41 protein-coding genes and 1 pseudogene are annotated in these 43,838 nt (G+C 57.7%); 23 read left to right on the plus strand and 19 right to left on the minus strand.

The window, feature by feature from the left end; translation table 11 throughout:
• The 4 genes from lptD to rsmA all read left to right on the plus strand — a co-directional run.
• On the plus strand, positions 1-3,003 hold a 3,003-nt coding region (gene lptD, locus PROAA_RS00465; protein ID WP_186409421.1), incomplete at its 5' end, for an LPS assembly protein LptD.
• Positions 3,004-3,015: 12 nt separating this feature from the next.
• Positions 3,016-4,326, plus strand: a complete 1,311-nt coding sequence (locus tag PROAA_RS00470) for a peptidylprolyl isomerase (protein WP_186409422.1) — start codon at positions 3,016-3,018, stop codon at positions 4,324-4,326.
• A gap of 3 nt (positions 4,327-4,329) precedes the next feature.
• Complete coding sequence (gene pdxA, locus PROAA_RS00475; protein ID WP_186409423.1) at positions 4,330-5,316, plus strand: 4-hydroxythreonine-4-phosphate dehydrogenase PdxA; 987 nt, start codon at positions 4,330-4,332, stop codon at positions 5,314-5,316.
• A 159-nt stretch (positions 5,317-5,475) separates the two neighbouring features.
• Positions 5,476-6,255: a 16S rRNA (adenine(1518)-N(6)/adenine(1519)-N(6))-dimethyltransferase RsmA gene (gene rsmA / locus PROAA_RS00480; RefSeq protein WP_186409424.1), complete on the plus strand. Its 780-nt coding sequence runs from the start codon at positions 5,476-5,478 to the stop codon at positions 6,253-6,255.
• 114 nt (positions 6,256-6,369) lie between these two features.
• On the opposite strand, the gene PROAA_RS00485 is transcribed toward rsmA, so the two are convergent.
• From PROAA_RS00485 to PROAA_RS00545, 13 genes are all read right to left on the minus strand, one after another.
• Positions 6,370-6,567: a YgaP family membrane protein gene (locus PROAA_RS00485; protein ID WP_186409425.1), complete on the minus strand. Its 198-nt coding sequence runs from the start codon at positions 6,565-6,567 to the stop codon at positions 6,370-6,372.
• A 201-nt stretch (positions 6,568-6,768) separates the two neighbouring features.
• Entirely contained in the window at positions 6,769-7,443 is a 675-nt protein-coding gene (locus PROAA_RS00490) for a Crp/Fnr family transcriptional regulator (RefSeq protein WP_186409426.1), read from the minus strand.
• On the minus strand, positions 7,440-8,219 hold the full coding sequence (gene xth, locus PROAA_RS00495) for an exodeoxyribonuclease III (protein ID WP_186409427.1): 780 nt from the start codon (positions 8,217-8,219) through the stop codon (positions 7,440-7,442). Before xth ends, PROAA_RS00490 begins: the two co-directional genes overlap by 4 nt.
• On the minus strand, positions 8,216-8,728 hold the full coding sequence (locus PROAA_RS00500) for a glutaredoxin family protein (protein ID WP_186409428.1): 513 nt from the start codon (positions 8,726-8,728) through the stop codon (positions 8,216-8,218). Before PROAA_RS00500 ends, xth begins: the two co-directional genes overlap by 4 nt.
• Positions 8,729-8,745: 17 nt before the next feature.
• Entirely contained in the window at positions 8,746-10,878 is a 2,133-nt protein-coding gene (locus PROAA_RS00505) for a M3 family metallopeptidase (protein ID WP_186409429.1), read from the minus strand.
• Between the two features lie 68 nt (positions 10,879-10,946).
• The gene (locus PROAA_RS00510; protein ID WP_186409430.1) at positions 10,947-11,723 is read right to left on the minus strand and encodes a DUF2189 domain-containing protein; all 777 of its coding nucleotides are present in this window, start codon (positions 11,721-11,723) and stop codon (positions 10,947-10,949) included.
• 111 nt (positions 11,724-11,834) lie between these two features.
• Complete coding sequence (locus PROAA_RS00515; protein ID WP_186409431.1) at positions 11,835-13,163, minus strand: DUF3422 family protein; 1,329 nt, start codon at positions 13,161-13,163, stop codon at positions 11,835-11,837.
• A gap of 255 nt (positions 13,164-13,418) precedes the next feature.
• Positions 13,419-14,858 carry a pyruvate kinase gene (gene pyk, locus PROAA_RS00520; protein WP_186409432.1) on the minus strand — a complete coding sequence of 480 codons (1,440 nt, stop codon included), beginning with the start codon at positions 14,856-14,858 and terminating at the stop codon, positions 13,419-13,421.
• Between the two features lie 525 nt (positions 14,859-15,383).
• Positions 15,384-16,166, minus strand: a complete 783-nt coding sequence (locus tag PROAA_RS00525; protein WP_186409433.1) for a hypothetical protein — start codon at positions 16,164-16,166, stop codon at positions 15,384-15,386.
• Positions 16,167-16,472: 306 nt separating this feature from the next.
• Positions 16,473-17,678: a sodium ion-translocating decarboxylase subunit beta gene (locus PROAA_RS00530; protein ID WP_186409434.1), complete on the minus strand. Its 1,206-nt coding sequence runs from the start codon at positions 17,676-17,678 to the stop codon at positions 16,473-16,475.
• A gap of 120 nt (positions 17,679-17,798) precedes the next feature.
• A complete protein-coding gene (locus PROAA_RS00535) occupies positions 17,799-18,200 on the minus strand; it encodes a biotin/lipoyl-containing protein (RefSeq protein WP_186409435.1) in 402 nt (133 codons plus the stop codon).
• Positions 18,201-18,218: 18 nt separating this feature from the next.
• Positions 18,219-18,536, minus strand: a complete 318-nt coding sequence (locus tag PROAA_RS00540; RefSeq protein WP_186409436.1) for a hypothetical protein — start codon at positions 18,534-18,536, stop codon at positions 18,219-18,221.
• Positions 18,537-18,556: 20 nt separating this feature from the next.
• Positions 18,557-20,110: an acyl-CoA carboxylase subunit beta gene (locus PROAA_RS00545; RefSeq protein WP_186409437.1), complete on the minus strand. Its 1,554-nt coding sequence runs from the start codon at positions 20,108-20,110 to the stop codon at positions 18,557-18,559.
• A gap of 414 nt (positions 20,111-20,524) precedes the next feature.
• Here PROAA_RS00545 and tnpA point away from each other — a divergent pair.
• Positions 20,525-20,956, plus strand: a pseudogene (tnpA, locus tag PROAA_RS00550) (IS200/IS605 family transposase).
• A 232-nt stretch (positions 20,957-21,188) separates the two neighbouring features.
• Here the strand turns inward: tnpA and PROAA_RS00555 are convergent.
• Together PROAA_RS00555 and gap are read right to left on the minus strand one after the other, a co-directional pair.
• Entirely contained in the window at positions 21,189-22,358 is a 1,170-nt protein-coding gene (locus PROAA_RS00555) for a phosphoglycerate kinase (protein ID WP_186409438.1), read from the minus strand.
• 70 nt (positions 22,359-22,428) lie between these two features.
• Positions 22,429-23,427, minus strand: a complete 999-nt coding sequence (gene gap, locus PROAA_RS00560) for a type I glyceraldehyde-3-phosphate dehydrogenase (protein WP_186409439.1) — start codon at positions 23,425-23,427, stop codon at positions 22,429-22,431.
• A gap of 789 nt (positions 23,428-24,216) precedes the next feature.
• Between gap and PROAA_RS00565 the strand changes: the two genes are divergently transcribed.
• From PROAA_RS00565 to PROAA_RS00580, 4 genes are read left to right on the plus strand one after another with little or no spacing between them, the layout of a single operon-like run.
• Entirely contained in the window at positions 24,217-25,764 is a 1,548-nt protein-coding gene (locus tag PROAA_RS00565; protein ID WP_186409440.1) for an acyl-CoA carboxylase subunit beta, read from the plus strand.
• The gene (locus PROAA_RS00570; RefSeq protein WP_186409441.1) at positions 25,761-26,327 is read left to right on the plus strand and encodes an OadG family transporter subunit; all 567 of its coding nucleotides are present in this window, start codon (positions 25,761-25,763) and stop codon (positions 26,325-26,327) included. The genes PROAA_RS00565 and PROAA_RS00570 overlap by 4 nt, the downstream gene beginning before the upstream one ends.
• A 37-nt stretch (positions 26,328-26,364) precedes the next feature.
• Positions 26,365-26,775, plus strand: coding sequence for an acyl-CoA carboxylase biotin carboxyl carrier protein subunit (locus PROAA_RS00575; protein ID WP_186409442.1), 411 nt, complete (start codon positions 26,365-26,367; stop codon positions 26,773-26,775).
• A gap of 7 nt (positions 26,776-26,782) precedes the next feature.
• Positions 26,783-27,943: a sodium ion-translocating decarboxylase subunit beta gene (locus PROAA_RS00580; protein ID WP_222102034.1), complete on the plus strand. Its 1,161-nt coding sequence runs from the start codon at positions 26,783-26,785 to the stop codon at positions 27,941-27,943.
• A gap of 168 nt (positions 27,944-28,111) precedes the next feature.
• Here the strand turns inward: PROAA_RS00580 and PROAA_RS00585 are convergent, their stop codons facing one another.
• The 3 genes from PROAA_RS00585 to PROAA_RS00595 form a co-directional block, all read right to left on the minus strand.
• Positions 28,112-29,014 carry an AEC family transporter gene (locus tag PROAA_RS00585; RefSeq protein ID WP_186409443.1) on the minus strand — a complete coding sequence of 301 codons (903 nt, stop codon included), beginning with the start codon at positions 29,012-29,014 and terminating at the stop codon, positions 28,112-28,114.
• A gap of 24 nt (positions 29,015-29,038) precedes the next feature.
• Positions 29,039-30,202, minus strand: a complete 1,164-nt coding sequence (locus tag PROAA_RS00590; protein WP_186409444.1) for a CaiB/BaiF CoA transferase family protein — start codon at positions 30,200-30,202, stop codon at positions 29,039-29,041.
• A gap of 129 nt (positions 30,203-30,331) precedes the next feature.
• A complete protein-coding gene (locus tag PROAA_RS00595; RefSeq protein WP_186409445.1) occupies positions 30,332-30,793 on the minus strand; it encodes a PaaI family thioesterase in 462 nt (153 codons plus the stop codon).
• A 210-nt stretch (positions 30,794-31,003) separates the two neighbouring features.
• Between PROAA_RS00595 and PROAA_RS00600 the strand changes: the two genes are divergently transcribed.
• The 14 genes from PROAA_RS00600 (at position 31,004) to PROAA_RS00665 (ending at position 42,746) form a co-directional block, all read left to right on the plus strand.
• Entirely contained in the window at positions 31,004-31,426 is a 423-nt protein-coding gene (locus PROAA_RS00600; protein ID WP_186409446.1) for a MerR family transcriptional regulator, read from the plus strand.
• A 75-nt stretch (positions 31,427-31,501) separates the two neighbouring features.
• Positions 31,502-31,951 (plus strand): PaaI family thioesterase, encoded by a 450-nt coding sequence (locus PROAA_RS00605; RefSeq protein WP_186409447.1) that lies wholly within the window; start codon positions 31,502-31,504, stop codon positions 31,949-31,951.
• Between the two features lie 21 nt (positions 31,952-31,972).
• On the plus strand, positions 31,973-33,157 hold the full coding sequence (locus PROAA_RS00610) for an isovaleryl-CoA dehydrogenase (RefSeq protein WP_186409448.1): 1,185 nt from the start codon (positions 31,973-31,975) through the stop codon (positions 33,155-33,157).
• Between the two features lie 25 nt (positions 33,158-33,182).
• Entirely contained in the window at positions 33,183-34,319 is a 1,137-nt protein-coding gene (locus PROAA_RS00615) for an acyl-CoA dehydrogenase family protein (RefSeq protein ID WP_186409449.1), read from the plus strand.
• A gap of 24 nt (positions 34,320-34,343) precedes the next feature.
• Positions 34,344-34,946 carry a 2-hydroxychromene-2-carboxylate isomerase gene (locus tag PROAA_RS00620; protein ID WP_186409450.1) on the plus strand — a complete coding sequence of 201 codons (603 nt, stop codon included), beginning with the start codon at positions 34,344-34,346 and terminating at the stop codon, positions 34,944-34,946.
• Positions 34,946-36,565 (plus strand): carboxyl transferase domain-containing protein, encoded by a 1,620-nt coding sequence (locus PROAA_RS00625; protein ID WP_186409451.1) that lies wholly within the window; start codon positions 34,946-34,948, stop codon positions 36,563-36,565. The genes PROAA_RS00620 and PROAA_RS00625 overlap by 1 nt, the downstream gene beginning before the upstream one ends.
• Before the next feature lie 126 nt (positions 36,566-36,691).
• Positions 36,692-37,480 (plus strand): enoyl-CoA hydratase/isomerase family protein, encoded by a 789-nt coding sequence (locus PROAA_RS00630; protein WP_186409452.1) that lies wholly within the window; start codon positions 36,692-36,694, stop codon positions 37,478-37,480.
• A gap of 240 nt (positions 37,481-37,720) precedes the next feature.
• The gene (locus PROAA_RS00635) at positions 37,721-39,778 is read left to right on the plus strand and encodes an acetyl/propionyl/methylcrotonyl-CoA carboxylase subunit alpha (RefSeq protein WP_186409453.1); all 2,058 of its coding nucleotides are present in this window, start codon (positions 37,721-37,723) and stop codon (positions 39,776-39,778) included.
• Between the two features lie 54 nt (positions 39,779-39,832).
• Positions 39,833-40,057, plus strand: a complete 225-nt coding sequence (locus tag PROAA_RS00640) for an AbrB/MazE/SpoVT family DNA-binding domain-containing protein (RefSeq protein WP_186409454.1) — start codon at positions 39,833-39,835, stop codon at positions 40,055-40,057.
• Entirely contained in the window at positions 40,054-40,443 is a 390-nt protein-coding gene (locus PROAA_RS00645; protein ID WP_186409455.1) for a type II toxin-antitoxin system death-on-curing family toxin, read from the plus strand. Before PROAA_RS00640 ends, PROAA_RS00645 begins: the two co-directional genes overlap by 4 nt.
• Before the next feature lie 2 nt (positions 40,444-40,445).
• Positions 40,446-41,369 (plus strand): hydroxymethylglutaryl-CoA lyase, encoded by a 924-nt coding sequence (locus PROAA_RS00650; RefSeq protein WP_186409456.1) that lies wholly within the window; start codon positions 40,446-40,448, stop codon positions 41,367-41,369.
• Positions 41,366-41,596 carry a DUF1289 domain-containing protein gene (locus PROAA_RS00655; RefSeq protein ID WP_186409457.1) on the plus strand — a complete coding sequence of 77 codons (231 nt, stop codon included), beginning with the start codon at positions 41,366-41,368 and terminating at the stop codon, positions 41,594-41,596. The genes PROAA_RS00650 and PROAA_RS00655 overlap by 4 nt, the downstream gene beginning before the upstream one ends.
• Positions 41,593-41,832 carry a DUF1289 domain-containing protein gene (locus tag PROAA_RS00660; protein ID WP_186409458.1) on the plus strand — a complete coding sequence of 80 codons (240 nt, stop codon included), beginning with the start codon at positions 41,593-41,595 and terminating at the stop codon, positions 41,830-41,832. Before PROAA_RS00655 ends, PROAA_RS00660 begins: the two co-directional genes overlap by 4 nt.
• Positions 41,832-42,746: an MBL fold metallo-hydrolase gene (locus PROAA_RS00665; protein WP_186409459.1), complete on the plus strand. Its 915-nt coding sequence runs from the start codon at positions 41,832-41,834 to the stop codon at positions 42,744-42,746. The genes PROAA_RS00660 and PROAA_RS00665 overlap by 1 nt, the downstream gene beginning before the upstream one ends.
• Before the next feature lie 198 nt (positions 42,747-42,944).
• Here the strand turns inward: PROAA_RS00665 and PROAA_RS00670 are convergent.
• Positions 42,945-43,696, minus strand: a protein-coding gene (locus tag PROAA_RS00670) for an IS5 family transposase (RefSeq protein ID WP_245664102.1) whose coding sequence is annotated in 2 segments (ribosomal slippage) — positions 42,945-43,372 and positions 43,372-43,696 — 753 coding nt in all. Because the reading frame shifts where the segments join, the coding sequence is not laid out codon by codon here.
• Positions 43,697-43,838 lie beyond the last annotated feature (142 nt).

Consider the following 43,838-nt stretch of genomic DNA (forward strand, 5'->3'; position numbering starts at 1 on the left):
CAGGAAAACCCTCTCGGCTTCGGTATCGGCCGTGGCTTGTATAACGAAAAAGGGAACTGGGAAGGCGTCTTTGCCATGGCGTTCCAGGATTCACACTTCAAGCCTTCGTATACCGGGGGTTACCAATGGAAAGCAATCTGGCGACCAGCCGAGGACGTTCGTCTGGGATTGGGTTATCTTGCAGGTTTGATGTCGCGCTCGGACATCCTGAGCTATGTGCCTTTTCCAATTGTGTTCCCAGTGGCTTCTGTGGCTTACAAGAACTTCAGTCTGGAAGGAACGTACATTCCCCCGGGTGGCGACAATGCCGGCAATGTCCTCTTTATCTGGGCCAAGTGGGAAATGGGCAAGACCGGTGAAGCAATCGGTACGCCGGCGCAGCCGGCGCCGCCAACTCCGACGGAAATGGCCAATGCATCATTCGGTCCTTCCACGCCGGTTACCAGGCAGCGTGTGCCGTATGGCCCCGTCCTTGAGCCGGGCTCGACCCCACGTCTGGTCTCCTCATCTGAAACCGTGCCACCAGTGGTGCGGGCCACAGGTCGCCGCGACGAGGAGGAAGTTCCCGACCCCCTGCCGTCCCTCGTTTTGCAACCCTCGAGAAGCATGGTGACGCCGCCCAAAGACAGCGCGGTATCGCGACCGGTGTTCCTCAGCGCATACCGTATGGGGGGTGACATTGATCGGGAGTTCAATGCGGAAGGGGAGGCCGAATTGCGCAAGATTGGCACCGTCGTCAATGCGGATCGATTGACCTACTGGCCGATTGACGATGAAATCGAGGCAGAGGGTAATGCGCGACTTGAACAGGGCGAGGATCTGATTACCGGCCCGAAGATGCGCTTGAAACTTGAGGACCAGGTCGGCTTCTTTGAGCAGCCTTCCTATACGATCAAACGTCAGCCGTCGTCCGGAGGAAAAGCCAAGGCAGAAACGGAATCTACGGCACTCAGTGCTGAGCAGCAAGATGAAGATTCATGGCTTACTTCGGGTTTTGCCTCGCCGCAGGTGCTAGACATCAAGCCGGGGCAAACGAGCTTTGACTACTCTAAGCAGAGCCCTCGGAGGGCGACCGTAGCGCGGGGAGAAGCGGATCGTATCGATTTCGAGGGCGAGAACCAGGTCCGGATGACCAATGCCACCTACACGACATGCGAACCGGGCAATGATGACTGGTATGCCAAGGCAGGCAGTCTCAAACTCGATTATGACCGCGAGGTAGCCGAGGGTACCGACGGTACGGTGTACTTTCTAGGTACGCCGATTCTCTATTCGCCATGGCTATCTTTCTCGCTCAACAACCAACGGAAATCGGGCTTCCTCGCGCCGACATTCGGTACGAGCAGTAACAGGGGCATCGAACTTGCGATGCCCTACTACTGGAATATTGCGCCGAACATGGATGCAACAATTGCGCCACGCGTGATGACCAAGCGTGGCGTTCAATTGAATAACGAATTCCGATATCTCAACACGGCGTTTGGCGGCACGTATCGAGGAGAGCTTCACGCCGAGGTGCTGCCCAACGACCGGGAGCGGAACGGCGAGAATCGCTACGGTTACTCGGTGCAGCATAACCAGGCGATGGCGAATGGCTTCTCCGGCGTGATCAACTACGGCAGGGTATCGGATGACGATTACTTCACCGATCTGTCCAGTCAGATTTCCCATACTTCGCAAGTCAATATCCTGCAGCAAGGCGTATTGAGCTATGGCGGGGGCGGATGGTGGAATGCAACAGCCAATTTCCAGCAGTATCAGACCTTGCAGCCCGATCCCGAGAATCCGACTCTGTACCCTTACCAGTTGTTGCCGCAGTTTACAGTCACTGCCAGAAGACCTGATCTGTATATGACCGATACCAGTTTCTTTGGGCAGTACACAAACTTTACAATCAAAGAGCGCATACAGAATGTCGATGGCGTGCCCACGCTTTACCCTGATGGTCAGCGGACCGTGCTTTATCCACAGGTTGCGCTACCTTACGTGACGCCGGGTTGGTATGTGACTCCGAAGATCGGGGTGAACGTCCGGCACTATGAGCTTTCCGGCCAGGCCGCTGGCACGCCGGGATCAATCAATACCACGCTGCCGATTTTCAGCATCGACTCGGGGATGACCTTCGAGCGGCCAAGCAACTGGTTCGGACGCGATTACACACAGACACTCGAGCCACGCCTCTTCTACGTGAATATCCCATACAAGAACCAGGAGCAGATACCGATATTCGATTCAGGTCTGGCGGATTTCAACTTCGCGCAGATTTTTTCCGAGAACCAGTTCTCCGGATGGGACCGTATCAATAATGCCAATCAGCTAACGGCGGCGATGACGACTCGATTGATTGAGCCATCATCCGGAAACGAGATCATGCGTGCGATGTTTGGGCAGCGTTTCTATTTCACCCGGAACAAGGTGGAACTCAACGCGAGTACAAGTACCCCGACAGAAGATCAGTCGTGGCAAAAATCCGATGTCCTCGCAGCATTCAGCGGTCAAATTCTGCCCAAGGTATATGCGGATGCAGCTTGGCAATACAATCTGAATGATCGCCAGGTAAATCGCTTTTCGATGGGGGGGCACTATCGTCCGGAACCGGGCAAGGTTTTCAATGCGGCCTATCGTTACAACCGCGATCCGAATGCGCCGATCGATCAGGTCGATTTTTCCGGACAGTGGCCCCTTACGGGACGCTGGACTGCTGTTGGCCGATTCAATTTCTCGTTCAAGGATGATGCAACCAACACTTCGACAGCCACACAGAATGGACGATTGATCGAATCCATAGCCGGGCTGGAGTACAACGGCGGTTGCTGGGTTGTGCGTGGCGTTGCGCAGCAAATCGCCCTTACCCAGGACAAGACCTCTACAGGGTTTTTCATCCAGCTTGAGCTGAATGATTTTTCGCGAATTGGTTCCAATCCGCTGAATCTTCTCAAACGCAATATTCAGGGCTACAGCCTGATCAATCAGCCGGCAGCCGACCCTGTCTTTGGTGAATAGGAGGCGCGACACATGACGCAATTGCTTCGTACCCTGGTACTGTATTTCTGTTTCGTCGGACTGGCTGCGTCACAATCGCCCAGCCGCCAAGTCAGGGAACCACTACCGGCTGATCGAATCGTTGCCGTTGTCAATGACGAGGTAATTACGCTCCATGAATTGCGTACGCGCCTCGATCTTGCGCTTAACCAGCTTAAGAAGCAGGGCACCCCATTGCCAGCTCGCGATGTTCTAGAGCGTCAGATGCTCGAGCGGTTAGTGATGGACAAGGTTCAATTGCAATTCGCACGCGAGACAGGTTTGCGCGTTGATGATGCACAGCTTGAGCAGGCGCTGCAGCGTATTGCCGCCGGCAACAAGATGTCACTTTCCCAGTTTCGCGAGGCACTGCAAAAAGATGGCATCCCGTTCGCGAGATTTCGTGAGGATATTCGTGAAGAGATGACCATATCGCGTGTCCGTGAGCGAGAAGTCGAGAACAAGATCACAATCTCGGAAGGCGAGATTGACAACTACCTTAGTGCCAATTCCGCCAAAGGTGGTGCTGGCGAAGAGTATGAAGTTGCCCATATCCTCCTGCGCGTGCCCGAGTCGGCGAGTCCGGAGCAGATTCAGAAGCTCAAGGCCAAGGCTGATGAGGTGATGGGGCGACTGAAGAAGGGCGAAGATTTTGCACAGCTTGCCGCAGCTTATTCTGACGCACCTGACGGCTTGCAAGGCGGCAATCTGGGCATGCGCCCCCTGGATCGCTTGCCAGGGAGTTTCGGAGAGTTGGTGATCAAGCTTCAAGTCGGTGAGGTCGCGCCGATTCTGCGAAGTCCAAACGGATTCCATATCGTCAAACTGGTTTCAAAACGAGGTGGTTCGGACATGCCAGCAGTGCAGCAGACCCATGCGCGACATATTCTGATCAAGGTAAACGAAGTGGTTTCGGAATCCGATGCCAGGCACACGCTGGCCGGTTTGTCCGAACGAATCAAGAATGGCGCCAGTTTTGCGGAGCTGGCCAGACTGTATTCGCAGGATGGGTCGGCATCCAAGGGTGGAGACCTGGGCTGGATCTACCCCGGCGATACCGTGCCGGAATTTGAGCGGGCAATGAACAAGCTCAAGCCCGGCGAGGTTAGCCAGGCAGTTCATTCGCCATTCGGATTTCACCTGATCGAAGTGCTTGAGCGACGCGTGCAGGACGTTTCGGCCGAGCGCCAACGGGTGATTGCGCGGCAGGTGCTGCGCGAGCGCAAGATGGATGAAGCGTATCAGGATTGGTTGCGTCAGGCGCGCGATCGCGCCTACGTGGAAATACGCATCGAGGAGCGCTGAGCCATGCTGGCCCGGCCCCTCGTCGCCGTCACTTCAGGAGAACCCGCAGGAGTCGGGCCTGAAATCTGTCTGCGATTGATGGACGGTGTTACGGGTGCGCTTAATGCGGACTTGGTCGTTCTAGGTGATCGTCATTTGATGGCCGCGCGTGCCGAAGCCATCAGTTTTACAGGCGAATTGCGCGAATGGTCTCCAGGTTTGATGCCATTGCCCGGACACCTTGATATCCTTCATGTGCCACTGTCTGTCCCTTCGCGTCCTGGACAACTTGATCCGGAAAATTCGTCTTATGTGCTTCAGTTGCTCCAGCGGGCGATCGAAGGCTGCAGAACGGGTGAGTTTTCCGCGATGGTTACGGCCCCTGTGCACAAAGGCGTGATCAACGACGCGGGCATTCCGTTCACCGGACACACCGAGTATCTGGCAGAGCAGACGCAAACTCCGCGCGTTGTGATGATGCTCACGGGCGGTGGTCTGAAAGTCGCATTGGCGACGACTCACCTGCCTTTGAAGGAGGTGCCATCGGCGTTGACGCAGAATTCCATTGAGCAGACGCTGCGTATCCTGCACGCTGATTTGGTCAGAAAATACGCCATCGAAGATCCGCGAATTCTGGTTGCCGGGCTCAATCCCCACGCCGGTGAAGGTGGGTACCTCGGGCGCGAGGAAATCGAGATCATTGCCCCGGTGCTGGACCGCTTGCGTGCCGAAGGCATGCGGCTGATTGGCCCCTTGCCTGCCGATACGATGTTCACGCCGCCGATGCTGGCCCTGGGCGATTGTGTATTGGCCATGTACCATGATCAGGGGTTGACGGCGCTCAAGTATGCGAGTTTTGGAGCCGGCATCAATGTGACGCTTGGCCTGCCAATCATCCGTACCTCGGTCGATCACGGTACTGCCCTCGAACTGGCCGGAAGCGGTCGGGCCGATCCGGGAAGTCTCTTCGTTGCTGTTGAGCAAGCTATTGAGATGGCGCAACGGCAGTGACGTACCTGCAATACAGCACTCACAGAATTCTGGGCTTCGGATTTCTGCTTTGCAGGTTCATGGAATGAGCAAGCGTGTGGCGCGCAAACGTTATAATTCCAGCGTAGCCCGTTGGCATGGGCTAGCCTGCTCTGAAGCATTTGAATTCAGGTACGCGGCATGAACCAGCATGTTCCACGCAAACGTTTTGGGCAGAATTTCCTGATTGACCGACAGGTGATAGCCGCTATTGTCGATGCAGTCGCACTGGAGCGTGACGATTGTGTCGTTGAGATAGGTCCTGGACTTGGAGCGTTGACTGACCCATTGCTGAAACTTCTGGATCATCTGCAAGTCGTCGAGATTGACCGCGATATCATCGCCCGATTGAAGACGCGTTATCCGCCAGGAAAACTGACCCTCCACGAGGGCGATGCCCTGGCTTTCGATTTTGCTTCGCTGTGCAAAGGATCATCCGCAGGTCTGCGCATTGTCGGCAATCTGCCCTACAACATCTCGACGCCATTGCTGTTCCATCTGGCCGGCTTTGCCGATCAGGTCGTCGACATGCACTTCATGCTCCAGAAGGAGGTTGTCGACCGTATGGTCGCCGAGCCCGGCACTCCCGACTATGGGCGTTTGACGGTAATGCTTCAGTATCGTTTTGTGATGGACTGGCTACTTGATGTGCCGCCGGAATCCTTCGACCCGGCGCCGAAGGTCGACTCGGCCTTGGTGCGTCTGATTCCCCGTCTGCCGGCTGACTTGTCGGCGAAAGACGAGTCAAGGTTCGCAGCGATAGTGTCTGCCGCTTTCGCTCAGCGGCGCAAGATGCTGCGCAATAATTTCAAGGGCATATTTGATGACACGGATTACGGGCGGCTCGGAATTTCCTCGACCGCCCGAGCGGAGGAACTGTCGGTTGAGGATTACATCCGCATAGCCAACAGCATGCGATGAATTTGCCAAGAAGCGACGACGGAAACTGTCGTCTGGATTGATTCACGGCGTGACGAACGGCGCACCGTAGTGGAGCGCCGCATTCTGTTGCAAGGCGGATTATGCAGAATTCGCTCAGCTTTGCTTCTTCATCGGGCAGGTGCTTATGCCGAGAAGCGGGTAAGCAGGACACCAGCCGATCAGCCCGGTCAGCAAGGGTACGACACCGATCCAGCCCCAGACACCGACGACGCCCATTGCTGCAAGTGCAATGAGGACTATGCCAACAGCAATGCGCAGGATGCGATCAAGCCCACCGACGTTCGCTTTCATGATGCTTCTCTCCAAAGGTTAATAAGGGAGGCAGTCTATGCCCGAGTCTCTGCGCTGTATGTAACCCAGGTCACAGAGCGGCATGGCTCCGGGTGTTCCGGGTGTCGATGCGAGGCATATTGCTTCGGAAGACACATCAAAAGAAACTTGAGGATCCCCATGCAGCCTTGTTTGCGTGCTTCGTGCTTTACGCGTTGGGTACTATTTCCGATCGATGCCGGCCAGTTGTTTCAAGCCGTCCCGGTCGAGCAGGCTTATCCGTTCGCGTCCGATAGAAACGAATCCCTGCGCGGCAAAGCCTTTTAGCAGTCTGCTGACGATTTCCCTGACGCTGCCCAGTTCATCGGCCAGCCCTTGATGTGTCGCCTGAATCGGCTCGCTCTTGCCGAGCAGTAGTTTGGCCAATCGCTGGTCGAGTCGGTGAAAGGCAACTTCCTCGACGAGTTGCATCAAATCGGCGATGCGGTCGGCGAGCAGGTGAAAGACGAAATCGCGGAAAGTGGCGTCTCCGGCTATCAAGCGTTCAAAAAGTGTTTTCGGCAGGATGGCTATCTGCAGTGCTGTCTCGGCGATGCCGCGTGCTGAGTAGGGCATGTGGCCGAGAAGGCAACTCGATGTGATTACGCAGGAGCCGCCCGGTTCTATGCGGTAGAGCAACATTTCTCGTCCGGCAGGCATGCTCTTCACGACTTTGATGGTGCCAGAGAGCAGTAGGGGAAAGCCGTTGCAGGGTTGCCGTTCTGCAAACAGGACGGTGCCCGATGTCAGGCGCGTTACGGCGTCCGGTCGGCAAAGCGCAGTAACCTCACCGTATTCAAGCCCTGCAAGCGAGGGATACAGCGCTAGAAGTTCGTTGGCCGATAGGGCGGGGATCATCCGTGGGAAATGTCGGAAATGTCGGCGGTAACCGGCGCGTGATCCGACGGCCGTTCGCGCTTGCGCATCTCGCGATCAATCCCAGCGGCGGCGCAGCGACTCGCCAGTGGGTCGGAGAGCAGAATATGATCAATGCGCAGTCCGTGATTCTTCTGGAATCCGAGCATCCGGTAATCCCACCATGAAAAGGCCTTTTCCGGCTGCTCGAAAAGGCGAAAACTGTCTTTCAGTCCCAGCGCCAGCAGACGCCTGAAAGCAGTACGCTCAGGCTCCGAGCACAGTATCTGGCCAGCCCATGCTTCTGGGTTGTGAACATCGCGATCATCCGGGGCGATGTTGAAGTCGCCGGCCAGCGCCAGCAGCGGGTTCTCCTGTAACAACTCGCCAAGCCAAGCCTCCAGTTCGTCCAGCCAGGCCAGCTTGTAGTCGTATTTTTCACTGCCGACTGCCTGACCGTTAGGTATGTAGGCGCATACGATACGGATGCCATTGACCGTGGCGGCGATCAGGCGCTTCTGCGGGTCGGGAAAATGCGGGTTGCCACGTATGACATCACTCGGTATTTCGCGAGTCAGGAGGGCGACACCGTTGTAGGTCTTTTGCCCGGAAAATTCAACCTGATAACCGGCGGATTCAATCTCCTTCTGTGGAAAATTGTGATCCTCCAGCTTGGTTTCCTGCAGGCAAAGGACGTCGGGTTGTTGTGCTGCGAGCCACTCCAGCAACTGTGGGAGGCGAACCTTGAGCGAGTTAACGTTCCAGGTGGCCAGTTTCATTGGCCAAAAGTGCCCGACGGCTTGGCACCATAGGCCGCCGATTTTGGATACCCGGCAAGATCAAGCAGGTTGTTCCATGCGTCGGGTTCAAAGCCCTTGAAGTTTTGCTGGCCGACGCTGATGCTGGGAACCCCTGCCTCGCTGCCCAGCCGTTTGGTCAATGCAGAGATTTCTTCCTGGGTGTTGAGCATTTTTTCGGTAAACGGGATGCCTCGTCCGTTGAGCAGATCGCGAGCAGTCTTGCATTCATTGACACAACTGGCGGCTGTATAAAGGGTTACCGGAAATCTTTCCGCTGCTTGGCGAGTGGCGTACGGCAGCTGTTGATCGTCAGCGCGTCCGTCGCCCGAAATCTTGACAACTTGTATGGCGCCCGGGGGTGGGGGTTTGTCCGAGTAAACGACTTGTCCTGTTGTTTTGTCGGTCCAGCGGTAGGTGGTGGTTTGGGCGCTGGCGGCTGAAACGCTTAGCAGGGTGACGCAAACCAGAATGAGAAGTCGCTTGGGCATGGCTATATCCTCCTGAATTACCCAGTAATCATACCACTGTGCCGGAGCAGCGCGTCGACCTGGGGTTCGCGGCCGCGGAATGCCCGGAAATTGTCCAGTGCAGGACGGGCGCCACCAACCGAAAGGATTTCGCTGAGGAAGCGCTTGCCCGTTGCCGGATCAAACGGATTTCTGGTTTCTTCGAAAGCCGCATAGCAGTCGGCCGAGAGAACCTCGGCCCATTTGTAGCTGAAGTATCCTGCGCCGTATCCGCCAGCGAAGATATGCGAGAAGCTGTTCGGAAAACGGTTCCATTCTGGCGGGACAATAACGGCAACCTCGCGCCGTACTTCGGCAAGAACTTCCAGAACGCTGGAATTGCCGGCATCCCCCGCCGATGGATCAAAGTCACTGTGCAAACGCATGTCGAATAGCGAGAATTCGATCTGGCGGATGATTTGCAGGCCGCTCTGGAAGTTCCTGGCCGCCAGCATCTTGTCGAACAGCGCGCGCGGCAGGGGGGCGCCGCTGTCGATATGCGCTGTCATCTGTTGCAGCACGCTCCAGTCCCAGCAATAGTTTTCCATAAATTGCGAGGGTAGTTCGACCGCATCCCATTCGACGCCGTGGATTCCAGAGACACCGAGTTCTTCGACCTGCGTCAGCAGGTGATGCAGCCCATGGCCCGTCTCGTGAAACAACGTGGTGACTTCGTCGTGCGTGAATGTCGCGGGCCGCAGTTGTCCACCTCTTCCGGAAACAGGGCGCGAGAAATTGCAGTTGAGGTACGCAACCGGTTTCTGGATGTCGCCCATAGTTTCACCGGTGGAGATCCGACGTCGGGTGATCGCTTCGTCCATCCAGGCACCGCCACGCTTTGTTTCGCGGGCATACAGATCAAGGTAGAACTGGCCGATGAGTTCGCCGGCATGTTCTCCGTCCCGAACCTCGATGCGAAAGAAGCGGACATCCTCATGCCATACGGGAGCCTCGTCAGGCTTGATGCAGACGCCAAACAGGTTTTCGACAACCTGGAAGAGGCCGTTCAGCACCTTGGGCTCGGTAAAGTATTGCTTCACTTCCTGTTCGGAGAAAGCGTAGCGCGCCTGCAATAGTTTTTCGGAAGCGTAACTGACATCCCAGGCCTCGAGCGTTTCAAGCGCCAGTTCGCGACGGGCGAATTCACGCAATTCGGCAATGTCTTTTTGCGCGAAAGGTCTGGCCTTGACTGCCAGGTCGCGCAGGAACGAAAGCACTTGCGGTACTGACTCAGCCATTTTTCGAACGAGCGAGACTTCGGCGAAGCTGTTGTAGCCAAGTAGTCGCGCTTCTTCTTGGCGAAGCTCAAGAATGCGACGGATGAGTGGCGTGTTGTCGAACTCGACCGGACCGAACTCGGCGGCACGGGTAGCATTGGCGCGATACATTACGGCGCGCAGTCTTCGGCTGTCGGCGTATTGCATCACCGGCAGGTAGGAAGGCATGTGCAACGTGAATTTCCAGGTTTGAGCCGGCGAGTATTTGCCATCCCGTGCAGCCTTGCCGTCTTTTTCTGCGGCTTCCCGGGCCGCTTCTATGACATCGTCCGGAAGCCCGGCCAGTTCGGCTTCATCGGTCACGATTTCGGCAAACGCATTGGTCGCATCGAGCAGGTTTTCGGAAAACTTGGCTGAGAGGCTGGACAATTCTTCGGAAATGGCCTTGAATCGCGACTTTTTGTCCTCGGGCAATTCGGCGCCGGCAAGGCGGAAATCGCGGATCTCGTTTTCGATGATCCTGCGCTGAACCGTGGAGAGGTTGGCGTACTCGCTGCTATCACGCAGTGCCCGGTACTTGTCAAAAAGCCGAAGGTTCTGACCGAGTTCGGCATTGAAGCGGGAGACGTCCGGCAGCATGCGATTGTAGGCTTCGCGCCATTCGGGTATGTCGTTGACGGCATGAAGGTGACAGACGATGCCCCAGGCGCGCGTGAGCTGCTCAATGCAATCATCGAGCGGAATGACAAAGCCGTCCCAGCTTGCCTTCACCTCGTCGGTTGTGAGCTGTCCGATAACGGTGCGGGCCTGATCAAGTAGCTCACCGATGGCCGGTTGGACATCGGCAGGAGTGACGGCATCGAAGCGTGGCAAGCCAGAAAAATCGAGCAGGGGATTGGTCGTTGCTGAGTCCATGGGATATCGGTTTTCCAAAACAGGTTTGGGCGGCCCTAGCCGCCATCAATTGATGCAACAGTCAGTTGTCACTTCTCGACAAGATCCTGGTAGGCGTGCCACGAGGCATGGCCAAGTAGAGGCATCGTTAACACCAGTCCGAGGAGCAGTGTGGCGAAGCCGGCCAGCGTTAGTGTCACGACCAGCACAGCCCAGAGAAACATTACGTCTGGATTGAGAACGGTGGCGCGCAGGCTCGTGATCATGGCGGTAACGAAGTCGACATCACGATCGATCAGCATGGGTATCGATACGGCGCTGACGGCGAATACGAGGATCGCCAGACAAGTTCCGACCATGAACCATGCCAGGGTAATTCCGGCGAATTCAGGATTCAGCAGCACGTCAAAAATGAATGACGAAAGATCCGGCGCCATTCCAGGGACGAGAAGTGCGAATATCACCGCCGAGGTGCGCTCCCACACGAGGGCTACCAGGGCCAGCAGGAGGCCGAACATGGCCATCGATTGACCGTTTCGGCGCCAGCCGTCAAGGGATTCCAGCAGGGTCGCGGGTTGACCTTCAGCCTGTCGGCGGCTGATTTCATATAGGCCGCCAGCGAGCAACGGGGCAATCAGGATAAATCCGGAAACAGCCGCAGTAAACAGATACGGTTTGCTCCAGGAGAAGATCAAGACAACGGCGCCGGCGATGCCGAACAGCAGGCCATAACTGAGGCTGGTCACCGGATTCGAGCGCATATCGTGCCAACCCGATTTGAGCCAGTTCCTCGGGCGAGCCAGGCTGACACGGCGTACGGAAGGCAAGGCAAATCCTTGGCCAGGTGGGGATTCTGGGTCACTCATGCGCTCTCCTCCAAGGTGTAAATCATGCTCTCCGACTCCGGCCGGGCGCCAAGGCTCTTGGTCGACAATATTCAGGCTGCTATGAATATGGCGGGTGGGACTGATTCTGCATCAATCGGTTTCGTTGGTGTCTTCTGCTTCCAGTGCCAATGTCTTGCGCATTCGCTTGATGCCGAACAAGGCGAGGATCGCGATCAGCGGAATCGAAATGGCGGTGGCAACTTCCGGCGAGATGACAGGGAAAAGGTATTTTCCTCCCTTGGTGAGGTATTGCACAAGCTGCGAGCCGTAATAGGTGATGGCGACAATCGACAGACCTTCGACGGTTTCCTGCAGGCGTAACTGAACTTTTGCGCGGGTGTTCATCTGGGTCAGCTGTTCCTGGTTCTGCCGTTTGAGCTCGATATCGACCCGCGTGCGCAGCAACTGGCTGTTGCGAGCCACTCGGCACGAAAGGTCTTCCTGGCGTTTGGCCATTGCGGCACAGGTGCTCATCGCTGGATGGAATCGGCGCTGCATGAATTCGTGCAGCGTCTGATAGCCCGGAACGCGAATCTCGCGCAATTCCTCGATGCGTTGCCATACCAGACTATTGAACGCATGGGAGGCGCCAAAGCGGACGGTGGTGCGTGCCACCGAATGTTCGACTTCCGCCGCCATCTTCGAGAGGTCGGTCAGAACGGAGCGTTCGTCTTCCGGTGTACTGGCGCTTACGATGTGATCCATTAATTCAGCCAAACGGCTTTCGGCGCCGTTTAGCCAGTTGCCGACTTCCGTCGCAACCGGCAGACCAAGCAGAGCCATCATGCGATAGGTCTCAATCTCGAACAGTCGCTGAACTGCGCGGCCGGGCTGGCGCCCCGTCAAGCTTTCATCAAGTAGCAGGAAGCGCGAGAAACCGTTGTCAAACATGAAATCGGTAAATACCCAGGCTGCTCCATTGGCAATTCGGGAGACGACCATCTGTCGGCCAGACTTTGGTGAAAGGCTAGAGAATACCGACTCGGGTGTAACGTCCTCGGTTGAGCGCAATTCGATATGGGAAGCCACGATCAACTTGCCCGGAATGGCCGATAGCCAGTCCGGAAAGACGCTGTCAAAGGCGGTCGCGTCCGGGTGACGCGGCTCGCCGGCTTGCAGCGGACGAAAGAATGTGTAGCTCGAATATTCGGTATGTAATTCCCAGCGCATCTGAAAGTTTCCGGCGTCCAGCAGCAGATGCGTCGCCGAATTTTCGATGAATTTGCACGGGCTGGTTTGGCAGATTCGCAGAACGTTTTCGCGCTCATCCTGACCGGACAGGCCATCATGTTGGAACGCAAGATGCGAAATCAGCGAGGGATTGTTCAACGGGACAGGCGTACGCGCATGGAACTCGTTGTTCAGATACTCGCGTAACGGGTGTTGCTCAATGTCAGTAAGGTTGAATCGGGCGTGCATTCATTCTCCAGAATTCTGATTATTTCGATCTTCCTGATTCATGTAAGAAATCGCGTGGCGACACAGACGAGTTGCCGGAACTTGCCGAGACAATTCCAGAATCAGGATAATGCGCTTGTGTCGGGATGTCTGTGCGAGCTGAAAGTTGGTGGGCTTACCGTGCTGCTGGATGATTCGACTACCAGTGATGCACAAAATTCAACCCGCCGGACGTAGCAACGGACGACGACGGTACCTGGCAACTCGTGTGCCGGTTCAGGTCTTGGGAGCCGCGCGATCACCGATGCGTACTATGGTCATCGTATTCGTTCCTCCGGTCAGACCCATCTGGTCACCGTAGGAAAGCACGATCAAATCTCCCTTGGTGACCACGCCAGCCTCGATCAACCGTTGTTCGGCTTCGTAGCGCAGGATATCGGGATCTTGATGCGTTTCTTTCATCAGCAGCGGGAATACCTCACGATATAGCGTCATTTTCGATCGCGCCGTAGGTTCCGGCGTCAATGCGAAGATCGGTATTCCACAATTCAGCCGACTCATCCAGAGCGCTGTAGAGCCGGAAGTCGTTAGTGCGGCAACGGCTTTGACATTGAGGTGATAGGCAGCAAAAACCGCAGCCATGGCGATCGACTGGTCGATTCGCGTAAAAATCCGGTCGAGAAAGTCGCGATCGAGCGTAATCAGAATCGATTTTTCTGCTTCCAGGCAGATGCGAGCCATGGACTCGACCGTTTGCACCGGGTATTTGCCTGCCGCCGTTTCGGCTGAAAGCATGACTGCGTCCGTGCCGTCGAGCACAGCGTTCGCCACGTCTGAAACTTCGGCACGGGTCGGAGTCGGCGAAAGGATCATCGATTCCATCATCTGTGTCGCCGTAATCGCCAACTTGTTTTTAGTGCGCGCCAAACGAATCATTCGTTTCTGCAATGCGGGAACGGCGGCATCACCGACTTCAACAGCGAGATCGCCGCGTGCTACCATGAGGCCGTCGGCAGCGTCGAGTATTTCTTCCAGCGCTGCAACCGCCTCGACGCGCTCGATTTTGGCAATGGTGAGTGCATGGCCGCCGCAAGCCAGCATCAATTGACGCGCCATGTACATGTCGGGAGCGCCCTTGGGGAAGGAAACGGCGAGAAAGTCGGCACCGATAAGCGCGGCTGTCTTGATGTCGTCCATGTCCTTGGCAGTAAGTGCCGGGGCCGACAAGCCACCCCCCTGGCGGTTGATGCCCTTGTTGTTCGAGAGTTCGCCGCCGTGGCGTACGGTGGTGTGAATCTCCTTGCCGGCGACACGCTCAACGTCAAGCACAATGCGCCCGTCGTCAAGCAACAGCACATTGCCGGAACTGACGTCCTTGGGCAGGTCCTTGTAATCAAGACCTACTCGTTGCTGATCACCTTGTTCGCATTGGGCATCAAGAATGAAATGATCGCCGGCTTCCAGAGTGATCTTGCCGACGATGAATTTTCCGATGCGGATTTTTGGACCCTGCAAGTCCGCGAGGATTCCGACCGGGCGGTCCACTTGAGCGGCAATTCTCCGCACGCTGGCGGCGAGGGCGATGTGATCGTCCTTGTTGCCATGCGAGAAGTTGAGCCGCACCACGTCTACGCCGGAACGAATCAGTCTTTCAATGACGAGTGGGTCGCGAGATGCGGGGCCAAGGGTGGCTACGATCTTGGTATGGCGGGACATTCACTTCCTTAGGTCATCAGGCCCGAGCAAACCGCTCTTCTTTCGTCCAATTCGCGCTTGCGGGCTGTGCGTAAACCCGCATTCTAGCGGCTGTTTCATCATTGCGCCGAAAACCTGTCGCGGGGTTGCATCACCCCTCACCTATCGGGGAAATGCTAGTTTGGCGAGACGACCTCGCCAAACTAGCAGGGCATGAGTTTAGAGCAGGGGTGTTGCAGCAAGATTACGCGCTGCTCTGAGTGCGCTGCAGGGCTGATGAGCGCGTCCCCGGCACTATCCTGAAATGAGCATCCTGGCGACCGGGAATGACGCTTCCAACAGTCCTTCAGCCCTAAAACCGGGATTGCTACACGAGGAGTAGAAGAAGGGGCGGGTGAACCAAGCACCACCGCCAACGGAGGTAGCACGAATACCCGGACATGTGAAAGCTCCGGGAATTTCATTCAACCGCCGTCAACGACAGGGTCGCTTGATTGTTGATGGCTCGCGCTGTAGCTGACAGTCTGAAATACGACTGTAGAGCTATCAAATGTTGGCGGAACGCCACCACTGATTGTAGTTGTCCCGCAACTCACGATGGTTGAACATCGGGTAAAACACCAAATCGGCGCCATTCCCGATATAGAAACCCTTTTTGATCATGCGGTACGGGAATTCCAGCGAGTGTACGCGATGTACCATCTTGCTGTCCTTGGTACTCGGCTTGTCCCCGGATCTTGGTTCCAAAACCATCAGGGCCTCGCGCAGGTGATGCATGAACGAGTAGGGGAGATTGTTCGCTTGGCCGTTTTCCGGGTCAGTCGCCAACTCGTCGAGTTCGAGTTCGACAAAGCAGAGTGCGGGGAAACGGATAAACTTGGTCGGGCTGGTGGTGACGCTCTCATAGAATGTGACTGGGTCCAGATTGCTGACAACCAGACTGTTGGTTGGCGAAAGATCCTGGTAAAGATGCAGAACCGAGTCTCTTTCCGGAGTCAATACGCCACGATCAAGCCCCAAGGTGTGGCCGTAGGCGGTTGTCAGATAAAGTTTGCCTAGCGCACTGATCGGGAGATGTTCCAGTACCCGATAGACAGAGATGTAAACAGAGTGCTTTGGCGTGCCGTCGGCGGCGGGAACGCAGCGTTCAATGGCTGTCTCGATATCGAAATAATCATTCCGGAAGTCTGGGGCGACTTCAAAGAACAGGCTTTGCCCCTTTGACTTGTAGCCGCTACCTGTCGAGTAATACTGCCCGAATTTCTCCGGCGGAAGATTGGAGGCAATCAGCGCCTCGGGAATGAGAGAAAAATAAAGATGAACAGTCATGTCTGCATACCCTTCCCACTATTGAATGGATCACAACTAAATGAATCGGACTAAACGAATATTGCGCTATCAAGATTGTGCTAGTTAACCACTGGGGTAATTATATGGCGGCGCCGCGTCAATGTCATTCGGTAAACAAGCGAAATATGGTCTTGCCGGAAGGTGCGATCGGCAGGATGGCGGATAGGGCAGTTCGGTCAAGTTCGAGCGACGCGCGAAGAATTCGAGTCGATGGCGATCTGGGCACTGATCACCGTGAAGCGATTTCTCGCACGATCAGGAAGAATCGCGCAAGAGAACGCGTGGTCAACGCAGCAGCGCGATATATACGCCGGTAATGATCGCCGTGGTAATAACCCCGCTGATGTTGGCGCCTAGGGCTTGTGGCAGGATGATTGCCGATGGGTTGACGCCAGTCGCGATTTTCTGCACCACTTTGGCGGTCGTAGGCACACAGCTGACCCCGGCAATACCGATCATCGGGTTGAATTTCTTTCCGGTCGCGAAATAAAGGACATACCCTCCGACTATTCCGCCGATCGCTGAAATCAGAAGCGCCAGGATGCCGAGCAGCAGCAATTTGAGTACCGTTGGATCGAGCAGGGTGTTGGCCTCGCAGAGCACGCCCAACGTGAGTCCGAGAAAGAATGTGGCGCCGTAGAGGAAGGTCTCGCCGATGACATCGGCGAAGTTTTGCAATCCACTTTCGCGCACGGCGACGCCGAGAAAAAGGGAAAAGAACAGCGGCGCTGCAACCGGAAACAACAGGCACAACAGCGTGCAGGCGACTACGGCAAAGACAAGCTTCTGTTGCCGGGTGATCGTTGGGCCGACATCGGCAGCCATGTTGATGCCGCGCAGCTTTTTCGGGATAAGCCACTTAATCAGATAGGGATACCCGCCGTAGGTGAGGCCGAGGTACAAATAGCCCACCACGGTGATCGGAACGAACAGGTGCTTGGCCAAAACCAGCGAAGTGAACAACACCATTGGGCCGTCTGCACCGCCGATCGTGGCGACAGAAGCGGCTTCCTGCTCAGTAAGGCCCAAGCCGACGGCAATCGGGAAAACGGCAATGGTTCCCAATTCAGCAAACAAGGCAATGATCATGCTCTGGAAAGGGCGCGCCATGACGTAACCGACATCCAGTAGTACGCCGATACCCATAAACACAAGGCACGCGATCAGGCCGTTGCTGAAGGTCAGCGTGTAGATCGGCTGCAGCCAGTTGATTTGCATGATGTTGACCAGATCCGTCGGGTCGGACATCAGCGGGTCGACGAACAGCGTTCCCATCTTTCCGCCTTCGAGAAACATCACTCCAGCATTAATCGTCGACATGCCCAGCCCCATCGGGATCATCAACAAAGGTTCAAGTACGTTTCGAGAACCGAGATACATCAGGAAGAAGCCGAGCAGCATCAGAAAGATTCGACCAAACATGATCTTCGGTTCGGAAGCCGCCAAGGTGGCGATACCCTGAAAGAGATCGATAAAGTTAATGGTTTCCATGGGATTCAGACCTCTTAGCAGGCGGGTCGAACCGCCAGTGGCTATTGCGATGCGAAAACGGCTGGCACAGGGGGTACCGGGTTTGAGAGCGGGGCCGACAGACTGCCTACGTAGACGCGATCAGGCGATGGTCAGCAATGCCTGACCGTTTTCGACGCCGTCGCCTACCGCGACAAGTATGCGCGCGACTTGACCAGAGCGATCTGCGATCACCGGAACCTTCATTTTCATGGCTTCAAGTTCGACGACGACGTCGCCTTCATTGACGCTATGTCCCTGTTTTACCGGGATGTTAACAACAACACCACCCATCTGGGCGCATTGATCTCCGGCGCCCGCTGGCCCAGTCTTCGCCGAAGGTGCAGCGGCGACCATCGCGGCGGCCGGAACCGAGCTGATTGGAGCTATCTGTGCCGCAATCGGTGTGTAAGAAGGCATGGCCTGGGGGGATCCCGCACCGATTTCGAGAACATCAACGTCGTAATCGACGTTGTTGACGGTGACTTTGAATTTTCTTGGCATGATATTTCGCCTTGCAATTTAGTGTCTTGGTTGATGAGAATGCTGGGCGATACGACCTTCGTTTGCCCAAGAACGTTTGCTTTCGGCAATACGCAATACGTGATGCGGTCCGGTGACGACGGCAACTGCCGCCGAAATTGCCGCGACCACCTCAGACGGAACTCCGGCTACTGCGCCTAAGTCTGCGGATTTCTGCACGGTTGCGACCGCCTTGACAACGGGCTCGGCACGGCTTGTCAGAACAACCAGCAACTTGATCAGTACGGCAACGAGCATCGAGATGGCGATGGCAATCCCGTAAATCTGAATCGCTTTGATTGCGGCCAGGCTAAACATGGATGTTGGTCCTCCGGGCTTTACAGCGGCATGTTGCCGTGCTTCTTGCTGGGGCGAAGTTCGCGCTTGTTCAGCGTCTTGCGTAGCGCGATCGAAATGGCGGCCCGGGTCTCGCAGGGCTCGATGACATCGGTAATGTAAAAATTGGCAGCCGCCTCGTACGGAGACGCGAATTCATCGCGGTACTCCTGTGCCAGTTCGGCCGCGCGGGCAGCGCGGTCCTCGGCCGCGTCAAGTTCCTTGCGGTACAGGATTTTGACCGCAGCTTCGGAACCCATGACGGCGATTTCAGCGGTTGGCCAGGCAAACACCATATCGGCCCCCAATTCCTGACTGCACATCGCAAGATAGGAGCCACCATAGGATTTGCGTAGCAATACAGTGATCTTTGGCGTTGTGCAGGAAGCATAGGCATGAAGCATCTTGGCGCCATGCCGGATGATTCCGCCACGTTCTTGTTCTACCCCCGGCAGGAATCCAGGGACATCAACCAGGGTAACCAACGGCACGTTGAATACGTTGCAGGTACGAACGAAGCGCGCCACTTTGTCGGCGGCGTTGAGGTCAAGGGCTCCAGCCATTACCTTCGGCTGGTTGGCAACGACTCCGACAATCACGCCCGAAAACCTGGCGAAGCCCACGATGACATTGCGGGCAAAATCGGCGTGTACCTCGAGCAGTTCACCGTTATCCACTAGGCGCCTTATGATCGACTCCATGTCTAGCGGTTCTGACGGGGAGTCCGGAACGAGTTCCTCCAGCCCACGGTCCGGGGTGTCCTCGATCATGGTATCGAGATTGTGTGGGGGATCCTCGGTATTGTTGGCAGGAAGGAACGAAAGAATGCGTTTAACCAACGCAATCGCACTCTGATCGTCTTCAGCGACAAAGTGAACGTTTCCACTGACGGACGAGTGCATCGTGGCGCTGCCAACTTCCTCCATGGTTGTTGCGCGACCTGTGACTGCTTTGATCACCTCAGGTCCCGTCAGGAACATGTGCGAATTCTTGCGCGTCATGATCACGAAATCCATCAAGGCCGGCGAGTAGGCCGCACCCCCCGCGCAGGGCCCGCACACGACTGCGATTTGGGGCACAACGCCCGAGAGCATTACGTTCGAGTAAAATACGTCGCCGTAACCGGAGAGAGCATCGACACCTTCCTGAATTCGCGCTCCGCCGGAATCCTTGAAGGCGACAACCGGAACGCCGGTCTTTAGAGCGTAGCGCATGATGCGGGTGATCTTGCGCGCCTGCATCTTGCCAAGCGTACCGGCCAGCACATTGAAATCCTGGCTGTAGCTGGCGACCTGTACGCTTCCCAGATAACCCGTGCCAGTGATCACGCCGTCGGCGGGCAACTCGCGTCCCGCCATTCCGAAATGCACGGCGTGGTGCTTTGCGTGCATGCCGACTTCCTGAAAGGTTCCTTCGTCGAAAAGCCAGTTGATCCGCTCGCGAGCCGAAAGCAAACCCTTGGCATGCAAGGCATCAAGTTTCTCGGGGCTAACGTGCTCAGTTATCTTTCCCCGCCTTGTTCGCAGGATTTCTATCAGTTCGGGTTTGATTGCCATGGGTGCCTTTGCCAAGTGATCTTTAATAGGTCGTTGCCCGACCGTCAGACTTGCGGGCCTCCTCGCACAGGGACGGTTAGTCGAGTCATTCGGGATGACTGCGGAGGCCACGGTAGGAATTCAAGCTTACGCCGCGCTTACAAATGTACAATTTATTAAATAAATACAATAACTTAAAGAATGCTTGCCAATTGCTTAACGGCGGCTTGCGAGACGATGGTTTTTTTGGATTGGCGTCCAGCACCTGCACCGTGCGTAATAGCATCGACTCGAATCAGGCGCCTGTGCTGCGAGTAACAAAGGGAGGCTCCCCCGGCTCTGCCGGGGAGGCACTAGGAGTTTGGCATTCTCGGGCTTGTCCATCGTAGAAGCTTCCAATCGTGAGCCGCCAAGCAAACAAAAGGAAGAAATACGATGGACAAGTTGGAAAGTTGGAGTCGCACGGCGTGGGATTGCAAATATCACGCAATACTCACCGCGAAGCGTCGACGCAGGACGTTATAGGTGGGGTTACGGCAGCATCTGGGAGAAGAGTACCGGAAGCTTGCTGTGCAGAAGGAAAGCCAGATCGTGGAAGGACACCTGATGTCCGATCACGTGCGCACGATGATCGCGATCCCGCCGAAGTATGCGGTATTGCGGGTGATTGGTTTCATCAAGGACAGGAGCGTCATTCACCTGTCCAGGGTATATGGAGAGCGCAAGCGCAATTTCGTCGGGCAACACTTCTGGGCTCGCGGATACCTCGTATAAACAGTCGGCCGCGACGAGGCAGTGATACGGGAGTACATCAAGAACCAGGAGAAAGAGGACGAGCGACTGGATCAGCTCGGCCTTTGGAGATGAGCTGCCGCCGGATACGCTGGCACCTGAGCTGTGGGGCCTAGCGACCCCGACCTGCCGCTTAGAGCGGCTCACAAATTATTGCCGCCGGCTCTGTTGGGGGATATTTACCCGGTTACTTCAAAACCACCCGGCACACATGTCATGTACATAGAGGATGATTAACTTTGCGACTGGTGAAAACAGCGAAGGCTGCTCAATGGCAGCCTTCGTCTGTGCCAGACGGGTTCGCCGTTCAGTCCTTGAAGCGTGACTCAAGGATGTCGACAGCCGGCAGACGCTTGCCCTCAAGGAACTCGAGGAAGGCGCCGCCTGCGGTTGAGATGTATCCGACCTTGTCTTCAATCTTGAAGACGTTGATTGCCGAAACCGTATCGCCACCGCCGGCCAGCGTGAATGCCTTCGAGCTGGCGACAGCGGCTGCCAGCGCCTTGGTTCCGTTGGCGAACGAATCCATTTCAAAAACTCCCACCGGGCCGTTCCAGACGACCGTGCCCGCTTTGGCGATGATGTCGGCCAATGCCTTGGCCGAGTCCGGGCCGATGTCAAGGATCATGTCGTCGTCGGCGACGTCATCAACGCTCTTGATCGTCGCTGGGGCCGTTGCGGAGAACTCCTTGGCGCAGACGACGTCGGTCGGCAAGGGCACCTTGACCTTGGCCATGACAGCCTTCGCCTGATCGACGAGATCGCGCTCGGCAAGCGATTTGCCGATGTTCTTGCCGGAGGCAAGCAGGAAGGTGTTGGCAATACCGCCGCCCACCACCAGTTGGTCAACTTTGGCCGAAAGGCTTTCGAGTACGGTCAGTTTGGTCGAAACCTTGGAGCCGCCGACGATGGCCACCATCGGACGAGCGGGGCTGGCAAGGGCTTTGGTCAGTGCTTCGAGTTCGGAGGCGACACAGGGTCCGGCGCAAGCGATTTTAGCGTACTTGCCTATGCCATAGGTGGTAGCTTCAGCGCGGTGCGCTGTGCCGAAGGCATCCATTACCCAGACATCGCATAGCGCTGCCATTTTCTGCGAAAGTTCATCGTTGCTCTTCTTTTCGCCTTTGTTGCAGCGGCTGTTTTCCAGCATGACGACTTCGCCCGGCTTGACTTCAAAGCCACCATCGACCCAGTTCTGGACGAGGCGAACCTCTTTGCCGAGCAGTTCCGACATGCGTTTTGCGACTGGCGCCAGAGAGTCATCAGGTTTGAACTCGCCCTCGGTCGGGCGGCCAAGGTGGGAAGTAACCATTACGGCGGCACCTTTGGAAAGCGCGTACTGGATGCCAGGGAGGGCAGCGCGGATACGGGTGTCGTCTGTAATGGCGAGGTTGTCGTCTTGGGGTACGTTCAGGTCGGCGCGAATGAAAACTCGCTTGCCGGCGACGTCAAGGTCGGTGAGACGTTTGAAGGTCATGGCGATTCTCGATTCAAAACTTGGATTAAAAAAAGAAAGGGGCACCCGGAAGTGCCCCTGAGCACGGGTATTACTTGGCCATTACGCGGACCATGTCGAGGACCTTGCAGGAGTAGCCCCATTCGTTGTCATACCAGGCCACGACCTTGACGAAGGTACCATCCAGCGCGAGGCCAGCGTCGGCATCGAAGGTCGACGTGCAGCTTTCGCCGCGGAAGTCGGTGGCGACGACTTTTTCATCGGTATAGCCGAGCACGCCCTTCATCGCCCCTTCGGAAGCTGCCTTCATGGCGGCGCAGATTTCCTTGTAGGTGGCTTCCTTGTTCAGCTCGACGGTCAGGTCGACCACAGAAACGTCGGAAGTCGGCACGCGGAAGGCCATACCCGTGAGTTTCTTGTTCAGCTCGGGGATAACAACACCGACAGCCTTGGCAGCACCAGTCGAGGACGGGATGATGTTCTCGAGGATGCCACGGCCGCCGCGCCAATCCTTGTTGGAAGGACCGTCAACGGTCTTCTGGGTGGCGGTGGCAGCATGCACGGTGGTCATCAGGCCGCGCTTGATGCCCCATGTGTCGTTCAGGACCTTGGCAACAGGAGCCAGGCAGTTCGTCGTGCAGGAAGCGTTCGAAATAATGGTTTGGCCGGCATAGGTCTTGTCATTTACGCCGAACACGAACATCGGGGTATCGTCTTTCGACGGAGCGCTCTGGATGACCTTCTTGGCACCAGCGGCGATGTGCTTTTCGCAGGTTTCCTTGGTCAGGAACAGGCCGGTCGATTCGACGACGATGTCGGCGCCAACTTCATTCCACTTGAGTTCGGCTGGATCTTTCACTGCGGTCAGGCGAATCTTCTTGCCATTTACGATCAGCGTGTTGCCCTCGACTGAGACAGTGCCTTTAAAACGGTTGTGTACCGAGTCGTACTTCAGCATATAGGCCAAGTAATCGGGCTCGAGCAGATCGTTGATGCCGACGACTTCGATGTCGCTGAAATTCTGAACTGCCGCACGGAAAACCATACGTCCGATACGTCCAAAACCGTTGATACCTACTTTGATAGTCATGATTCTCTTCCCTCATAAAAAAATCGAACGTTGATGATAAATGCATTTGCAACTGTTGAATATTGAACTCTGATCTTGTCACCAAGTAACCGGACAAACCAGCTGCGGAATTGAATCCCGGCATGGGACGCCATCCGTTGGTAGGAGTTCCGCGAGCGAACTGACCTTGTGTCGCCGACTTTGTTGGGAACCACCAGCCAAGGCGAACGATTATCCGCTATCTCGGAGGATATTTCCAGTGTGCACAGGTGAATCCATTCCATAAAGCGAAACTGGCTGATTTAACTGCACATGGATGCCGGAGATATTCCGGCAAAATCTCGCGGGCCGCTGAGTGTTGGTTCGCCTCGTCGCGGAAAAATGACATTTCTCGGTTCTGTCAGGTTCGATCAGAAACACGTCATAATCCGGTCAGGATGAGCAAGGCTCCTTTGACCAATGTCTCTTCCTTTGACAGGGGTTTTCTAAAAAAACAATCTTGATTGAAAACGAAAATCAATATATAAATCATTGCGCCGATTGACCGATATCGGCTCGGCAACATATAATTTTTTGATTTAGGTTGGATTTCCTGCCTTTCCTGTGGGTTGCACTCATCATCGAATCTTACATTTCGGCGAAGCAGTAGTCGGACGGTTCGTTGTTGCCACGGAAGGCCGCGCAAGACCTGCAGACAACGGTTTTTGACACGGTTTCAAGTGAAGGCGTTGGAATTTGGATTTCGGTTAACCTGCTCCGGCGGTGTTGTACCGAGTTTTGCACCTCTCAGAAATAAGCCAAGGAGCATGTATGGCAATACGCAAGGAACTATTAGCAGAGTTGACCGCTCGCCGCGAAGAGGCGATGGCCGGAGGTGGTCTCGACAAAATGGAGAAGCGTCGCAAGAAGGGGTTGCTCACTGCACGTGAGCGCCTTGACGATCTTTACGACAAGGGATCGCTTCAGGAACTCGGAATGCACGTTGACCATGACACGGCAGGCATCGACCACAAACGGTTGCCGGGCGATGGCGTGGTGACCGGCATTGGAAACGTGGGCGGACGTCCGGTTGCAGCCTTCTCCCAGGACTTCACGGTGTCCGGGGGCTCGCTGGGCCGTATGCACTCGGAGAAGATCTGCCACATGATGGAAACTGCGGCCAGTCTCGGGCTTCCCGTCGTTGCCATCAATGACTCGGGCGGTGCGCGCATCCAGGAAGGTGTTCTCTCACTTTCGGGCTACGGTCAGGTGTTCTTCCGCAACGTCGAGCTGTCCGGGCTGGTTCCCCAGATTGCCATCATTGCCGGCCCCTGTGCCGGTGGCGCGGCGTACAGTCCGGCGTTGATGGATTTTCTGATCATGACCCGCAAAGGCTCACAGATGTTCATCTGTGGCCCGGATGTGATCAAGGCCTCGACCGGCCAGGAAGCACCGATCGAACAGTTTGGAACCGCGGATGCCCATGCCTCGGTGAGTGGCAATATCCATTTCGTGGCCGATGACGACAAGCATGCGCTGGAGATCACACGCAAGCTGTTGTCCTTCCTGCCGCTGAACAACATGCAGGATCCACCGCATCGCATTCCTGACACCATCAAGGTCGAAGTCGATACCGCCATGAATGACCTCGTCCCTGAGGAAAACAGGACGCCGTTTGACGTAAGCAAAGTGATTGCCCGGCTCGTCGATGGCGGCGATTTCCTGGAAGTTCAGCGCGAGTTTGCGAAAAACATCGTCGTCGGATTTGCCCGTATTGACGGTATGGTTGTCGGTATCATCGCCAATCAGGCGATGGTCAAGGCGGGCACACTCGATTGTGATTCCTCCGACAAGGGTGCCCGTTTCATCCGCTTCTGCAACGCCTTCAACATCCCGATCGTCACCCTCGTCGATATTCCGGGCTTTATGCCCGGGCTCGCCCAGGAACGCGGCGGCATCATCCGCCACGGCGCCAAGATGCTGTTCTCCTACGCATCGGCGACGGTGCCGAAGATTACGGTCATCCTGCGCAAGGCCTACGGTGGCGCTTATCTCGCGATGTGCTCCAAAGACCTGGGTGCCGACTTCGTATACGCTTGGCCGTCTGCGGAAATTGCCGTGATGGGTGCAGAGGGGGCTGTCAAGGTGATCTACAAGAAGGAAATCGACGGCGCCGAAGATCCGAAAGCCAAGGAGATGGAACTCAGAGCTCGCTACGTCAAGGAGTTTGCTTCGCCATACCAGGCCGCCGAGCACGGTTTGATCACCGATGTGATAGCCCCCTCCGAGACGCGTTCCAAAGTGGCGATGGCGTTGCGCATCGCGCTGACCAAACGAGTTACCCGTCCACCCAAAAAACATGGACTAATCCCGTTATGAGCCTACATGAATCCCTTGCGGTCGTATTGGCCGTTGCCAAGGACACGGCGTTTGCCGTGGCAGACTCTTCCGCGGTGCAGGAGGCAGCGAAAGCGGTCTCCCAGGGAGCTGCTGCCACGGTTGCGGAGGCTGTCGAGAATAGCGCATTTTCGGCCAAGGTAACGCTCGGGCAGGTCGTCGAATTTCAATTGACCGGCTTGCTTGTGGTTTTCACCGTGCTTGGCGGCCTGACCCTGATGCTCTACCTGATGGCTTGGCTTCTCAAAACGTTCGCGCCGGATCAATACCACTGCAGAAAAACTGCTCCGGCTGCTCCGGCTGCTCCGGCACCCAAGCCTGCAACGGCAGCGCAAGCCGCAGCCGTTGCGGCAAGCGCTCCGCCGGTTGTGGCAAGCATCCATCCCGGACTTTCCGACGAAGAGCTGGTTGCCATTCTGGCCGTCGCCGCTTCGGAAGGCATCGGGCAGTCGGTAACCGTCGTCAAGTTTCGGCCCATGGACAGCATGGACTGGACATGGTCGGTACAGGGCCGGGTCGGCCTTCACTCTTCACGCAAGCTCTGAGCGCAGTCTCAGAGTCGAATCATAAAGGACGCTTAACATGAAAATGCTCAAAATTACCCTGCAAGGCAAGACGTATGAAGTGGGTGTCGAAGTTGTCGATGGCGCCGCCCCGGCAACAGCGGCTCCTGCTCCAGTACAAGCGGCGCCTGCTGTTGCCGTTGCCGTGCCCGTTGCCGCCCCAGCTCCAGCACCAGCACCAGCGCCTGCGGCCGCTGCACCTGCAGCGGTAGCCGGTGGTCAATCGGTGACCAGCCCGATGCCCGGTCTGGTCATGAAGGTTCGCGTGACCGTTGGTCAACAGGTCACCGCCGACCAGGAAGTTCTCGTTCTGGAAGCCATGAAAATGGAATCTCCGGTTTATGCGCCCGGCGCGGGTACTGTTGCGTCGATCCTCGTCAAGGAAGGCGATGCCGTGTCTGAAGGTCAGGTTCTGATCCAACTAAGCTGAGGTTCATATGTCCGGAATCATTGAGCAATTCATGTTGATGATGACCCAGTCGACCGGGTTTTCGCATATCACGGGCGGCATGGTTATCATGTGGGCGGTCTGCGTCGTTCTTTTCTACCTGGCCATTGTCAAAGAGTTCGAGCCCTTGTTGCTGTTGCCGATCACCTTTGGCGCGTTATTGGCCAACATTCCGACCGAGGGCGTGCTGAATGCGCCGCATGTCGAAGGACTGATCACGGTGCCGGGGGGCTTGTACTACTACATCTCGCAAGGCATCCATCTGGAGCTGTTTCCGCCTATCATATTCCTCGGGGTCGGAGCACTGACTGATTTTGGTCCGCTGATCGCCAACCCTCGCACCTTCCTGCTTGGTGCGGCGGCGCAACTGGGTATCTTCATGACCATGTTCGTTGCTGTGATGAGCGGGGTATTTACGCCGGGTGAAGGCGCATCGATCGGCATCATCGGCGGTGCCGACGGCCCAACGTCGATTTTTACGGCCAACAAGCTCGCTCCCCATTTGATCGGGCCGATCGCCGTTGCGGCGTACACTTACATGTCGCTGGTTCCGCTGATTCAGCCGCCGATCATGAAGTTGCTGACGACCGACGCCGAACGCAAGATACGCATGAAGACGCTGCGCCCCGTGGGTAAGTTGGAACGCATCATCTTTGCCATCGTGGTGATGGTGGCCGTTTGCCTGGTGGTTCCGCCGGCCTCAGCGCTGATCGCCATGCTGATGCTCGGTAACATCATGCGCGAATCGGGTGTGGTCGATCGCCTGACCAAGTCGACGCAGAACGAAATCATCAACATGACGACCATTTTTCTTGGAACATCGGTCGGTCTGACCATGGGGGCAGAGAATTTTCTGCAAACCAAAACGCTGATGATCATCGTCATGGGTGTGGTGGCTTTCGCCTTTTCGACGGCCGGCGGAGTCGTGTTCGCCAAGATAATGAATAAACTGTCACCGGGCAATCCGATAAACCCCCTGATCGGATCGGCGGGTGTGTCGGCGGTGCCGATGGCGGCTCGTGTTTCGCAGGTGGTCGGTGCGCAGTATGACAAACAGAACTTCCTGCTGATGCATGCCATGGGTCCAAACGTTGCCGGTGTTATTGGTACGGCCGTTTGCGCAGGCTATTTCATCTCGCGTCTGGGTTGATCAACGCGTCCCCAGTCTTATGACTGGGGACGCGTCTCTAACGAAACAGAGCGTGTTTTACTGGAATGCCCTGTGAGCCTGTGAAGTCTGGCTTACAGGGCATTTTTCTTGAATGCTGTCTGATCAGCACTGGCTATTCCTCGGATGATCAAGGATCGGACCAGATTGTCATCTAAAGTGCAAGGCAATCGCCAGCCAGACCGGCAAGGTAAGCATAGCTGTGAGCGTGTTCGCAGAAATCAGCCAGGCGACACCCGGCCCATCGCCGCCCATCCGTACAGTTAGAATATAAGCTGATGTCGCCGTCGGAAGTGCAGCGAAGATGATTGCGGTATCCAAGTAGATTCCGCGCAAGCCGAGGCTGGATGCGGCCAGTAGCGCCATCGCGGGAAGCGCCAACAATTTGACCAGCAGCAGGTAGCAGGAAGCCACCGGCCATCCGCTGGCACGGCGCACCCTGAGCGCCGCACCTACCGCCAGCAGACCGAGCGCAATTGCCGCTTCGCCCAGCCGGCCCAGGAAATGGGTAGCAATCTCCGGCAGCGTTAATCCGCTGAAGCTGAAGAGAAAACCAGCCAGTGTAGCGATAATCAGCGGATTGCGCGCCATCTCACCAAGGACATTTAGATTTCCGAGCCGGGCCAGCATCCAGACCGAAGCGAGGTTTGCCAACGGTACCATCGCCCCGATCAGAAGGCCCATCGCCACGATGCCGTCTGTGCCGTGCAGCTTGCCGATTACCGCCAGTCCGATGTAGGAATTGAAGCGGAATGCACATTGGAAGCGCGAAGCGTAAGCGGTCTTATCGTGACCGAAAAGCGGGCGGGAAAGGTAGCCGAGAACAATGCCGCTGGTAATCGCGGCAGCGCCGCAAGCGAATAGCGGGGCCGTTGCGCTAAAGTCGATGCGTGTCCTGGCCAGCGCGTTGAACAGTAGGGCCGGAAAGAGTACGAAGTAGACGAGCTTTTCCAGCGAGCTCCAGAACTGATCGGGCAGGTCCATCAGGCGACAAAGCGCCCAGCCGAGCAGGATCAAGCCAAAATCGGGAAGTAGTAGCAGGATGCCTTGCATCGCCTGAGGCGCTGTCGAGCAGGCTCAGATCGCCTTCCGGCTCCGCAGGCTGGCGATCTCGTCGGCGCTGAAGCCCGCTTCCCGGAGGATGTCGTCGCTGTGTTCGCCTGCGGCAGGCGCCGGCATGCGGACTTCGAACGGCATCTCGCTGATCTTGTACGGCGGCGTGAATTGTTTGACGCCATCAATCTCGACGACCATTCCGCGCGCCTGCAACTGTTCATTTGCCAGGCTTTCCTCGAAACGAAGCACCGGCGTGACGCAACAGTCGACCTTGTCGAACACTGCAGTCCACTCCGCGAAGCTGCGCTGAACGAAGACGGCTTCCAGCTCACGCCGGATGCGCAGACCTTCGCTACCCATCAAGTAGGCGCAGGGCTTGAGGTCCGGGCGGCCGATGGTCTCGCAAAGCAACTGCCAGAATTTGGGTTCCAGGGCGCCGACCGCAAAGTGGCGGCCGTCGCTCGTAGGATAGACACCATAGCAGGGCAGTCCACCGGAGAGCACGTCTTCACCACGCGGCAGCGCATGACCCAGACCGAGTACCGCCAGGAGCGGAAAAAGCGTGTGCGCGAATACGGCGTCAGTCATCGACACATCGACATAACGGCCGTGGCCGCTGGCGCGGGCATCGACGATTGCGGCGAGAATGCCGACCAGAGCGGTCAATGAACCACCCAGCAGGTCGCCGATCTGGAAGTTCGGCATGGCAGGAGTACCGCCTTGAGTTCCGATCTGGTCGAGCAGGCCACTGTAGCCCAGGTAGTTCAGGTCGTGGCCGGCTCGCTCACGGTACGGCCCATCCTGTCCGTAGCCGGTGATCGCACAATACACGATCTTCGGATTGATTGAAGACACCGCCTTGTAGCCGACGCCAAGCTTGTCGACGACGCCTGGTCTAAAACTCTCGATAATGACATCGGCGTCACCCGCAAGGCGCATGAATACTTCAACTCCGGCCGCCTGTTTGAGGTCCAGGCGGAGGCTGCGTTTGTTGCGATTGATGAGCTGAAAGTAATTGACGTCGCCATAACCGGATTTTGCATCCCGGGCGTAGTCGCCGGCGCCGGTGTCTTCGATCTTGATCACATCGGCACCAAGGTCGGCGAGGTGGAGGCTGGCCAACGGTCCGGGTAAGAGTCGGGTGAGATCCAGCACGCGAATGCCGGCGAGAGGAAGTGAGCGCATAGGGATGAGCTTTCGGAGTCATGAATCAGATTCGGTAGAAGGTAGTGCTCGTTGTAGGTGTTGTGCACGCCAGACAGGAGCGTACCTCAGGCGCATGGCGAGATGCCAAGGATTTACTTTGATCAATGCTCAGGCGCCGAAGTTATCTGGCATCTGAACAGCAACCACTTCACCTTGGGCAGTCGCCACGCCGTCGACCAGTACGGTTGCCTCGACGACCACCTTGCGCCCTTTGATTTCTTTCACACGTCCGCGAATCTCCAGCTCCCGGCCGAGTGGTGTCGGCTTGAGGTAGCTGACGTGCAGGGACCCGGTCACGAAACGGCAAGCCGGCAGGGTGTCCATCTCACGCCCTTCCAGGCGATACATCGCTGCGGCGGCTGTGCCGGTGCTGTGACAATCGATCAGAGAGGCCAGCAGGCCGCCGTAGACGAAACCGGGGATGGCCGTGTGATAGGGCTCCGGCATAAAGCGGGTGACGCTTTCTTCGCCCTCCCAATAGGTCTTGATGCGGTGGCCGTGCGTGTTGTGGCTGCCGCAGCCGTAGCAGTGGGCGAGGTTTTCCGGGTAGTAATCCTGAAAGGCCTTCATGCGCGTGTCTCCTGTAGGGTGATATTCCGGCGTTATCGATGTGCAGCGGTGCAAGGGTAGTCAGGCAACATTTGGCGGATTGTAAAAGCCACGGGATTCTATAAACTTGGCCCACTGAAAACGCTGTCCCTGGGGTGCGCTGATGTTCATGGCGTATCCTTCACGAAGAATAGTATTCGATAACCCTCGACCTTATCAGGCAGGCCACCGGTGGACAAACAAGCGACAAGCTTCAGCATCTCCGATCTCGCGCGTGAATTCGGTATCACGCCGCGCACGATCCGCTTTTACGAGGATCAGCGGCTAGTTGCGCCGAAGCGCGAAGGAAGAACCCGTGTGTTCAGCCGCCGCGACCGCACCCGGCTCAAGCTCGCTTTGCGGGGCAAGCGACTCGGGTTCAGTCTGGCCGAGATCGGCTATCTGATCAACATGTACGACTCGGCACGCGACAAGAAAACCCAACTTACCGAACTCCTGAACGGGCTGGCGCAGCGCAAGGCGGCGCTTGTGCAACAGCGCGAAGACATTGAAGCCGTGTTGCAGGAAATCAATGCCGTTGAATCGCAGTGCCGCGAACTGCTGACAGCCCGTGCGGCCCAGGATGTTGCGCCTTCAGAGCAGCCGCAAGCTTGAGCATTTTCGACAGCGAATGACTCATAGGGTACAAACCAGTTGACGTTAACGTCAACGTCAATTTTAATACCGCCTATGCACAAAGCTCAGGATCCACAATTTGCCGAACGCATCCGCGCCAGTTTCGGGCGGCAACAGGCCATGAGGCTGATCGGCGCCAGCATGCCGGTGATCGAGCCCGGCTATACGGAAATTCACCTGCCGCACAAACCCGAGATTACGCAGCAGCACGGCTACATCCACGGTGGAGTGGTCGGCATGATTGCCGACTCGGCCGCCGGCTATGCGGCAAGCACGTTGACGTCGCACGAGACGGGCGTGTTGACCGTCGAGTACAAGCTGAACCTGCTCACGCCAGCCGAGGGCCAGTTGCTGATCGCCGAAGGCTCGGTGATTCGCTATGGTCGAACGCTAATCGTGACCCGGGCCGATGTATTTGCCATCAACGACGGCAGTAAAACCCAGTGCGCGGTGATGCAGCAAACGATCATGACCCTGCACGGCAAAAAGGACAACGTCCTTTAGGGCAAGAACAAGGAGAGCGACATGGACTACCCGAGCCTCGGTTTTGACCACGGCGAAACCATCGACATGCTGCGCGATTCGATTCGCCATTTTGCCGCGAGCGAGATTGCTCCACGCGCCGAAGCCATCGACCGGGACAACCTGTTCCCGGCCGATCTGTGGAGAAAGCTCGGCGACATGGGCCTGCTCGGCATGACCGCCGACGAGGAATATGGTGGCACCGGACTCGGCTATCTTGCGCATATCATCGCCATGGAAGAGATTTCGCGCGCTTCGGCCAGCGTGGGGCTGTCCTACGGCGCACATTCCAACCTTTGTGTGAATCAGATCAGCCGCAACGGCACCGCCGCGCAGAAGGCGAAATACCTGCCCGAGCTGATCTCCGGCGAACACGTCGGCGCACTGGCGATGTCCGAGTCGAATTCCGGATCCGATGTCGTCAGCATGAAGTTGCGTGCCGACAAGAAAGGCGATCGTTACGTTCTCAACGGCTCCAAGATGTGGATTACCAACGGCGCCGATGCCGATACCCTGGTCGTCTATGCCAAGACCACGGTCGACGCCGGCGCGAAAGGGATCACCGCGTTCATCGTCGAGAAGGGGGTGAAGGGTTTCTCCTGCGGCTCCAAGCTCGACAAGCTCGGAATGCGAGGCTCGAATACCTATCCGATGTTTTTCGATGACTGCGAAGTGCCTGAAGAAAACGTACTCGGTACTCTCGACGGTGGCGTGCGCGTTCTGATGAGCGGTCTCGACTACGAACGTGCGGTACTCGCCGGCGGACCGCTCGGCATCATGGCGGCGGTGATGGATGTCGTCCTGCCCTATGTGCATGAGCGCAAGCAGTTTGGTCAGGCAATCGGCGAATTCCAGTTGATGCAGGGCAAGATCGCCGACATGTACACCACCTTCAACGCCTGCCGGGCGTACGTCTATGCTGTTGGTCAGGCGTGCGAGCGTGGCGATGGCGGTCACAGCAGCGGGCGAAGTCCGCGCAAGGACGCCGCCGGCGCCATCCTCTATGCGGCCGAGAAGGCGACCTGGATGGCCGGCGAGGCGATCCAGACGCTGGGAGGCAATGGGTATGTCAACGAATATCCGGTGGGCCGCCTGTGGCGCGATGCAAAACTCTACGAGATCGGTGCCGGCACGTCGGAGATCCGCCGCATGCTGATCGGACGCGAACTGTTTGGCGAAACGGCTTGATCGCCATCAAGAAGGGAGGTTTGCAATGATTCTGACGCATGAACACGAAATGATCCGCGACTCGCTGCGCGCTTTTGCGCAGGAGCGTCTCGCCCCCTTTGCCGCCGAGTGGGATCGCCATCACACGTTCCCGGCCGCGGCGTTGCGCGAACTCGGCGACCTGGGCGCGCTGGGCATGGTTGTTCCCGAGCGCTGGGGTGGCGCCGGAATGGACTTCCTGTCGCTGGTGCTGGCACTGGAGGAAATCGCTGCCGGCGATGGCGCGACATCGACCATCGTCAGCGTGCAGAACTCGCTGGTTTGCGGCATCGTGACGAAGTTCGGTTCGGACGAACAGAAGGAAGCCTGGCTCAAGCCACTGGCGCGCGGCGACAAGCTCGGCTGCTTCTGCCTGACCGAGCCGCACACCGGTTCCGACGCGTCGACGATCACCACGCGTGCCGACAGGGATGGCGACGATTTCGTGCTCAACGGTGTCAAGCAGTTCGTCACGACCGGCAAGTACGCACAGGCCGCGATCGTCTTCGCGGTCACCGACAAGCCGGCCGGAAAAAAGGGAATTTCCTGCTTCCTGGTGCCGACCGATATGCCCGGCTATGTCGTTGCCCGTATCGAGGAAAAGTTGGGACAGAACGCTTCCGATACCGCGCAGATCATTTTCGAGGACTGCCGTGTTCCGGCCAGCACTCTGCTTGGCGCGGAAGGCGAGGGCTATCGCATTGCGCTCTCCAACCTCGAAGCCGGGCGCATCGGAATTGCCGCGCAGTCGGTGGGCATGGCGCGTGCGGCCTTCGAAGCGGCGGTAAAGTATGCCAAGGAGCGCGAAACTTTTGGTACAGCGATCATCAACCACCAGGCCGTCGGTTTTCGCTTGGCCGACATGGCCACCCAGATCGACGCTGCGCGTTTGTTGACTTGGCGCGCCGCCGTTCTGAAAGATGCCGGCAAGCCTTGCCTGACCGAGGCGTCGATGGCCAAGATGTTCGCTTCCGAGATGGCCGAGAAAGTGTGCTCCGATGCCATACAGATTCACGGCGGCTATGGTTACGTCAGAGATTTCCCGGTCGAGCGGATTTATCGCGACGTGCGCGTCTGCCAGATCTACGAAGGCGCGAATGACATACAGCGGATGGTTATCGGCCGCGCGATTGCGGCGGATTGAGCCGGGAAAGGCAAGGTGCAAGTCATGGACAACGCTCTGGAATTCTATTTCGATTTCTCGTCGCCGTATGGCTATCTGGCGTCAGAGAAGATCGACGCGCTGGCGCAAAGATTCGGGCGTCAGGTCAAATGGCGCCCGATCCTGCTCGGCGTTGTCTTTCGTGAAACGGGCGCGGTACCGCTGACCGAGGCGCCCCTCAAGGGCGAGTATTCTCTGCGTGATTTCGCGCGCTCGGCACGCTATCTGGGGGTGCCTTATACGCACCCCGCGCGTTTTCCGCTGGCCACGCAACACGCTGCCCGCACTTATTACTGGCTGCATGAGAAGGACTGCGCCATGGCCCGGGCGTTTGCTCACGCCACCTTTCGATCCTTCTATATTGAAGGGTGCGATATCTCCGATCTTACGGTCGTGCTTGATCTGGCATGTCGTCAGGGTGCGGATTACAACGCCTTGTCCGAAGCGCTGGCCGGCCCGTCGGTCAAGGAGCGCCTGAAAGGCGAATGCGAAGCAGCCATCAGGAAGGGCGTTTTCGGCTCCCCGTACATCATCGTCGACGGCGAACCTTTCTTTGGCGTCGATCGCCTGCCGCAGATCGAGCGGTGGCTTGAAAAAGGCGGTTTCTGATGCCCGTTCTGACGACCCAGCTCAACCCGCGCAGTGCGGAGTTTCTGGCCAACACCGAGGCCATGCAGCGGGTTGTCAGCGATCTGCGTCAGACGATCGACAGGATCGCGCTGGGCGGGCCCGAAGCGGCTCGCCAGAAACATATTGCGCGGGGCAAGCTGCTGCCGCGCGAGCGGGTCAATACGCTGATCGATCCCGGCTCGCCCTTTCTCGAACTGTCGCAACTGGCGGCGTACGGCATGTACGGCGGCGAGAATTCTTTCGAGGTCCCCGCCGCGTCAATGATTACCGGCATCGGGCGGGTCAATGGCGTCGAATGCATGATCGTCGCCAACGATGCGACAGTGAAGGGCGGCACCTACTATCCGATGACCGTGAAGAAGCATTTGCGCGCGCAGGAGGTTGCCGGCGAAAACCGGCTGCCGTGCATCTATCTGGTCGATTCGGGCGGCGCTTTCCTGCCGTTGCAGGATGAGGTCTTTCCCGACAAGGAGCACTTCGGGCGCATCTTCTACAACCAGGCAACGCTTTCGGCGGCCGGCATTCCGCAGATCGCCGCCGTGATGGGTTCGTGCACCGCCGGCGGCGCCTACGTTCCGGCAATGTCCGACGAGTCGATCATCGTCAAGGATCAGGGCACCATCTTCCTTGGCGGACCGCCGCTGGTGAAGGCCGCGACAGGTGAGGAGGTCAGCGCCGAGGATCTTGGAGGCGCCGACGTGCATACGCGCATTTCCGGCGTCGCCGACCATCTTGCCGAAAACGATGCGCATGCGCTGGTCATTGTCCGGCGCATCGTCGGCAATCTCAACTGGCAGAAACGCCCGCCGGTAAGCCTCGCCGCGCCGCGCGAACCGGCTTATGCCAGGGAGGAACTCTACGGCGTCATTCCGGCCGATACGAAAAAGCCCTTTGACGTGCGCGAAATCATCGCCCGCATCGTCGATGCTTCCGACTTCGACGAGTTCAAGGCGCGCTACGGGCCGACCCTCATCTGCGGGTTTTCGCGCATCTGGGGTTACCCGGTCGGCATCGTGGCCAACAACGGCATCCTGTTTTCCGAATCCTCGCTCAAGGCCGCGCATTTTGTCGAACTGTGCAGCCAGCGCGGTATTCCTTTGGTCTTCCTGCAGAACATCACCGGGTTCATGGTCGGTCGCAAATACGAGAACGGTGGCATCGCGCGCGACGGCGCCAAGATGGTCACCGCGGTCGCCTGCGCCAGGGTGCCGAAATTCACCGTTGTCATCGGTGGCTCGTTCGGCGCCGGCAACTACGGCATGTGCGGGCGGGCCTACAGCCCGCGTTTTCTCTGGATGTGGCCCAATGCGCGCATCTCGGTGATGGGCGGCGAACAGGCCGCCGGCGTGCTCGCCACCGTCAAGCGCGACGCTTTGGAGGCTGCCGGGAAAACCTGGAGCGCCGAGGAAGAGGCCGAGTTCAAGGCGCCGATTCGCGAACAATATGAAGCGCAGGGTCACCCCTACTACGCCAGTGCGCGACTCTGGGACGACGGCGTGATCGATCCGGCCGATACGCGGCGCGTGCTAGGCTTGGGCCTGTCGGCGTCGATGAATGCGCCGGCTGAAGAGACGAAATTCGGAATTTTCAGGATGTAATCGAGCGAACCACCAAGACACCAAGAGCACCAAGTTACACAAAGCAATACAAGAATGCTTTTCCTTGGTGGTTCTTGGTGCTCTTGGTGTCTTGGTGGTGAAAGATTTTTGGATTTGGAGACGTGCATGTATCAATCGATTCTTACCGAAGTCGACGTCGACGTCGGCATTCTCACCCTGAACAAGCCGGAGAGACACAACGCGTTCGACGACGTGTTGATCGCCGAGCTAACGGTCGGCCTGCGTGAGCTTGAGGCAGATCCGCGGGTGCGTGCCGTCGTGCTGTCCTCGACCGGGAAGAGTTTTTGCGCCGGTGCCGACCTCAACTGGATGAAGCGTGTTGCCGACTATTCGCCGGAGGAAAACCTGCGCGACGCGCATCAACTCGCCGAGATGATGTCGACGCTGAACGAGCTGAGCAAGCCAACCATTGCGCGTGTGCAGGGCCCGGCCTATGGCGGTGGTGTGGGTCTGGTTGCCGCCTGCGATATCGCCGTGGCGACTTACGATGTTCATTTTGCGTTGACCGAAGTCAAGCTCGGCATCGTGCCGGCAGTGATCAGCCCTTATGTGCTGGCAGCCATCGGCGAGCGCTATGGACGTCGATACATGCTCAGTGCCGAGCGCTTTTCCGCCGCCGAGGCGTATCGTATCGGCCTGCTGCACGAGATCGTTCCGGGCGACGAGCAACTCGACGAAGCGATTAGTGAAATCCTCGACACACTGCTGAACAACGGCCCCGCAGCGCAGGCCGAATGCAAGGCGCTGATCCGCGTCGTCGCCGGCCAGCCGATCGATCAGGAAACCATAGAAGAGACAGTGCAGCGAATTTCCCGCGTCCGGGCCAGCCCGGAAGGCAGGGAAGGTTTGGCGGCTTTTCTGGAGAAGCGCACGCCGAACTGGATCGTTGGCTGATGAAACAGCGAACCACCAAGACTCCAAGCGCACAAAGCTTCACCAAGAAGCGACAAAGAAGATTGCCAGGTTTTCTTGGTGCTTCTTGGGGTCCTTGGTGCCTTGGTGGTGAAAGGTTCTGAATGTTTACAAAAATTCTCATCGCCAATCGCGGCGACCAATCCCGCAGGGATGCAGCGACGAAGTCAAATTGCCGTGCGTGCGCAGCACGTTCAGGCGATTGCGCCGCCGGAGAAACCAGTGTTCAGTAAGATCCTCATCGCCAATCGCGGCGAAATCGCCTGCCGTGTGATCCGAACGGCACGACGCATGGGTATCCGTACGGTTGCCGTGTATTCCGAGGCCGACGCCAATGCGCGGCATGTGCGTCTCGCCGACGAGGCTGTCTGCATCGGCCCGGCAGCCGTCAACGAATCCTACCTCGTTGTCGAGCGCATTCTCGATGCCGTCAGACGCACCGGTGCGCAGGCGGTGCATCCGGGCTACGGCTTCCTTTCCGAAAACGACCGCTTTGCCGATGCCTGTGCCGAAGCCGGTATCGTCTTCATCGGCCCACCGGCCGAGGCGATTCGTGCGATGGGTTCGAAATCAGCGGCGAAAAAGATCATGGGTGCGGCGAAGGTGCCGCTCACGCCGGGTTACCACGGCGACATCCAGGACGCCGATTTTCTGCACTCGCAGGCAGATGCCATGAGCTACCCGGTACTGATCAAGGCGTCGGCTGGCGGTGGTGGAAAAGGCATGCGGCGGGTCGAAAAAAGCGAGGACTTCCTTGCCGCGCTCGCCTCGTGCAGGCGCGAGGCGGCAGCGTCCTTTGGCTCCGAACATGTGCTGATCGAGAAATACTTGAGCCGTTCCCGGCACATCGAAATCCAGATCTTTGCCGATACCCACGGAAATTGCGTTTATCTGTTCGAACGTGATTGCTCGGTGCAGCGCCGCCACCAGAAAGTGCTCGAAGAGGCGCCAGCGCCGGGCATGACGACGGCGCGCCGGGCAGCGATGGGCAAGGCCGCCATCGACGCAGCCAAAGCCGTTGGTTACGTGGGCGCCGGCACCGTCGAGTTCATCGCCAGCGAGAACTTCGCGCAGGACGGCACGTTTTATTTCATGGAAATGAACACCCGCCTTCAGGTTGAGCATCCGGTCACCGAAATGATTACCGGGCAGGATCTGGTCGAGTGGCAGCTGCGTGTTGCCAGCGGCGAACCGCTGCCGCTGCGTCAGGACCAGCTTGAAATCCGCGGGCATGCGCTGGAAGCGCGCATTTACGCCGAAGACCCTACTCGCGAATTCCTGCCGTCGACCGGTCGTCTGATCCATCTTGCGCCGCCGGCCGAAAGCCTCAACGTGCGCGTCGATACCGGCATCGAGCAGGGCGACGAGATCACTTCATACTACGATCCGATGATCGCCAAGCTGATCGTCTGGGATGTCGACCGCAACGCCGCGCTGGCGCGCATGCAGCAGGCGCTGGCCGATTACCGCATCGTCGGCGTTACCGCCAATGTCGATTTCCTGACGCGGCTGGTTGCCTGCCCGGCTTTCGCCAACGCCGATCTCGACACCGGCCTGATCGACCGGAGCCGTGACTTCCTCTTTCCGGCGCAAGTCGAGCCGCCCAGAAATGTCTTCTTCGTGGTTGCCGTTGCCGAGCTGCTGCGCGAACAATCGGCTGCGCTCGCCAAAGCCCGGCATTCGGGCGACCCCTGGTCACCGTGGAGTTCAAACGACGGCTGGCGTCTGAACATCCAGTCGCGGCGCACGATCACCTACCGCAGTGGAGAAACTCTGCACGAAGTCGCCGTTGCCTACGAGGTCGATGGCTGGCGGCTGACGCTGGCCGGCGAATCGGTACTGGCGCGGGGGCGGCGGCTCGACAGCGGCCAGTTTTCGGGCCAACTCGCCATTGAACTCGATGACCGCCGTATGATCGCCAGCGTCATCGCCGTGACTGAAAAGCAGATACAGAAACGCCACGTCTTTCTCAATGGCACGACTTGGATCATTCAGCGCGACGACCCGCTGCATCTGGTCGAAGCCGGTGGCATGCAGGGAGGCGGCCTGACAGCGCCAATGCCGGGCAAGGTCGTTGCGCTGCTTGCCGTACCGGGGCAGGCCGTAGAGAAGGGCACGCCGCTGCTGATTCTCGAAGCCATGAAGATGGAGCACACGGTGATCGCACCAAAGAATGGGGTGGTGAATGCTTTCCTTTACGCGGCCGGCGATCAAGTGAAAGAGGGTGCCGAGCTGGTCGAATTTGAGGCAGAGAAGCAACGAGCGATGGCAGTGGATTGATTGGCGCAGGGCTTTTGTTTAGTATTACAAACGTTATAACGTTGGAGTTCAAACATGTTCGCCCTGAAACTGACCCAGATCGGCAATTCGGTTGGCGTTGTTCTGCCCAAGGAGTTGCTTGGCCTCCTGCACTTGGAGAAAGGCGATACGCTGTATGCCACAGAATCGCCCGAAGGCGTGCGCCTGACACCGTTCGACCCCGAATTCGAGCAGCAGATGGAAGCCGCCCGCAAGATCATGAAATCACGTCGCGATGTATTGCACGAACTTGCAAAATGACCGCTTGGCGCTGGATCGAAGATAACGTCGTATTGGCAGTACATGAAGCGCAGCTTGCCGAGCATGGGGGCCTCGTCGGAGTACGCGATACGGGCTTGCTCTCTTCCGCGTTGTCGCGGCCGCGTAACTTGGCCATCTACGGATCGCCGGATGCGGCTGATCTTGCGGCAGCATATGCGTTCGGGTTGGCACGGAACCCCCCGTTTGTCGATGGCAACAAACGTACCGCCTTTGTTTGCGCCGAACTGTTTCTCCTGCTCCATGGGTATCGGTTGGAGGCCGGCGATGCGGAGTGCGTCACTCAGATGCTGCGACTTGCGTCGGGAAGTCTCGATGAATCCGATTTCGCCGCCTGGCTGCGCGCCGGCAGTGTGGAAGTGAAATAGGCATGTCACTACCAAAGCAGGTCAAGATCGTCGAGGTCGGCCCGCGCGACGGGCTGCAGAACGAGAAGCAGGTCGTTCCGGCGGCCGTCAAGATCGAGTTGATCGAACGGCTGGCCGGGGCGGGCTTGCCGGCCATCGAGGTGACGTCCTTCGTGCCTGCCCGATGGGTTCCGCAGATGGGCGACAACAGCGAAGTTCTGCGCGCCGTGCTGTCCAGCCCGCGGCGCAGGCCGGGCGTGGCCTATCCGGTGTTGACCCCCAATCTGCAGGGATTCGATGCGGCGGTGGAAGCCGGAGCGACGGAGGTCGCCATCTTCGGCGCCGCGTCCGAAACGTTTTCGCAGAAGAACATCAACTGCAGCATTGCCGAGAGCCTGAAGCGTTTCAACGTCGTGGCGGATGCGGCGCAGGCGCTGGATATCCGCGTGCGCGGCTATGTTTCCTGCGTTGTCGCCTGCCCCTACGAAGGCGCGATTGATCCGGAAAAGGCCGCGTGGGTGGCGAAAACCCTCCACGAAATGGGCTGCTATGAGATTTCGCTCGGCGATACGATTGGCGCCGGCTCGCCGGCCTCGATCAAGCGCATGATCGCCGCTTGTGCAACGCACGTCCCGATCGGTAAACTGGCCGGCCATTATCACGACACCTACGGCATGGCCATCGCCAACGTCTACGCATCGCTCGAACTCGGCATGGCGGTTTTCGACAGCTCGATCGCCGGGCTCGGCGGTTGCCCGTATGCCGCTGGCGCCTCTGGGAACGTGGCCACCGAGGACCTTGTCTATCTGCTACATGGACTGAATATCGAAACTGGAATTGACATGGATAAATTGCTGGAAGCCGGGCAGTACATCTCGCAGCAGCTCGGCCGCAAAAATCAATCGAAGTCGGCACGAGCCCTGCTGGCTCGACGGAGTGCCGCATGAGCCTGTCACCCTTCTCACCGGCAGGCGTTGTTTCGCCCTGCGTCAACATTTGCCAGATGGACGAGATCAGCGGGCTTTGCCGCGGCTGCTTTCGCACTCTGGATGAAATTACAAGCTGGAGTCGCGCGGCGGTCGATGACAAGCTGGCCATCCTGGCCGCCGTCGATCGGCGACGTGCCGAGCACGACCCCAGCGGCGATGAGTTTCGCGGAGACTGCGATCGATGAGCCCGCCGGACATGCCTCCTGAAGACGAGTACCTCTGCGTCGGCATCTGCATGCCCGAACCGGATTCGGGCTACTGCCTCGGCTGCGGCCGCCCGCCAATCCCCGTATCCACGGGCGGGCAGCAGGATGAGTTTGAAGCGCTTTGCGCCGAGCACGTGGAGAATGGAACATCCCAAACGCCCGAAACCCCTCAAGCTGATTCGGCCACGAACCGCGATTCGTCCAAAACACCCTGATGCTCCCCGACAGCCTGCTGGTCCTCGAGCGCGGCTGGCTTTCCTCGAACAACATCGTATTCTTCGAAGGTGAGCAGGCGGCGGTGATCGACAGCGGCTATCTCACGCACGCCGCACAAACCCTCGCACTGCTGGCCCACGCGCTCGACGGCCGTCGCCTGACGCGTTTGCTCAACACGCACTCGCATTCCGATCATATCGGTGGCAACGCGGCGGTCGTGCAGTCGTTCGGCTGCCAGGTCATCGTTCCCTCCGGCATCGATGCAACGATCGCTGAATGGAATGAAGAGGCGCTGCTGCTCTCACCGCTCGGCCAGTCGGCGGCGCGCTTCCAGCACGACGCGACGATCGCCGAGGGCGACCAGGTCGAACTTGGCGGACTCGTCTGGCACGCCATCGCCGTTCCCGGCCACGACATGGATGCGCTGGCCTTCCACAACAGCGAGCATCGCATCCTGATCTCCGGCGATGCGCTGTGGCGCGACGGCTTCGGCGTCATATTTTCCGAGCTGCTCGGCCATCCCGACGATGCCGGCGGACTCAGGGCGACGCGGCAGACGCTCGACAAACTCGCCCGTCTGCCGATTGACGTCGTCATCCCCGGCCACGGCGCGCCCTTTGTCGAAGTCGAAGACGCCTTCGAACGCGCCTACCAGCGGCTCGCTTCCTTCGAACAAAGCAGCGAACGCTTGGCGCGCCACGCCCTCAAGGTGATGCTCGCGTTCGCCCTGATGGAGCGGCGGCAACTGCCTTGCAACGAGTTGCCGGCCTTTCTCGCCAGCCTCAGTTTTTGCCAGAGCGTCAACGCCCGCTACCTCGGTTATGAAGATGAAGCCCTTGCGCAGTGGCTGACGAGCGATCTGATTCGTGCCGGCACGATCAAGAACGAGAGCGGCGTTTTGATCGCCGTTTAGTTGGATTGAAGATGCACTCGCGTTGCCGGCAAACGCTTGCCAGGATGCCGGATAAATCGTCTAATCCGATTTGGATACGCGGGTTCGGTAGATGCGTCAGTGTATTGAAACGTACCTGCGCCCCGATTTCCCCTAGCATGCTGTGTGCTGAACACAGTTCGACAGAGATAAACGCTATTCGTTAGGGCGTGTTCTCAATTAGGCCAACCAGACGAAAGTGCAAGCCAGATGGATGAAGGACAGAAAGGAGATTGCCAGTTTGTCGTATCGCGTGGCGATACGCCGGAAGTGCTTGATGCGAGCGAAGAAGCGTTCGATCAGGTTGCGGTCTTTGTAGAGATGGCGATCGAAATGGCGTTGGACGAGTCGATTGGAGCGGGGCGGGATGACGGCTTGGGCCCCCGCCGCCTCGATGACCGCAACAAAGTGATCGGCATCGTAGCCCTTGTCGGCAATAATGGCTTGAGTTGGCAGGTGTTCGATGGCCTCGGCAGCGCATTCGATGTCGGCAATCTGCCCTGCCGAGAGGATCACCCGCAGCGGATTGCCCAAGGCATCGACTACCACATGCAGCTTGGTTGTCAGCCCGCCCCGCGAGCAGCCGATTTCCTGAGGGCCTGCTTTTTTTGGGCACCGGCGGAATGTTGGTGGGCGCGCACGATGGTCGAATCGATGAATAGTTGTTCCATGTCAGCGTCACTGCGCAGAGCACGGGCAACGTGCTCGAAGACCCCTTTCTCGCGCCAACGGGAGAAGCGCACATACGTCCGATGCCAAGGTCCAAACTCAGCAGGCAAGTCGCGCCACGGACTGCCAGTACGCATGATCCAGAGGACGGCCTCGACAAACCGCCGATTATCCCTTGCCGTAACCCCACGGTCACCCGCCTTGCCTGGAAGAAGCTGTTCAATGCGTTCCCACTGGTCATCTCGCAACATCTTTCGATCCATTCTGACTCCAACCAAAAGTCAGGATATGACCAGATTTCATCCGCTGTGAACAGCCCATCGCTATCCCATTGATCGTGAACGACTTCTCTTCCTCTTCTTGTGTATGGCATATCAGAATTCGATCAATTGAGAACACGCCCTA

Origin of the sequence: Candidatus Propionivibrio aalborgensis, from assembly GCF_900089945.1 — a bacterium.
Classification (GTDB): Bacteria; Pseudomonadota; Gammaproteobacteria; order Burkholderiales; family Rhodocyclaceae; genus Propionivibrio; species Propionivibrio aalborgensis.

Bases quoted from the DNA above. Each gene is read 5' to 3' on its own strand.
- PROAA_RS00470 (WP_186409422.1), top strand. From the start codon at position 3,016: ATGACGCAATTGCTTCGTACCCTGGTACTGTATTTCTGTTTCGTCGGA.
- pdxA (WP_186409423.1), top strand. From the start codon at position 4,330: ATGCTGGCCCGGCCCCTCGTCGCCGTCACTTCAGGAGAACCCGCAGGA.
- rsmA (WP_186409424.1), top strand. From the start codon at position 5,476: ATGAACCAGCATGTTCCACGCAAACGTTTTGGGCAGAATTTCCTGATT.
- PROAA_RS00485 (WP_186409425.1), bottom strand. From the start codon at position 6,567: ATGAAAGCGAACGTCGGTGGGCTTGATCGCATCCTGCGCATTGCTGTT.
- PROAA_RS00490 (WP_186409426.1), bottom strand. From the start codon at position 7,443: ATGATCCCCGCCCTATCGGCCAACGAACTTCTAGCGCTGTATCCCTCG.
- xth (WP_186409427.1), bottom strand. From the start codon at position 8,219: ATGAAACTGGCCACCTGGAACGTTAACTCGCTCAAGGTTCGCCTCCCA.
- PROAA_RS00500 (WP_186409428.1), bottom strand. From the start codon at position 8,728: ATGCCCAAGCGACTTCTCATTCTGGTTTGCGTCACCCTGCTAAGCGTT.
- PROAA_RS00505 (WP_186409429.1), bottom strand. From the start codon at position 10,878: ATGGACTCAGCAACGACCAATCCCCTGCTCGATTTTTCTGGCTTGCCA.
- PROAA_RS00510 (WP_186409430.1), bottom strand. From the start codon at position 11,723: ATGAGTGACCCAGAATCCCCACCTGGCCAAGGATTTGCCTTGCCTTCC.
- PROAA_RS00515 (WP_186409431.1), bottom strand. From the start codon at position 13,163: ATGCACGCCCGATTCAACCTTACTGACATTGAGCAACACCCGTTACGC.
- pyk (WP_186409432.1), bottom strand. From the start codon at position 14,858: ATGTCCCGCCATACCAAGATCGTAGCCACCCTTGGCCCCGCATCTCGC.
- PROAA_RS00525 (WP_186409433.1), bottom strand. From the start codon at position 16,166: ATGACTGTTCATCTTTATTTTTCTCTCATTCCCGAGGCGCTGATTGCC.
- PROAA_RS00530 (WP_186409434.1), bottom strand. From the start codon at position 17,678: ATGGAAACCATTAACTTTATCGATCTCTTTCAGGGTATCGCCACCTTG.
- PROAA_RS00535 (WP_186409435.1), bottom strand. From the start codon at position 18,200: ATGCCAAGAAAATTCAAAGTCACCGTCAACAACGTCGATTACGACGTT.
- PROAA_RS00540 (WP_186409436.1), bottom strand. From the start codon at position 18,536: ATGTTTAGCCTGGCCGCAATCAAAGCGATTCAGATTTACGGGATTGCC.
- PROAA_RS00545 (WP_186409437.1), bottom strand. From the start codon at position 20,110: ATGGCAATCAAACCCGAACTGATAGAAATCCTGCGAACAAGGCGGGGA.
- PROAA_RS00555 (WP_186409438.1), bottom strand. From the start codon at position 22,358: ATGACCTTCAAACGTCTCACCGACCTTGACGTCGCCGGCAAGCGAGTT.
- gap (WP_186409439.1), bottom strand. From the start codon at position 23,427: ATGACTATCAAAGTAGGTATCAACGGTTTTGGACGTATCGGACGTATG.
- PROAA_RS00565 (WP_186409440.1), top strand. From the start codon at position 24,217: ATGGCAATACGCAAGGAACTATTAGCAGAGTTGACCGCTCGCCGCGAA.
- PROAA_RS00570 (WP_186409441.1), top strand. From the start codon at position 25,761: ATGAGCCTACATGAATCCCTTGCGGTCGTATTGGCCGTTGCCAAGGAC.
- PROAA_RS00575 (WP_186409442.1), top strand. From the start codon at position 26,365: ATGAAAATGCTCAAAATTACCCTGCAAGGCAAGACGTATGAAGTGGGT.
- PROAA_RS00580 (WP_222102034.1), top strand. From the start codon at position 26,783: ATGTCCGGAATCATTGAGCAATTCATGTTGATGATGACCCAGTCGACC.
- PROAA_RS00585 (WP_186409443.1), bottom strand. From the start codon at position 29,014: ATGCAAGGCATCCTGCTACTACTTCCCGATTTTGGCTTGATCCTGCTC.
- PROAA_RS00590 (WP_186409444.1), bottom strand. From the start codon at position 30,202: ATGCGCTCACTTCCTCTCGCCGGCATTCGCGTGCTGGATCTCACCCGA.
- PROAA_RS00595 (WP_186409445.1), bottom strand. From the start codon at position 30,793: ATGAAGGCCTTTCAGGATTACTACCCGGAAAACCTCGCCCACTGCTAC.
- PROAA_RS00605 (WP_186409447.1), top strand. From the start codon at position 31,502: ATGCACAAAGCTCAGGATCCACAATTTGCCGAACGCATCCGCGCCAGT.
- PROAA_RS00610 (WP_186409448.1), top strand. From the start codon at position 31,973: ATGGACTACCCGAGCCTCGGTTTTGACCACGGCGAAACCATCGACATG.
- PROAA_RS00615 (WP_186409449.1), top strand. From the start codon at position 33,183: ATGATTCTGACGCATGAACACGAAATGATCCGCGACTCGCTGCGCGCT.
- PROAA_RS00620 (WP_186409450.1), top strand. From the start codon at position 34,344: ATGGACAACGCTCTGGAATTCTATTTCGATTTCTCGTCGCCGTATGGC.
- PROAA_RS00625 (WP_186409451.1), top strand. From the start codon at position 34,946: ATGCCCGTTCTGACGACCCAGCTCAACCCGCGCAGTGCGGAGTTTCTG.
- PROAA_RS00630 (WP_186409452.1), top strand. From the start codon at position 36,692: ATGTATCAATCGATTCTTACCGAAGTCGACGTCGACGTCGGCATTCTC.
- PROAA_RS00640 (WP_186409454.1), top strand. From the start codon at position 39,833: ATGTTCGCCCTGAAACTGACCCAGATCGGCAATTCGGTTGGCGTTGTT.
- PROAA_RS00645 (WP_186409455.1), top strand. From the start codon at position 40,054: ATGACCGCTTGGCGCTGGATCGAAGATAACGTCGTATTGGCAGTACAT.
- PROAA_RS00650 (WP_186409456.1), top strand. From the start codon at position 40,446: ATGTCACTACCAAAGCAGGTCAAGATCGTCGAGGTCGGCCCGCGCGAC.
- PROAA_RS00655 (WP_186409457.1), top strand. From the start codon at position 41,366: ATGAGCCTGTCACCCTTCTCACCGGCAGGCGTTGTTTCGCCCTGCGTC.
- PROAA_RS00660 (WP_186409458.1), top strand. From the start codon at position 41,593: ATGAGCCCGCCGGACATGCCTCCTGAAGACGAGTACCTCTGCGTCGGC.
- PROAA_RS00665 (WP_186409459.1), top strand. From the start codon at position 41,832: ATGCTCCCCGACAGCCTGCTGGTCCTCGAGCGCGGCTGGCTTTCCTCG.